Here is a 57671-nt window from a genome sequence, read left to right as displayed (position 1 = left end):
CTCGGACTCGGCAACGTCGATCTGTCCCGATTAGAACTGAGAACGGTTGCCTATGCCAGCTACGGTGGGCAGCAAGTGGTGCTGCGCGAAAGTGTGCAACGCTATCAATCCCTGACGCAAATTTCAAGCGTGCAGCAGATTAGTACAGTTTCAGCTACAACTACCACGACTACAGACACGACCACGACGACTGGCTCCACTACAAGTACAGGTACATCAACGGTCAGCGGCGGACAAACGGTAACGCTTACCAATGGCTACCGCGTCACCTTCCGAGGCGTATCCTACAGCAGCAACACTTCCACCTGGCGTTACTACGTCGAAGAGTTGCCCGTCGCTCAAGATTTAAGTAATTGGGTTTTGGGTTTACCTGCTTGTGCTCAAGTGGCAAGTGCTAGCCCCAAAGGCGAACGGGTTAATCCTGACCCCAATGCCCGGATCAGCGGTATTAAGTGGCAACCCGGCGGTGGCTTTGTGCAGGGTGAGTTTTCTGTCACCTTGAATGGACGCTGGGCAGTGGGTACGACGACGGTTGCCGTTAAGGGTCCTGATGTTGCCCGTGGAGAGCTAGCGGGACCTAGTTGCAGCACTTTGAATCAGTAAGCCTTGAATCAGTAAATAAACGTTGAAGCGGCTGGTCTCAGTCTTGCTTTAAGGTCTCCGCTTCAACAGTTTTCTTTGCTGTGTCGCCTTATGTCTTATTCTTTGTATGACTGAGCTTTAAGGTGCAGGAGACGATCGCCTTGAAGCTCAGCATCGTTTTTTAAGGAACAACTGTAGCGTGTGATGGAGATATTGTCTTTCGTTTTGCTAGCACAAGTTGCCTCTCCGGTTGCTACCTCAGCACAAAATCTAAGTTATGTAACACTCCAGATTTTGTTGAAGCTTTTGTGGGCGATCGGGATTCTGATTCTGACCCGCATTGGCATCAATGTAGCTAGCCGCACCGCTCGCAGAGTGCTAGTCCAGGTAGAGCCAACGCTGCGAAAGTTCTTCATTCAGACAGCAGAATTTTTAGCACTCATCGTTGGACTTGTTGCAGCTCTCAATGTTGTCGGCATTCAGACCACAACCCTAGTGGCAGTATTAGGCGCAGCAGGGTTAGCGGTTGGTTTGGCTTTGCAAAATACACTCTCTCACTTTGCGGCTGGTATTATGCTCATTGCCTTTCGTCCCTTTGAGGCAGGCGATGTCATTGAAGGTGCAGGAGCAACGGGCGTAGTAGACAGTGTGGGCATCTTCTCAACCACCATCTTGACCCCAGACAATGTAAAAATCGTTGTACCCAATAACAATCTCTTTGCTGGAACGCTGAAGAATCTAACAGCAATGGGGACGCGACGAGTTGATTTAGAAGTGGATATTGGTAATCGCCCGATCGAACCGACTATTACCTCTTTATTGTCTCTGGTTCAACCGCACCCCCTGGTGTTGAATGACCCGAAACCTACCTGTAACGTTGCTTCTGTTAATCCTGAAAAGACGATTTTGTATCTCCGTCCCTGGTGTGCTGCAGAAGTATATGAACAAGCACGCTCTGAGATGCATCAGTTAGTGCATGAAGCCCTGTATCAGCCACGTACCAGTGAGGACGAGGGAGGGCATTAGGACGAGGGAGTTCCTTTTGCCGCTTGTCCTTCTCTACGGCGACCAGGGTGTTCCTCATTATTAGAAAGGCTGGAAAGCGCTAGTCTTTGCCCTTATCGCCCTTCTCCGATCGCTCCTTGAAACGCTCTTTGTCAGCTTTTTCAGCCTCTCGTTGTTGTTCTTCTCGTTGCTTTTCAGCTTCTCGTGCCGCTTCTGTTGCTTTCTTTTCAGCGTCTTGAAGTGATTCAGCTTCTTTTTGATCTAATAGTTCTGGTAGCGCTTCACTAGCAGGGGGACTCGGACTAGCCACTGGTGGGCTAGGCGCGATCGCGTCAGGGGACTCTGATGGTATTGGACTCGGTGACTGAGCCTCGGTGGATGGAACAGTGTCAGCGGTGTCTGACTGACTCGTCGGCGTCGGCGTTGGTGTTTCCACATCAGTAGGAGCAGGTGTTTCCGCATCAGCAGGAGTAGGTGCCTCAGCATCCGTAGAAGTGGGTGCTTCAACAGCGGTGGAAGGTTGCGTTGGCGACGCTGTGCTAGGTTCTGGAGACGGTGAAGGTGAAGGCTGCGGTCTTCCCAGAATAGCTCCGACCACAGCCGCTCCAGCCAAAACAACTAAAACTCCCGGCAACCATGTCTGCCACGCAGGTCTACTTGCTTGAGGGGCGATCGCAGGCTTCCTTCTAGAAGCCGCAAGTGTGCCAGGAGCCGCACGTAAGGTTGCCACCTGGCTGGTTGCTCCAGCCATCACAGCCCTTCTCTCTGATACATCTGGTAAGAGCTTCAGCCAAGCCTCTACACTCCCGGGGCGATCGTGCGGTTCAACTGCCATGCCTCGAATCACCGCCTGATTGGTAGCGGCGCTAATTTCTGCACGTAGATCACGGGGAGCAGGCAACGGTTGGCGATCGCGTAGAATCGAGGCAGCGGGCACTTGAGCCGTCAGTAGCGTGTAGAGAGTTGCCGCCAAACCATAAACATCAGTTGCAGGTGATCGCTGCTCTTGCGATATGTACTGCTCGATCGGGGCATAGCCAGGCGAAACTAAACTGGTGTGTGTTTGAGCTAAACCTGGAGAAAACTCACGCGCAATCCCAAAGTCAATCAGCACGACCTGATCTGTTCCCTGCCGTAGAATCAAATTTTGAGGTTTAACATCGCGGTGCAGTAAGCCATTCTGATGCACAACCTTTAACGCTGCACCAACTTGTCGGCTGTAGTGGAGCGCTGTTGCTTCTGCTAAAGGTTGGGCAGGCAGCACAACGGTATCAAGCGTTGGTCCAGGTACGTACTCCATCACGATGAAGGGAAAATCGTCCTCAATAAAGAAGTCGATGACCCTGACGATATTAGGATGAACGCAGAGTGCTAATCGCTTGGCTTCTGCTTGAAACTGCTGCTTGGATTGAGCGAAGTTTGGGTCTTGCCGCAGTAACTCATCCAGCGTTTTAACAACTACAGTTTGCCCTAAAGAATGTAGTGTCGCTTTATAAGTAACACCAAACCCTCCCCGTCCAAGTTCTTGATCCAGAGAATATTTATGATTCTGTAGGTATTTGCCAACCAGAAATCCCATATGATTTTGACAGTACTCTAAGCTAAATCAGCAGTTAATAACGTCAAAACAAGTCATGCGTTCCTGTGACAATACAAGTTGTAGCCTTTCTCTTAGTTCTGTGGGTCAATACCTTCATAGAAAACATCTAAAGTGTGTTGCGATTCTCTTACTCTATCAGTGGCACTGAACTACAAGCTGGAGCATGACTACAACAGGGTTTGAGTAGCAGGGCAGGAAGGTACGTTAAAGCTGAAAATCAGTTGAGCGGACATTTCAACGGGCACTTCGCAGTGTTACTAAGACGTACCAGTCAGAGTATAGTCTGATTGGTACTAAAACAATAGCCCCACGTCCGCACCAAGCATCAACCGCAGCGGTAGTTTACCTGCTTCAACTGTCTGAATCATCACAAGCATAAGGGTTATACGGCTTGCCCAGTTATTGCCGTCGTTGCTGTAGAGATACTGCTGAAATGACTCGATAAGCGTCTTACTTTGAGGAAATTAAAAATGCCCCTTGGGGCTAGTTATGGAGAGGCATTGTAACAGCCTCAGGATGTTTCAGAGAGTGCTGATTGATCGACTGTCAACCTTTGATGAAATAGGGCATTCTGAATGATTAGTTCTGGCAAAACGTCGTTGAACATTTGCACTTTTTGCTGAATCTGCTCAAAATCTTCAGGATTCTCTAAAAGGTCGCGCACTTCTTGCTCACCAATGACAACCGCAGGGCGAAGACGACTGGCAGCTTCTTCAGCTCTTTGGATAATTGCTTGCTTGAGAAGTTCATATTCCGGGCGATCGCGCCAACGTTTGATCTCTTCCCAGACAGGGATGAAAAAGGCAGACCAGTGGGCAAGTGCCTGGTAGTCAGAGTTGACGAACGGAACCCCCAGGGTTTGTTTAAGGTCTTGATAGACTCGCTGCAACTCTGTTGAAACCTCCTGAGCCAACTGCTCTCCAATGAATTGAATTTCTGGATGACGATAAGCATGAGGCCCACGTCGAATTTCCGTCTTTCCATCCTGACCAACAATTTCACCTGCCAGGACTTTACTTAAAGCAATCTGTTGAATCAACAACTGAGGATTACCAAAACTGAAGGCACCTAGCTCTCGCTGAATGTGTCGCCGTTGCGCTTCATCCACGTCGATTTGATAACCGGGTTGATACCAGTCGTAGGTGTCACGGTAAACCTGTTCAGTAATGGCGATCGCGTCCTCTAAAAACGATTCGGCTTGTGTGGCTGGTTTGAGCCGCTGCCAAAACAACTGCATCACAGCGGGATACATTGCATAAGCTCGCCAGTTTGCAGGTTTCCAGGGAATCCCTAGCGTGTCTTGAATATCACTTAAACACGTTTGAACTTCAGATGGAGCCTGAGAAACATTAATGAATGGAAAGGCAGATTGTTCATCTTCTACGATCGCTGGTTCAAGTCCTTGAACTTGATCGGCTTCAAGCTGCTTCTGCGGTTCCTGTGAAGTTGAGCGTTGGGTTAAGCTCTTGTCAACGGTGCCAACTGGTTTTACAACCGTTGCCAGTTTCGGTTCTGTTACCGGATGTTCATTGTTTCGTTCAGCAGCGCGATCGCTCAAATACGTTAACCAAGAGGGCGCCCAGGCGGAATGGCTGTCCTTGCCAAAGGCTCGCTTTTCTCCCATGCCACCCGGTTTTGGTAAGAGTTTATTGAATAAACCGAATAAATTGGTACTTAGTTCAGGAAACAAGCCGTAGAACTTAACCGACAGCCAGGTTGGAAAGGGCACAATCACTTCCGCCGCACCTCGGCGCAAGCCAGCGATCGTGGCACGAGATACCTTTTCGGCGCTGGCAGAAAGAAACGGCAGAGAATCGCCAATGCTGAACCAGGCATATTCCTTGCGGTTCTGACCTTTCATAATGGCGTGATCAACAACGCCTGTGTGGATGAGACCAGGACAGACAGTGGTGACGGCAATGCCATCTTTTGCCAGTTCAGTGCGCATCCCTTCGGATAGCCCAACCAGTGCAAATTTGCTGGCGCAATACCCGACCATATGTGGCGATGCCATTTTCCCTCCAACTGAGGAGATGTTCACAATACGTCCAGCCTTGCGTGCCTGCATTTCTGGCAAGACCGCATAGGTGGTGTAGAGCGGTGCCCAGAAATGTAGCTTCATTAAGTCGTCGTAGTCCTGCATGGTCAGGTTTTCTAGCGGACCGACGATGTCTGTTCCCGCATTGTTGATTAGGATGTCGATTGCGCCAAAGTGGTCTCTGGTTTGCTGGACTAGCTGCTTAACTTGGGTTTGCTCTGTTACATCACAGGTCAAGGCGAAAATGTCTCCGCCTCGCTGCTCTAGTTCGGTGCGTGCCCGTTCTAGTTCGGCTTCATCCCGCGCACAGATGGCTACCCGTGCCCCGGCGTCAGCTAACTGGCGTGCCATTACCAGCCCCAGTCCGCGCGACCCTCCTGTTATCAGAATGACCTTACCAGATAGCTCGTAAATGCGTTCGCGCCACCAGCGATCGACAACCAGGAAACCAGGGAATAAAACAATTGCAACAGCAATGAGTCCAAAGAGGGTGGCATAGTTAATCAGCATGAATCAAAAACTCCTTGGTTTTAATTTCTGTCTAAATTTCTACCGACCCTAAGCGGCTGCTACATTCGCAAGTTGCTGGTAGCGTCTTCGGTTACAGGGCTAATTCACACTCAAGTGTTGATGCGATCGAGTGTTGGCGATCGCATTAATTGATTTCTTAAAATCTAGTTTAGAAAACGTGGATGACTAAGTGCTCTTTCATCAGGAAGAGACAGCAGTTTATCAATGAGGTGAACTTGTAATCAAAGCTCTTGTAGCCAATGTAGCCAGGTTAGACAGCCGCTTTGTTTACTCTTTAGAGAGCTTAAATAAAGTGTTATTTGAGAAACAGCTTAAATTTACAAGAACTCTGTTTCTAGCAGTCTTTAAGCTGTAACTGAACTATTTTGAAGTCAAGGTTTAACCAAACTTGTTTGAACCGATCGCAGACAATTGCGTTGAGGAGATTTCAGTGCCCAAGCCCGCTTCAATCTTTCTATCTGGCTCAATACCCCTCCAGCAGCGAAAGGGGGAACGATCACTGCCTTAGGCGTAATAGATTTATCTACCCCCGCTATCCTTTTAACGTCTGCTGGAGGGGAAAAACGTTGTAGTAACACTGGATGAATCAAGCGAATCACGATCGTGACCGAGATTAAAGCCATACTTGTTTCTCGTCAAGCATTTAAATTTGCCAATTCAACGGTGCCGACTAACCGGAATGCATAAGGGTGTTCCAGCAACCGGATCTTGAATAATGCGGCTTTCTAGCCCAAATACCTCCTGCACTAGGGCTTCTGTCATGATTTGGGCAGGCGCTCCTTGAGCAACAACTTGTCCCTGCGCGATCGCCACTAAATGCTCGGCATACCGACAGGCTTGATTCAAATCATGCAATACCATGACGATCGTGCGTCCTTGCGTTTGATTTAATTCATAGAGCAAATCTAGAACTTCAATTTGATGCGCCAGATCCAGAAACGTTGTGGGTTCATCGAGCAACAGAATTTCTGTATTTTGCGCCAAAGACATAGCAATCCAAGCCCGTTGCCGCTGACCGCCGGAGAGGGTATCGAGCGATCGGTCTGCTAGCACGGTCATATTAGTAATGGCTAGGGCTTGCTCCACCAACCACTCATCTTCCTTTGACCATTGTTGCAGCCAGCTTTGATGAGGATAGCGTCCCTGTGCAACCAGATCTCTTGCAGTCAATCCTTCTGGTGCGACCGGTCCTTGGGGCAAAATGCCGAGCCGTTTCGCCACCTCTTTAGTCGATAGCTTAAAGATAGAAGCACTATCAAGATAAACGGTGCCACGGGTAGGTTTCAGGAGCCGAGCTAAACTTCTTAGCAGCGTCGATTTACCACAACCATTGGAACCGACTAAAACGGTAATTTTTCCGGCTGGAATTGCCAGATCCAGGTCGGAAATAACAACGGTTCCATCGTACGCTAGCGTTAGCTTGCGAGTGGTCAGTGCAACTCCGGTGGAAAATGTTTGCACGATTGTAGAGGAGGGTTCTGCATTCATTGATGACGATTTTGGTACAGCAAATAAAGAAAGTAGGGTGCGCCAACAAGGGCAGTGAGTACACCACAGGGCAGTTCAGTCGGCGAAAACAACGATCGTCCGAGCAGATCGGCTAGCACCGTTATCAGTCCACCTAGCAAGGCAGTCGTAGGCAGCAATCCTTCAGACGCAGTTCCTACTAATTGTCGAGCCAGGTGAGGAGCCATCAGCCCGACAAACCCGATTGTGCCTGCCGTCGCCACTGAAGCCCCCGTCAGCGCAACACTGGTCAGCAACAACAAAAACCGCTGCCACTCCACGCTACTTCCCAACCCTCGCGCCACATCATCTCCTAGATGCAGCACATTCAACTCGCGAGACAGCAGCAATGCCAGTGGCACAAAGATTCCTAGCCAGGGCAGCAGCAGCAAAATATGCTCCCAACTGCGCCCGTAGACACTGCCCGTCATCCAGATCAACGCTTGCGTGACATTATTAATTTGTCCAAATGCCATCAAAACTGAAGTTATTGCACTAGCAACCGCAGCAATCCCTACGCCAATTAAAATGAAACGAATCGGTGAACTGCCCTGATCCCATGCCAATAAATAGATCAATGTTGCCGCGATCGCTGCTCCTGCAAACGCTGATAGTGGAATTGCAAACAACGGTGCTGCCGGAAATAAAACAATTAAACTAACGGCAGCCATACTCGCACCCGCATTAATACCAATCACATCGGGGGCTGCTAGCGGATTACGAGTCAACCCTTGCAGAATTGCTCCCGGAATGGCAAGCCCAATGCCAGCGAGCAAGGCAACGAGGGCACGCGGTAAGCGCAATGTATAAATGACGAACGCATGATCAGGATTGCCCGTTTCAATTCCCAGCAGCGTTTTCAATACATCAAGCGGCGAGATGGGATATTCCCCATAGCTTGCGCTCAGAATGACGATCGCCAACGTGATCACGGTCAGCAACAACAGCACGAGCGGAACCCGTCGCTGAACGCGAAAGGAAATTGGCATCTGGCGAGGACGAACAACAATCCAATGACTCATTGTTTTACCCGCGATCGCGCTAAATAGATGAAGAAGGGCGCACCCAATAGGCTCGTCATAATGCCTACGGGCAACTCTTGTGGTTTGATGATTAGCCGAGCACCGATATCTGCAAGCAACAAAAGAATGGCGCCCAGACAAGCCGCATAGGGAACCAACCAACGATAATCCATGCCGATCAACAATCGCGCCAGATGAGGAACAACTAACCCAATAAACCAGATTGGTCCCGCGATCGCGACGGCACTTCCTGCTAACAACACGACGACAAGCATGGCGATCGCTTTGATCCATCCCGTCCTCAGCCCTAAGCCCTTCGCCACATCTTCACCGAGCGCCAGAGCCGTTAAGGGTTTACCTAGTGCAAATGCCATCATCAGCCCCACTCCCATATAGGGAAGCACCTGCAAAAATAAATGAATATCTCGTCCTGCTACTGACCCCGCTAGCCAAAAGCGAATTTCATCCAGTGTCTCTTGATTCAAGATCAAAATGCCGGTGGTAAGTGAAGAAAGCAGGTAAGTCAGTGCTGAGCCTGCCACGACGAGCTTCAGAGGCGTCATGCCACTCCGACCTAAAGAACCCAGCAGATAAACCACAACCGTAGTAAGTCCTGCACCCACAAAGGCAAAGCTGGTATGCACTATAGACGCCACACTGCCGAATATGGATAGGACCGCCACCATGGCAAAGGCAGCGCCGCTATTGATTCCTAAAATGTCTGGTGAGGCAAGGGGATTACGGGTGAGTCCTTGAGTGATGGTGCCAGCAACTGCTAGTGCGGCTCCAACCATCAACGCAATCAGCGATCGTGGCAATCGCACCGTCCGAATAATTAGATGGTCTGTAGAACCATCAAACGCAGTCAAGGCAGAGAAGATGGAACCAGGCTGAATCTCTGCTGCTCCCAGAAGGATGCTTGCCATCAGACAACCGAGGAGAATCAGCAAACACAGTACCAAACCAGAGATTAACAGAACCTGCGATCGTGCCTTTTGACTTAATGAAGCTAGTTTGACCACGCTCTTCAAATCCTTAGCAGGCTAGTGAGAGTTGACAGGCAACGTGAATGAGGGCGTAAGATCCCAGCCCAACAGCAAAATTGAACATAAGCTAAGTTAAGTTGAGATTCCTTCTCAATAAGATTAAATGATGAAGTAGCGCATTGCAAGTAGAGTTGCGAGAAAGTTTCAACTAGCTGAGCTCGAATCCCCAAGGTAGTACGAGCACATAGCTTATGAAGGAAAGGTTACCGTAAAACGTCTAGCCTTGAGAGCCGGGTTTTTGGGGCTTAGTTGTTTAGACTAGAACTCAGAAAATGATTCAATGCCTTTAGAAAAATAGCCTTGACAAGCGTACCACTTCACTGCTTAATGATAAGAATGTCATTTGCTTGATGCTATTAGCGGAAGCGCTCAAGCAATTAATAGAAATCTTTTGCGTTTGAAATTGCTGCTGTGATACCTCCAGGTATACCCTGAGAGGTCATTCAGCCTGCAAAGCTACTGTCCCATTTCTAAAGTTTTTGTACGAGGCGAGATGTTGAAAGCGCGGTCATTTACTTGTTTAGGTCTTGCAGGTCTTGCATCGGTTGCGATCGTTCAGCCCTGCCGAGCTGAGGTAGCACAAATTACGGCGGTCCAGCTTCAACCGACAGCCAACGGAGTTGAACTCATCCTGGAGAGCACGAGTAGTACCCCGCTTCAAGTTTTTACCACTCGCTATCGTCAAACCCTGATTACAGATATTGTTAACACGCAACTACAATTGCCAGAGGGCAGAACGTTTCGTCAAAGCAACCCAACGGAGGCGATCGCGGGAGTCATCGTCGCTCCGTTAGGTGCCAATAGTGTACGAGTGACGATTACAGGCAAAGCGGAATTGCCCTCAGCGCAAGTCGTTCAGAGCACTCCAGGACTGGTGCTGAACATTACCACCCCCACAACTGCTGCAACAGCCCCTCCAACAGAGACAACCTTACAACCATCAGAGACAGATTCAGAGTCCAGTGCAGACACTCCATCAACCACTCCTGCACCGCCCAGTGACTCTACCGATCAGGCTGAAGCAGACGAGGCTGAAGAGGAAGAACTGGTTATCACGGGCGATCGAGAACCTGCAGTCGACGGCTATCGTGCTCCTACTGCCGCAACAGCCACCAAAACGGATACCCCGTTGCGTGACATTCCCCAGTCAATTCAAGTTGTGCCCCGGCAGGTGATTCAAGATCAGCAAGTGACACGGATTGGTGACGCAACTCGCAACGTCAGTGGTGTAACCGTACTGCAAGGCTACGGTGGCTCAACTGACAACTACACAATTCGCGGTTTAACCACTTCTAGCAATCTGCGAAATGGATTCAGAGATGATGGCTTTCTCACCTTCACTGACCCAGCAACAATTGAGCGGATTGAAGTGCTCAAAGGTCCGGCTTCGGTGCTGTATGGGCAATTTGAACCAGGAGGTGTGGTCAATTATGTGACGAAAAAACCGTTGAGCGATCCCTTCTACGCAGCAGAGTTGCAAATTGGTAGTTACAATTTCTACCGTCCGTCGATCGATTTTTCAGGTCCCCTCACGCCCGATAAATCAATCCTGTATCGCTTAAACCTTGCTTATGAAAACGCAGGTAGTTTTCGTGATTTTGTTAACAATGAAGTATTTGTCGCTGCTCCCGTTTTCACCTTCAAACTTGGTGTAGCGACAAGCTTGACCCTGGAGTATGAATACGTTAATGTAGACCGCACCTTTGATCGCGGCTTTCCTTCCGAACCAGAGCTTTTTGCTCTGCCCATTAATCGATTTTTAGGGGAACCCAGCGATCGCTATAAGTTAACAGGAAACAAGCCGAGCCTAACGATCGACCATCAATTCAATCCCAATTTGCGCTTACGCACTGCCTTTACGGCTCAAATTTTTGAGGCAGGCCGTTCCAATGCTCAGGCACGCACCTTTCGGCTAGAACGCGATCGTCAAACATTGCGACGCCGATACACTGCTTCTGACGAAAAAGTTGAGGATTACGGTCTCCAAACGGATTTGGTCAGCAAATTCAATACAGGTTCAGTGAAGCATGAATTGCTGGCAGGGTTTGAATTAAGCCGGAGTACCTCAGATGGTGTGTTACGGCGGACAGAGTTCACGCCGATTAATATTTTCAATCCCGTTTACGGTTCTGCAATTCCGACTGATTTACCGCCTGTTTTTGATAGCGATCGCCGTAACGATAGCCTAGGGCTTTATTTACAAGATCAAATTACGTTGCTGCCCAATCTGAAACTACTGCTTGGCGGACGCTTTGATTTTGTTGAACTAGACATTGAAGATCGACTGGCGGGTACAACCACTAACCGCAACTACAATGTGTTCTCACCGCGGGTAGGCATTGTCTACCAACCTATTGAACCCATCTCTCTGTACGCTAGCTTCAGCCGCTCCTTTAGACCCAATGTTTTTGCATCGACGAGTAGCGGTGACTTGCTAGAGCCGGAAAGAGGTACCCAGTATGAAGTTGGCATTAAAGGTGAACTTCTGGATGGCAGACTTTCTGCGACCTTAGCAGCGTACAACATCACAAAAACAAATGTCGCCACGACCGATCCGAATGATCTAGATTTCTCGATCGCAGCAGGGGAAATTAAAAGCCGAGGCATTGAACTCGATATCGTCGGTAGACTCGCACCGGGTTGGAATATTATTGCCTCTTATGCCCACAACGACGCTTTTGTCAGCGAAGATAACAACCTTCCCGTCGGCAGCAGATTGGTCAATGCGCCCAGAAATAGTGCTAGTTTGTGGACAACCTACGAACTTCAGAGCGGTGGACTGAGAGGGCTAGGCTTTGGTGGTGGCATCTTTTTTGTGGGCGATCGCGAAGCCGAGCTACCCAATACCATTACGCTTCCTTCCTTCGTCAGAGCCGATGCCACTATTTTTTATCGCCGCGACACCTATCGAGCTGCCATCAACTTCAAGAATCTCTTTGGCACTGGCTACTACGAAGCCCAGGGTTCTCTAGTCTATCCAGGTGCACCGTTTACAGTGGTTGGTTCTTTCTCGGTGGAGTTCTAAAGCCGCGTTGCAATGGTAGAACCTTTCTTTTGCGCTGAAGAGTCCAACACAGCAGGTGAAGACCTGATTGGCTGTGCCGTGATGGCTCAATTCTATGTCCTGGTAGAATGTCCGCCTCCGTGGTCAGCCAATGCTTTTCACTCCAACCAGATTCCAGATAACTTGCGAACTCTGGTTCAAGCACTCAAGCAAGATAAACGCACCATTCGACCGTTGTTGATCCACCGCGATCGTAGACAAGAACCCTTTACCAGCGTGATCATTCTTCGTCAGCAAGACGGAGTTTCATTTGGGTACAGCAAGCAGGAATTTCAAGTTTCCAGCCTGGAAGAAGTAGCCCCGCTTGTGAGCGATTATTTTAACGAGTGCCATACTCATGAGCCGATCGAGACAGACACAAGAGACATTCTGGTTTGTACCCACGGCAGCCATGATAAATGCTGTGCTAAGTATGGTCAGCCATTTTATCGACGGGCGATCGCAACGGTCGCTCAATTAGCCCTCAATCCAGACGTACGAGTTTGGCAAGCTAGCCATATTGGTGGACACCGCTTTGCCCCTACCGCGATCGATTTTCCAGAGGGCAGATATTACGGCAGGCTAGATGAAGACTCATTTACGGCAATTCTGACTCGGAGTGGGAATACGCAATGCTTCAACCGCGTTTACCGGGGTTGGGGGATTCTCCCTTGGGCAGCACAAGTGTTGGAGCGAGCATTGCTTTTGAAGTACGGCTGGGATTGGTTCAAATACGGGATTGTCGGTCGAGTGATTGACCACAATGAAGACGAAAGTTGGAATCGGGTTGAAATTACACTGGTTCGTGCTGATCATACATCAGAGGTTTATCAAGCGGATGTAGTTATAGATGACAATAAAAAGCTGCATTTGCACGGTAGCTGTGGCAATACAGAAAGCTACGCCATGCCTCAATACGTGGTCAAACATCTCACGAAGCTTGCTGCTTCAGCTATACCTTGATGAAACGATTAAACTGGATGCGAAGAATTCTGCCATTACGCCAGAGAGGGACGTGCGTTGCATCGCTACTCCTTCCCTTTGCCCTGTTGCTGTCAGCTTGCAATCCAACCGCATCCAAGGCGAACATTCGTACTCTCAGCACAGCCGCATCAACAACTGCTTGCCGAACAATCGAACATGGGATGGGAAAAACCTGCGTTCCCCTCAATCCCAAACGGGTGGTTGTCCTGAATGAACTGGATAATGTCCTGGCTTTGGGAGTCAAGCCTATAGGAACAGTGACGCTCGATCGTGGGTTTATTGATTATCTGACCGATCGCACTCAAGGTATTGAAAAGGTTGGAACCGATAGTCAGCCGAATTTAGAGAAAATTCTACTACTAAAACCCGACCTCATTATTGGCACAACCTGGGATGGCAAAGACATTTACGACAAGCTCAATCGCATTGCGCCAACGGTCTTTGTTGACACTAACGATTACCGTTCATGGAAATCATGGCTGAAAAAGACGGCTGAGGCACTGGGTAAAACATCAGAAGCAGAACAGTTGTTGCAGAACTACGAACAACGGGTGCAGCAGTTGCAGCAAGCGCTGGGCGATCGCTCCTCAAACACCCAGGTATCAGTCGTCAATTTTTGGCAAAACAATGTTCGCATTTACATGAAACGGTCTTTTAGTGGAGTGATTTTGCAGGAAGTTGGGTTAGCGCGTCCACCTGTCCAAAACAAAGACAAACTCTGGGAGCGGCTGTCCTTGGAGCTGATTCCCAAAATGGATGGGGATGTCATCTTTCTGTTACTAGGTGGTCACAAAGAATCGAACTTGGCACAGTTCAAGCAACATCCCCTGTGGTCGCAGTTAAAGCCTGTGCAGGCAAACAAAGTCTACGAGGTCGACAGTTCCATCTGGATTGCTGGAGCGGGAATGATTGGGGCAAATCTCATTTTGGATGATCTCTCTCAGCATTTGGTGCTGGAGAAACCATAATGACGGAACCAACAGCCCAAGCGATCAAACGAGGTGAGCTTCAAGCAAAGGGTTCTACCCGGTTACTCCTGCTGGCAACACTAGCGGTCTTCTCAATCTCAGGCTGTATTGCTCCAGGGGAACACAAGCGAGTCATTCATTCGCCTGCTGATTCCAATACAGTATGTCAAGGCATTCAGCATCGATCGGGCATTACCAAAGTGTGTGGGCAACCACTGGACGTTGTTGCTCTTGATCCCCACGCGCTGGATCTGTTGCTTGCTTTAGGAATTCAACCGATTGGGTATGCAGAAGATAGACGTGCCTTAGTGGGTTCTCCCACTTCAGGAAAGCCAACCATACAGATTAAGTATCTGGGCGATCGCCTCACTCGTCCTCCTATTCATGTTGGCACTTGGCAGTCTCCTTCTCTTGAAACCATTCTGAAGCTAAAACCTGATTTAATCCTGGGGCGCATTCAACCATCGCTCTATGCAAATCTGACTCAAATTGCGCCGACCTTACCTTTAGCAACATCTGATCAAGAGCGCTGGCAAGATAGCCTATTGAAGTTGGGCAAGGCGATGAATCGAGAGGCACGTGCTCAAGCCACTATCGCGCAACATCAGCAGCAGATTGCGATTACGAGAACTGACCTCAAACCGCTTACCCAGCAAACCAAGATTCTTTTGCTATCAGTTTCTGCAATGAATCAAATTCAGATTTTTACAGACGATACTTATGCAGGTGGACTGCTGAAGGAGCTTGGGTTTCAGCTTGTGGTTCCTGAACCTTTGCCTGTGCAGCAAAGTGAAATCAATATTTCTTTGGAAACTCTTCCTCAATTGCAAACTGACACCATCATTGTGATGGCAAGTGGCAACAGTAGCGTGGAAAGCGTTTCTAAAGCCTGGTGGAATAATGCCATTCTACGATCGCTTCCTGCCAGTCAAACTCAACGGGTTTACTTTGTGGATTATCAGCTTTGGAGCCGCATTGAAGGTCCGGTCTCCGCTGAATTGATCCTGAAGCAAATTCGTAGTCTTCTACTTTCACCCACAATAGAAACCAAAGTTTAGCTACCCAATCCTAATGCGGACATTCCTGATCATCTGGTTCGGTCAACTGGTTTCTACCTTCGGTAGCCGCATGACCAGCTTTGCCCTTCAGCTTTGGGCATGGGAACTCACAGGACAGGCAACTGCCCTGACATTAGTGGGGTTCTTCTCCGGACTCCCTAGCATCTTTGTCACTCCCTTTGCAGGCGTGATTGTAGACCGCTGTAATCGCAAGGGGTTGATGATCCTGGGGGATGCGATCGCCGCTCTATCAACATTCACAATTCTCTGCCTGTTTCTCACTCATCACCTACAAATCTGGCATCTCTATGTGCTAGGAGCGATCGAAGGTGTGTTTGTGGAACTTCAAACCCTCGCTTACTCGGCATCAATTACCCTATTAGTTCCCAAGCAGCAGTATGCGCGTGCGAGTAGTCTTGATGCTGCCATTCACTATGGAGCAATCATTTTAGCTCCTGCTTTGGCGGGTGCGCTTTACGCGACAGTTCAGTTAGCAGGCATTGCCCTTCTCGATTTAGTCGCGTTTGCCATTGCGTTAGCAACACTATTACCCATACAGATTTCTCAACCAACCCTGAATGAGAAAGAGCACCAGACAGCAACGACCATTTGGCAGCAACTCGTGTTTGGATCTCGCTACATCTTGGCGCGTCCTGGGTTACTGACAATGGTTGGGCTGATGGCTTCGTTTTGGTTCCTTCATGATTTGGGCGGCGCTATCTATGCACCGATGATCCTGGCACGCTCTGACAATAATGCCAGCACTCTGGGTTCTATCGCGTCTGCTGCTGGGTTGGGCGGTGTCACTGGAGCACTACTTTTAAGTGCTTGGGGCAGTCCGAAACGTCACATTTGGGGGGTGCTTTTAGGCATGGCAGGGGCAGGCTTGAGCAAAGTGGTGTTTGGTTTAGGACAGGTGGCATCGGTTTGGCTACCAGCTCAGTTCTGTTCTTCGCTCAACTTTCCACTGCTGACCAGTTCGGAAAAAGCGATTTGGTTAACGAAGGTGAACCCAGAGGTGCAAGGACGGGTGCTGGCAACTCGATCGCTCTTGATACAGATTGTTTCAGCGATCGCCATGCTCATGGCTGGTCCGCTAGCCGATTACGTGTTTGAACCTGCTATAAGTAGGGGCAGCAGTGTCTCACCCCTTTTTGGTGGCATTGTTGGCAGAGAGCAGGGTGCAGGACTTGCACTTTTATATATCATGACCTCGCTAGGGCTGATCCTGGTTGGTTTGGCAGGGTACGCCTGCTCCACGGTACGGAATGTAGAGCAGAGCTTGCCCGATCATGATGCCATCCCAATGGATTGAATGAGCAGTGTCATGCGGTATCTGCCATCCCATCGCGGCTCTTCCTACCAATGCGCCTGTCCCCAATACAATCGCTTAGGCGTGTCGTTGCTCAAGCAGACGTTGGTAAGCAGCCATGAAATCATCAGTCACGATCTGAAGCTCTCCAGGGTTACTCAAGCCTTCTCGTCGATAGCGACGGATGGCTTCTAAAGCAGCTTGATTGCTAAGCAGAGTCAGGTCAGCACCGTTCCAACCGTCTGTCTCAGTTGCCCAAAAGGCTAAATCAACGGCTGCTAACGGGCGATCGTGATTGTGCACTTGTAGAATCGACAGGCGACTGGCTTCATCAGGAAGATCAACCTTCAATTGCAAATCTAAGCGTCCAGACCGTAACAGAGCAGGATCAAGTGCCTCTGGACGATTTGTGGCTCCCACCAGGAGCACGTGAGGGCATTCGTGTAAACCGTCGAGTTCTGTGAGCAATTGACCCACGACGCGATCGCTAACACCTGTATCGCCATGACCACCACGCGCTGGAGCCAGCGTATCAAGCTCATCAATGAAGACAACGCAAGGTGCTGCTTGTCGTGCCTTAGCGAACAATTCTCGCACTGCCTGCTCTGAAGCACCGACCCATTTGCTCAGCAATTCGGGACCGTTGACAGCAATAAAATTAGCGCGGGCTTGAGACGCAACGGCTTTGGCAAGTAACGTTTTGCCAGTGCCAGGAGGTCCCCAAAGCAGAATGCCACGCGGGGCTTTGGCTTTCGTATGCTGGTAAAGCTCAGGATAAAGCAAGGCACCCTCAACTGACTCTTGCAGGGTTTGCTTGAGAGCATCAAGCCCACCAATCTCATCCCAGGAAACGTTAGGAGTCTCAAGCTCCACCGATCGCAGCACCGCAGGTTTGACTTGTTTAGTCGCCTGAAGAAAGTCTGCCTGAGTCACAGTCATCTTCGTTGGCATGGGACTGTTTGGAGACGGCACAAACCGACGCAAAGCAGTATAGGCAGCTTTCTGGCAAAGCGCTTTGAGGTCAGCACCCACCATTCCAACAGCGTGATCGGCGATCGCACCCAGATCAACACCACTGAGTGGCATCGTTTTGGTCAGAATTTGAAGAATTTCTAACCGTCCCGCTCGATCAGGCACACGAAACTGCACTTCGCGATCGAACCGTCCGGGTCGGCGCAGCGCTGGATCAAGATGATCAGGGCGATTCGTTGCGGCTAGCACGATGACCCCTTTTGTTTGAGCAAAGCCATCCATCAAGCTCAGCAATTGAGCCACAACCCGCTTTTCGACCTCGCCTTCTACCCGGGCGCGATCGGGCGCGAGGCTATCAATCTCGTCAATAAACACGATACAGGGTGCCGACCGTGACGCTTTTTGAAAAAGGCTCCGCAAGCGACCCTCAGCTTCCCCATAGTATTTACCCATTACCTCGGGACCGACGATCGCAATGTAGTTAACCCCTAAATCTTGAGCGAGGGCACGAGCCGTCAAGGTTTTGCCAGTGCCCGGTGGTCCTACCAGCAGCACTCCAGAGGTGGGCTCCAGCCCTAGCATTGTAAGCAAATCGGGGCGTTTAAGCGGCAACTCTACCAGTTCCCGCAGTTCGCTCAAAACCTCTGTGAGACCACCAACGCCTTTTAATGACGGCTTATTAGTAGCGCCTGGCGCATTCATGACCTCATTTGCCGTTGCTGCCGTTGGGCGATCGACACGAGCAGGTCTAGCAGGACTACCAACAGCAGTAGGCTCTGAGCGATCATCAGCCGTATTCCGAGGGGTACGCTTAACATCTGTTGAGAATGCTTCTGGCTCTGCTCTGCCTTCAATCACTCTCACGATGTCTAGTAACCCATCAATCCCTTGATCAAAGAGATCGTTAAATTCTTGCAGCAAGTCATCCATACACTTAACACACTGTGAGTGCTGGAGACGAGCGCCAGCTCAATAGCTTCATTATAGAGAACTGGTTTAAAAAGCGATTGCAGCACAAGGGCATAGGTACCTGAAACTCTTGCTGCGCCGTTCAAACTTTTTGTACCAAAGCACTGCAAGATTGCTTGGAAGGTTAGGAGCTTTCATTGCTTGGCAAAAGGTTGTCAGGGTTAGCCAGTTGAAGGCTATGTGTCTAAAGAATTAGTGCCAATCGCTCTAGAGAGTTGTCGTACTACAACTTAGGAGATTTCTGAGAAAGAATGTACCACTTGTAGGGGCAGGTTTTGCCAGAATCTTTGCTAGTAGCCGATCGCGTTGGTATCAAACCTGCCCCTACGGGTATTTTATTTGCTAGAAATCTCCTTAAGCATTGACAATTTAGAAAGAGGTTGAAGTAGTTTGTCCTAGGAGTGTGACGATCGCACGTATCAAGCGCTCCGGTTCTACAGGTTTAGAAACATGATGCTGGAATCCTGCTGAGAGAGCCTTCTCCTGATTAAATTCTCCGGCATAGGCAGTCAGGGCAATGCCTACAATGTCTCTACCTTGCTCTGATAGCATTGCCCGTATCTGCTGCATCAGCGCGTAGCCATCCATCTCTGGCATACCAATATCACTTAAAAGAAGATCAAAAGGTGTGGTTTGTAGCGCTTGGAGAGCCTCGATCGCAGAGCCAACTGCTGTCACTTCCGCTCCCGCTTGCTCTACCACAAACGTTACAAATGCTCGTGAATCTAGGTCATCATCGACTACTAACACTCGCAAGCCGGAGAGAGGGTAATGGGATGATGATGTGACAGAGTGCTGCATTTCTTCGCTTCCCCACTTTCTTGCTCCCTCATCGCTTAAAAGGGGTAATTCGACGATGAACGTGGTGCCCTGGTCTTCACCGAGACTCTCAACCCAAATTTTGCCGCCGTGCAGTTCGACAATTTGACGGGCGATCGCCATGCCTAAGCCCAGCCCGCCAAACTTGCGCGTGATGGCTCCATCTTCCTGGCGGAAATGCTCAAAGACATAGGGGAGAAACTTGGGACTGATGCCTTTGCCAGTATCAGTAACGGTAATGCGAGCATACGTAGGGGCGTAAGGAGTCACAAGTGGGGAGTGGCTTGGGTTTTCCCTCTTCTGCGTTTTCGATTCTCCATGCCTTATCTCCTCTAGTCGCACTTCCACTCGCCCTCCAGGAGGCGTAAATTTTACTGCGTTTGAGAGCAGGTTCCATACCACTTGCTGCAATCGACCGGCATCGCCGTAAATCTGATTCACGGTGAGCTCAAAGCTGGTTTTGATCTGAATCGCTTTGGCTTCCGCAGCTAGTCGCACCGTTTCGATCGCCGTTGAAACGACAAATGGCAAACTTACGAGCGTTGCCTTCAGCGTCAGCTTGCCCTGCATAATGCGGGAAATATCTAGCAGATCTTCGATTAACTGGGATTGAAGTTGGGCATTGCGTTCGATCGTATTGATTGCTTCACGGGTTCTGACCGCATCCAACCTGCCACTGCTTAATAACTTTGCCCAGCCCAAAATTGGGTTGAGGGGCGATCGCAACTCGTGAGATAGCACTGCCAGGAACTCATCTTTAAGACGATTTGCCTGTTCAGCAGCCTCTCGTGCCGCTTTTTCTTGTTGCAGCAGTTGTTCTCGTGCTGTCTCTGCTTGCTTGCGATCGGTAATATCTGTGCAGGTGCCAAACCAGCGGACGACCTGGCTCTGCTCATCAAGCATGGGGAGGGCGCGGGTCAGATGCCAACGATAGCTGCCATCCGCTCGCCTCAAGCGCTGTTCAATGTCGTAGCTCACGCCCTTCTCAACGGCTTGAGTCCATGCCTCGATATTGCTTTCACGATCGTCTGGATGGATAACATCCTGCCATCCTGACCCCTGAGATTGCGCCAGGGTTAACCCAGTGTAGTCAAACCAGCGAGGGCTGTAATAATCAACTCGACCCTGAGCATCGGCTGTCCATACCATTTGAGGAATTGATTCTGCCAGAAAGCGAAAGCGTTGTTGGTTGGCAGCCTGACGCGATCGACCCAACTCTAAATTCGTTGCCACCCGTGCTAATAGTTCTCGTGCGCTGAAGGGCTTGACCAAATAATCATCCGCTCCCGCTTCTAGTCCCTCAATGGCGGCTTCTTCACCCGCCCGCGCTGAGAGCAACAGGATAGGAATTTCACGCGTTTGAGGATCGAGTCGAAGTTGCCGCAGTAACTCAAAGCCGTCTACTTTGGGCATCATCACATCGGTTAGTACCAAATCAGGCATCTGGATACGAGCGGCTTCCAGGGCTGCTTGACCATTGGCAACGGCTTCTACGTCATACTGTGCACGCAGGAGCCGTTGCAGGTAATGACGCATATCAGCATTGTCGTCGGCTAACAAAATCCGGGCGGAAGCCCGCTGCGGTAAAGCTGCTGGATCTTCTTTAGGCTCTACGACCCACCCCAAGGCTTCTTCGACATACGCCGTTGCGCTTGAAGCCGTTGCAGTCTGGGTTTGGCTCACCTGAATCTGCTCTGACGGCAGGTGCGCGTAGCCCATGGGCAGTCGCACAACAAAAGTACTCCCCGACTCCACAACGCTGCTCACCGTCACTGTACCGTTATGCAAGTTGACCAACTCTTGCACTAGCGACAAGCCGATGCCTGAGCCTTCGTAGGAGCGACCCTGCGCCTCGGCAACGCGATGAAAACGCTCAAACAGACGTGGTAACTCATGGGCTGGGATGCCAGTGCCCGTGTCTTTGACGACCAGTTCAACTGCGTCTTCTACAGGGTGCAGTGAAACTGAGATTTGTCCTGTGAATGTGAATTTGAAGGCGTTGGAGAGCAGGTTGAGCACAATCTTCTCCCACATTTGCCGATCGACATACACAGGTTCAGCCAGTGGTGGGCAATCTACAACCAGTTGTAAGCCTGCCTTTTCGATCGCCGCTCGAAACACACTAGCGAGATCAGCAGTCAAGCTTGCCAGATCGACTGGCTCATAAACGGCTTGAGTGCGACCCGCTTCAATGCGAGAAAAGTCGAGCAGCGTGTTGACTAGCTTTAGCAGGCGCTGGCTGTTGCGGTGTGCCACGGTAATCTGTTCTTGTTCGGCGGCAGGTAAGTTGCCACTTTGGAGCGCCTCTTCGAGCGGATTGAGCATCAAGGTCAGCGGTGTCCGAAACTCATGGCTGACATTAGAGAAGAAGACCGTTTTTGCTCGATCGATTTCTGCCAACTTCTCGGCGCGATGGCGTTCCTCTTCGTAGGCTTGAGCATTGCGGATAGAGACCGAAACCTGTCCCGCTAGAAGCTCGTAGAATGACTGGTAGCCCTCATCCAAAGCACGGTTAGGGCTGATGCCACAGATCAGCACTCCCAGCGGTGCAGCCATGTTGGATGAGGGAATGGGCAAGGCGATCGCTTGCTGCACGGTTTCGTTCCAGGGTCCACCGGGAATGGTGAGGTCGTGATGAAGCCCTTTAACGATCGCGATTTGACCCGTCATGGCTTCTGCCAAAGACCAGCGATCGGTTGTGTCTGCCAGCAAGACAGTCGTTGGGACAAGCGCCTGATTTCCATCTAGCCGTACACTGCCACAAAGTCGCATTTGGTTGTCACCGTCGCGCAGATAGATCAGAGCAAACGGCACATCCAGCGGATACTCAGCGATCGCCGCCAGAATATCCTGACAAGTTACATCCACACTGCGCGTCTCACCAGCCCGTGCTGCCAGGTCACGCTGCAAACGCAAGCCGCGCTCCCCCAACACCTGTTTAGTCACTTCGCTACAGACACAGAGCATCCCGCGAACCACGCCTGTATCATCTTCGACTGCACTGTAAGACAGGCTGAAGTGAGCTTCCTCGTTGTAGCCAGAGCGGTTTACTGCCAGCATCTGGTCTTCCACCCAGTTGGGAACCCCGGTCGTCATCACGTCGGTGATCATGGGTCCAATGACATCCCAGGATTCGGCTTGGGTTTCCCGGATCGATCGTCCCAGCGCATAGGGATGTTTGGTGCCAATCAGATTGATGTAGGCATCATTGTAAAGTTGAATCAGCTCCTGCTCCCATAGCAGAATCATCGGGTAGCGCGAGCTTAAGAGCGTGCGAACGGTTGATTTCAAGCTTTGTGACCAGGATTCCACAGCGCCTGCTGGTGTTTCTGCCCAATCCAATGCCTGCATACGTAGTCCCATCTCCCCAAACTTGGGGAAGGGATCTGTTCGTTGTCCATTCATTCGCAGCCCTCCTTCTCCTCTATGTTAAGCATTTTGGGCTTCTGATCAGGAGGTGTGAGGTGAGGCGATCGAGCGCTGACTTTGAATCGTTGCATCAGGTTGCAGTCGGTTTGACAAGTTAATCTAGTTCTATTGGCGCAGCAAGCGATAACTACAACCTGGTGACAAAGACTTGCCTCCACCAAATAAACATAGGATAGCAAGCGTTCATTAGAGCGCTAACCAATGTCTTTCAACTGTTGCGACCACCCAAACACTAGATCAATGAGATCGATGCAACCAAAAGCTCTAAGAACGTTTACTCACTCTCTAGGAGCGTGGCTCAGATCTTGACGGGTTGGTGTTTTCCAGAACGGCAGTTGATGGACTTTCTGGAGCGTTAGTGCAACAAAGGTCGTTTGAGGTTCAGCGATCGCCAACCCTAAATAGCCCTCATCGCCATCATGAGCATGATTACCGCTGCTGAGAGCGGTGTATTGCCCTTGCTGCCGTGCTTGATTTAAAGGAGACGCAAAAGACCAGCGCCAACGCGACGGAAAAACAACGGGACCGATATTCTCAATCCAGTCTCGCTCTCCATAAAGATGGTAAACATGGTCGGCAATGCCAAAACCTTCTTCGCCGTTAAACGCTCCACCCAACGAGACAACTGTGACTCGAGCCTCCAGCCAGCGATCAAGATACGGTACAGCACCCAGTGCCACTTGTACGCCACCGCTGGTGCCAATCAGCACTAAATTAAGTGGCTGCTGGGGATTACGCGCGATTGGCTGTACCGTATTCATTCGCTCCAGTATGGCATCGGCTATGCCCTGGTTATAAACAGGTCCGTAGCGATCGTCTGCCGAAATCGCTAACCGCCACAGATTACGAATTTTGATCAACACATCGGCATTCTTTAGCCAACCATCCTCACGCCCGATCGCGTGCCATAGAGGCGACAGAAACCGTTGACCACCCAAATCTTTGTTTTCAGCAGAGTAGGGAAAGACATCGCGTACGGCGACACAATTGGGGTGTAAACGCACCAGTTGATCCAAAAACCACTCTTCACCAGACGTTAATTGGTTGGTGGAAAAATCGCCGACACCGGGTAAGTAAATGATGTAGCAATTAATGTTAGAAGAACGAGCGGTGGAAGCGGTACCCTCATTTGTCGGCAGTTGCTTGGGCTGCCTTTGCTTGCCTAGACTCTCTGTACTCTGGTTTAGCCACCAGACTAAAGTACCTACGGGAGCAAAGGTTCCCCAAAACAACAGCACAACGGCTGCTACGGTTAGCAGCTTAGAGGTGCCACCTGCTAACCGTAGCAGTAGTTGTTTGAGGAGATTAGCCATCTGTGTTGCTTATGCCCTTGCTTGTACGGCGGCTAACTTAAGTGTAATGTAGCGTAGGAAACAAATTGCTTGATCATGAGCCTCTTTCGTCAGCCTTAAGATAGCGTGACTCACCAGCCATCCCAACAAAACTTTTGGCAAACCCTTTGGCACGCGATCGCCCTCAAGTCAAACTTGTATGAGCACGCCCAGAATACGCCCAAAACGCACCGTCTTGCTCTCACAATTGTGCTGCTAGCGGCTATATCCCATGTGCTGGGAAGCGCTGTTATTTTGCTTATCAATCGAGCGAGTGGATTGTTTCTGCTGCTCGCACTTCTAGTCGATGGGCTGAGCGTCATTGCAGGATACTACCTGTGGACATTCATCATCTTTAAAGTTGGGCAGTGGCTAAAACCGATCGACCCAACCTACGGTGATTTGTTGAGTCCGGTTGGCTTTGCCTATGCCCCACAAGTGCTTAACATTTTGACGTTGATCCCTTTATTAGGACGACCGATTGAGTTGATTTTGGCAGTCTGGAGTCTACTAGCAGTTATTGTGGCAACGCGTGAGGGCTTGAACCTTAGCACTCGTCGAGCAACACTCATTTGTTTGCTCAGTTGGATTCCAATTCAGCTTGCAATTGGGTCGATTCAGGTGTTGCAACAAGGAGTAGTCAAGGTGCCTTGAAAGCGACACTTATGCAGTAGATAAGCCTAAACAAACACGTTCTTCGTTAGCTTTTCAGACGGCTCTAGGCGTGCTAAGTACCTGACATTCAGCCGAGCGTATGCGAAAGCCAATCGTGCAGCATTCTTTTAGCACTACCGTCCATTCTCCTCGTTTTTCTACCTCCTTTCCTCAATCGGACGACGCTCGATCGAACCTGACGGGTTAAAGGAGAACGTGTAAGTGCCACACTAGGGAGAGGTTAAAGACCTGGTAAGAGGCTTCTTCACTTCTGCTGATTAAGGCGCTTGAGGCGGAGACGCTTCTACTGGAGCAGGTTCTGGTTCTGGGACGGGCTCTGGCTCCGGGGCAGGTTCTGGTTCTGGCTCCGGGGCAGGTTCTGGTTCTGGGGCAGGGGCAGGTGCGGCTTCCACAGGGGGAGGCAATGTTTCTGCAGCAGGTGCAGGTGCTGGATCGGCAGCAGGCTTAGCGGTAGAGGGTGCCGTAGGCGGAGAAGCAGGTGCAGGTTTTTCTGGTGCTTCGACGGCAGTGGCTGGCGGCTGGCGTTGGCGCTCTTGGGCTTCCCGTCGTTGCTGCTCCTGTTGTTCGGCGACCTGCCGACGTTCCGCTTCCTCGCGACGACGCTGTTCATTCTGCCGCTGAGTTCTGGAACCCTCTTCCTCATAGGTAACTCTTACCCGCTTACGAACACCACCTTCGGGAACGCTTTGGGGATCAAACCGCCATTTGCTCATGGTTTCTAGCGTTTGGCGATCGAGATCGGGATTACCGCTAGATTTTCGCAACCGCACCTGAACGCTGCCATCCGGTTGAATGTTCATCTCAACCCGAGGGCTGGCTTCTTGCCCCTGAAACTTGGGCTTAGGGCAGCTTACGCAAACGGGAGTTTTGGGTTTTGCAGCAGGAGCCGTGCGGATGGCGGTGTTGTTTGGCACTCCACCCGGTGTACCGTTTGGCACTCCACCCGGTACACCCTTTGGGTCGCCCCCCGGTTTACCGTTCGGGTTGCCGTTTGGCACTCCACCCGGTACACCCTTCGGGTCGCCAGTGGGAATGCCTAGAGGGTTAAAGCCAGTGGGTCGCTCTGCGTTCCCAAAACCGCTGCCTAAACCAAAGGGTTTGAAAAGAGGACCACCACCCAACTTCAGGCTGGTATCACCCGTGCTGTTGGTCATGGGTTGGGCAGCTTCTGGGGCAGTAGCGGGTTGATCGCTGGGTGCATCTTCACCTTTTTCCAATGGCGTTGAGCGATCGGGTGCTAGAGGTAGTGCCGCCGCAACCTCTGGCGCAAAGGCAACTTCTTCTGGCACGTCTGTCACCTCTGACTCAGAGGGCGGCTCAATCGCGGCGATCGATTCCTGAATAGGTTGCTCTGGCGATGCTTCGTCGACTACTACCTCCATCTCCTCTTCGGTGGGATCGATCAGCAGGTTTCCCCCACGATCGCCCACTTTGAGTGCCATTACGCCAGCATGAAACGCTAGCGAACCAACCAGGCTAGACAGCAGAAAAAGTTTCAGCGCTTTGCGTTCTTTTTGTCGCTGTTGAATGATCGTTTCAATACTGTTCATGAGGGCATTAGGAGGAGTGAGGAAGTGAAAAGGTGAGGAAGTGATGGAGTGGAGGGGTGAGGAAGTAATGGAGTGAAGAATGAAGGGGGGATAGGATGAAGGAGTGGTGGGATAAAAAAGATGATGGGATGGGGAGAATAGAGAAAGACAGCAGTTTGCAGCTAGATGAAGTCCATTTGCAAGAAGGTAATAGTTTTATCTTTCATCCCTCATCCCTTATCCTTCATCCTTGTTATCTTTTTATCTTTCATCCTGTAGTTTCCATCACTGCCGCTTTGTTGCGATCGCCATTTTTGCGCCTTCCACTTGGCGGATTTGATCCATCACAGCCACCACGCGATCGTGGGTAACGGAACCATCGGCGTTGAGTACCACAACCAGATCCTTACCGGGTTCGTCGAGCTGCCGCACAGCATTAGACAACGTATCGATCGCGAGGGGTGACTTGTTCAGGTAAAGAGTGCCTTGTTTGTCGAGGGTAACTGTGGCACGAATGGTCTTTTGTGGCTTGGCAGATTGGGCTTTGGGTAAGTTGACAGCCAACCCTTCAAACCGTCCCAGGAACAGCGTAGACATAATGAAAAACGTGAGGATGGCAAAGATCACGTCAATCATCGGCACGATGTTGATCTGAGATGGTACTTCGGGTTCATCGATCGCGCGTCGTCGCATAGGAAGCCTCCAAAACTTTCTTATACCGTCTACGGTGTAGCAGTTCCAACTCTGCCGAGTGTTCTTGAATCATTGCCAGTTGGCGAATATAGAACCCTCGAAACGTGTTAGCGAAAAATAGTGCTACCAGTGCTACCACTAAACCGAATGCCGTTGAGATCAAGGCTTCACTAATACCAGCAGTGACATTAGCCGTTTTGGTACCGCCAACATCGCCCAGGTTGAGCGCACTAAAGGATTGAATTAGTCCCAACACAGTACCGAGCAAGCCCAGCAGTGGCGAGATCGTAACAATAGTATCAAACCCATTGCTGAAGCGTTTAAGGATGGGGACTTCTGCCTGTGTCGCACCGTCGAGCGCTAGCGCCAGTTCTTCTGGTTCTGCCTCTTCGAGTGACATTGCTGCTAAAAAGATGCGCGCCATTGGCAGATCAATATTGCGTTCTAGCTTTTCGATAGCCAGAGACGGATCAGTTCGATACATTGCCAACGCTTCTTTAATCACCTTTTCCTGACGGCGGTTGACGCGATACCAGAAGATCGTGCGTTCTATAATGAGGGCGATTGCCACAACCGAAAACAAAAGCAGAGGAATCCCCACAATCCCTGCTGCCACTAGAATTTGACCCAGACTTTGCATAGCACTTCTTAGGAATATTGGAGTTGCAGACCAAGCTGTCAAAGTTGAACAAGCAACAAACTGACAGAAGATTTCAAAAGCACTATAGAGCTTAGTAGGAACTTATATCAAGTAGTCAGCCAAATTAATTACGGCTGCGCACCGCAACGTACACGATCGCTAAAAGTGAAATTAGCGTTAGCGAAACAGAAAGCAATCAGACTAATTCTCAATCGTTCAAGGCAGCTCATCCAGAAAAGTGATGACTTCTTTAAGGCATCTGTCGGCTCCAAAAAGCTGAAGCCCCTTCTAGGGAAGCATTATCTATGCTTCGGTTGATCCAGACTACCTTATCTTTTGATGCGGAAAAGCTTGACTTTAGTCACCAGTCATCATAAGTTTTTAACCATTACTAAAACTAATTCTCAATAAGCTAAACCAGCTTCAGCAAAACAGTTGGGGAAGTAGTGTCATCCGTCTACCAATGGCGGGCAGTTTTTGTTGCAAATACCATCGTCTGTGTGTGGAGAAGTATTGTGAATCAAATGCATTTAGGGTTGGGGATCACGATCGCGTCTCTACTGTCACTGAATCTTGCCCATGCAAAAGCTGAGGTGAGGGAACTTCAAGTTAAGAAATTAGCGGCGGTAGAAGCTCAGAGCCAGGCAGCGGTAGGGACTCGACTGAAGGATTTCGATCGCCCTGCCACAACCCTCAAAGAATGGGAGGAAAAACTCGAAAACTCAAAACTGATCAGTCAAAACGCTCCTGTGACGGTCACAGATGTGCAAGTGAATCGCGTTGATGATGGTTTGAATGTCGTCTTAGAAACTGAAGAAGGCAAACCACTTTCAATCGATGCCACCAATTTTCGGGCTGAAGGCACTAGCCTGATTGCAGATATTCCCAATGCGGTGCTGGCGCTACCCAATGCTCAGGAGTTTAGTGCTGAGAATCCGAGTGAGGAAATTGCTAATGTCCGTGTGACGCAGTTGGATGCAGCCACCATCCGAGTAAACGTGACAGGCAGTAAGGTGCTGCCCACGTCAGAAGTAACCCTAAGAACTGGAGCGTTAGCCTATAGCCTTAACCCAGAAGAGGGCGACCTGGATGAAGAAATTGTGGTGACAGGAGAAGGGCAGCGGGGTTACTTTGCGCCCAATAGCTCTACTGCCACAAAAACAGATACCCCCATTTTGGAGATTCCTGGTTCTGTTCAAGTCGTTCCGCGCCAAGTCTTGAATGATCAGCGGGTGATTCGAGTTGGAGATGCAGTACAAAATGTCAGTGGAGTCAGCAATTTAGGGCAGTACCAGGGCTATGAGGATTTAATTTTCCTTCGTGGTTTTCAGGTTTCTACCTTTCAGGGAAGTTTCTTTCGAGATGGTGTTCGTACATTCACGTTTGGTTCTCCTGACACCACCAACTTAGAACGGATTGAGGTGCTCAAAGGTCCGGCATCCATTTTATTTGGGCAAGTGGAACCGGGTGGCATTATTAACCTGGTGACGAAACAACCATTGCGCGATCCTTACTACGCGGCACAATTAACCATTGGGAATTTTGATACCTATGAAGGGGCAGTGGATTTATCTGGTCCCTTAAATGATGAGAAGACCATTCTGTACCGTCTCAATACGTCTTACCGAACGGCAGGTAGTTTTCGCGATTTTGTAGACAAGCAACGGTTTTTTCTTGCCCCTTCTCTTACCTTCCAACTAGGTTCTAAGACCTCATTAAGGCTAGATGCTGATTACACTGATGATTCGGTCGGCTACGACACTGGGCTTGTTGTGATCGGCGATCGACCTGCCAATATTCCCATTGGGCGTTTTTTGAATGAACCGTTTAGCAACTTCAGCAAGGAGGAATTTGGTGTTGGCTATGTGTTCAATCACCGCTTTAGCGATAACTGGTCAGTGCGAAACAACTTCCGGTATCAGAAACAGAGACCTGAGCGTTATGGTCCCCAGCCAGATGCACTGGATGAAGTGACAGGGGAATTATTGCGATCGCAATATTGGGCTGGTGGATACTACGAAAACTTCTTCACTGATACAAATGTGATTGGTAAGTTTTCGACAGGTTCCATTGCACATCAATTGTTATTTGGCTTTGAGTACAGTAAAACCATTGAAAAGCCTGAGTTTCGCTTTGGCTTTGAGTATCCATCGATCAATATCTTCAATCCAGTTTATGCCAGGTTGCGCTATCCCAAAGATCCAATTGGCTATCGAGATGACACCACCAGTACAGTCGGGATTTATGTGCAGGATCAAATTGCACTTCTCCCAAATTTGAAGCTTTTGTTGGGTGCTCGCTACGACACGTTTAAACAAAACCGGGTATTTGAATTTCAGCCCGATCCACGCCAGGAGTTTGAACAGTCTGATGGGGCTGTGACTCCACGCTTTGGGATTGTTTATCAACCCAGTGAAACAGTATCTCTTTATGGGTCATACTCGCGATCGTTTAGACCGTCTTTTGCGGCTGCGCGTAACGGTGATAATTCTGCCTTTGAGCCGGAAACGGGTGAGCAGTTTGAAGTCGGGGTGAAAGCTCAAGTCACACCCAGACTCATTGCCACGCTGGCAGCCTATCATTTGACTAAGCAAAATGTTACCACTGCTGATCCCAACGATCCATCGGGGCTATTCCAGATTCAAACTGGGGAAGTCACCAGCAAGGGAATTGAGTTGGATGTGTTGGGCGAAATTTTGCCCGGATGGAACATCATTGCCTCCACCGCTTATATAGATGCGCGGATCACACAAGATAATGTGCTACCCGTAGGCAATTTTTTAGACAACATTCCTGAATGGACTGCCAGTTTGTGGACAACGTACGAGATTCAAACGGGGAATCTGAAGGGGTTAGGGGTCGGGCTGGGACTCTATTACGTTGCGGCTCGATCGGGTGATTTGGATAATACCTTTGAATTGCCCAGCTATTTCCGCACGGATGCAGCCTTGTTTTACCGACGCAATAATTGGAAGGCGCAATTGAATGCCCGTAACCTCTTTAATGTAGAGCACTTCACCGGATCTTCGTTTGGCGATCGCTTACAAGTCATTCCCGGTGCACCTTTCACTATTTCTGGCACTGTATCAGTGGAGTTTTAGCGATGAGATTACGCATTCCTGCTCTGATTTTGCATCGCTGGATTGGTCTTTTAGTCGGTCTTCTGCTCATCATCATTAGCTTAACGGGAAGTTTGTTGATTTTCTCTGATGAGCTGGATCATGCTTTCAATCCTCAGTTATGGCATGTGGAACCACAGGGAGCGATGCAATCACACCAGGAACTTGTGGAGAGTGCAAAAAAACTTTATCCCGCCCTAAAAGTACATCGCATCACGGTGCCATCATCACCCGATGTCGCCTATACGGTGATGATGGCAGATGCTAAGGACGATTACACTGATGTGTATCTCAATCCCTTTAACGGTGAGGTGCTTGGCTCTCGCCCCTGGAAACAGACGATCGGAGGCTTCTTAATCGAACTGCATGTTCACCTTTTGGCTGGTGAGTTTGGGATGCAAATGGTTGGTATCTGTGGGGGGCTATTGCTACTAATGGGAATCACGGGTCTAGCACTGTGGAATGGCTGGCGCAACCTGAAGTACGGCTTGACGATTCGCTGGCGGGCACCCTGGCAATTGATTCACTATGACGTACACAAGGCGATCGGAGTTTTATCAGTTGTCTTTCTGTCACTGATTGCTGCTACTGGCATGGCAATGGTCTTCTGGACACCCTTTGAGAATGCGGTCTATCATCTAACGCAAACCCCAAAACCAGTAGAAGTAGCTTCACAGGTTGCTGTGGGTAAAGCGCCAATGGCGATCGATGAAATACTGCAAAAAGCTGAAGCCGCCTTGCCGGGTGCCAAACTATTCAAGTTTTTTCCCGCAAAGAAACCAGAAGCTACATTCAATGTTTGGATGCATTTCCCACAAGAACATGAATTTAATAAAGATCCTTATCTTTATCTAGACCAATACACGGGAGCCGCCTTGCGAGTTGATAATCCTAAACAAGCGTCACTTGCTACCCGCATTATGACGGCTCAATATATCTTGCATGTTGGCAACTACGGAGGCTGGCTCACTCGTATGCTTTACTGCCTGGTTGGGTTCGCCCCTTTAGCTCTTGCAATGACTGGCTTTGCGCTCTGGCAACGTCGTCGCTGGCAGGCAGCCCATCGACGAGAAGCAATGCAGCATAGTCAACGAGTCACCGCTAAACCATAACGACAGACAAAGCAAGCTTTGCCTATCGTTAAAAATGCGCCTAAATATCTAGGTCAGTCAGATTTAATTTAGGTGCGTTTGCCTCAATAAATTCACGACGAGGAGCCACGCGATCGCCCATCAAGACGGTAAAGATACGATCGGCTTCGGCTGCATCTTCAATCTCAATCCGTCTGAATGTGCGACTCTCTGGGTTCATGGTGGTATCCCAAAGCTGCTGCGGCATCATTTCACCCAACCCTTTAAAGCGCTGGATATCGTACTTAGCGTTCTCTGGGAACCCAGCAATAATCTCGTCGCGTTCACGTTCGCTGTAGCAATAGTGATGGTTGCGACCCCGCTCAATTTTATATAGTGGCGGACAGGCAATGTAGATGTAGCCCTGATCCACCATCGATCGCTGGTAGCGGTAGAAGAAAGTGAGCAACAGCGTCCGAATATGCGCGCCATCCACATCTGCGTCGGTCATGATGACAATGCGGTGATAGCGGAGATTGGATGGATCAAAATCTTCACCCTTAATACCCAAGCCTAGAGCGGTAATAAGCGCCTGAATTTCGGTGTTTTTGTAGATTTTGGCATCGTCAGTTTTCTCAATATTGAGAATCTTGCCCCGCAGCGGCAGAATTGCCTGGAAGCGGCGATCGCGCCCCTGTTTCGCACTACCGCCCGCAGAGTCGCCTTCTACAATAAAAATTTCCGATTCTGATGGATCTCTGGAGCTACAGTCTGCCAGCTTACCAGGCAATGTAGACGACTCCAGTACCGACTTCCGCCGTACTAGTTCACGTGCTCGTCGTGCCGCTTCGGCAGCGTTAAATGCCTGAATCGCTTTTTCTAGGATGGCATCGGCGACACCGGGGCGAAACTCCAGGTACTCCGTCAGCACTTCACCAACTAGAGAATCCACAATACCCCGAACTTCAGTATTCCCTAGCTTCGTCTTGGTTTGTCCTTCAAACTCAGGGTTGGGCACCTTAACCGAAATCACGCCCGTTAAACCTTCACGGACGTTCTCCCCTGCCAGGTTCGACTCACCGTCTTTCAGCTTGTTGCGTTTGCGGGCGATCGAGTTCATCGTTCGCGTCAGCACCGCCTTTAAGCCTTCTAAGTGGGTGCCACCGTCGATCGTGCGAATGTTGTTTGCAAAGCCCAGGAGGTTGTCACTGTACGCATCAACGCACCACTGCAAGGCGACTTCTACCTGCACATTGTTGCGCTCACCCTGCACAAAGACCACTTCCTCATGCAACGCTTGCTTATCGCGGTTCATGTAGGCGATGTACTCACGGATACCGCCTTCATAGAAATACGTTTCAACGTGTGGCTCATCGCTCTTAATGACATCCAGTCGATAGTCTGTAAAGGTGATTCGCACACCACCATTGAGGTATGCTAACTCGCGCAACCGCCCAGACAGCGTGGCATAGTCAAACTCAACCGTCGTTGTAAAAATCTGAGCATCTGGCTTGAACGTAACCGTGGTGCCTCGACGTATTTCTGTACTGGGATGCTCCACTAGCTCAGTCACTGCCGCGCCCCGTTCAAAGCGCTGAACGTGAACCTTATCCTCACGCCAAACGCTGACCTCTACCCATTCAGAGAGGGCGTTGACGACTGAAATACCAACTCCGTGCAGTCCACCCGACACCTTGTAACCGCCATCCCCAAACTTGCCGCCCGCATGGAGGATCGTCAGCACAGTCTCTACGCCAGATTTACCTGTGCGAGGGATAATACCTGTGGGAATGCCACGACCGTCATCCTCAACTGTGACAGAGCCATCAGCATTCAACGCCACTTGAATAGCGGTACAATAGCCTGCTAGCGCTTCATCGACGGAGTTGTCGACAACTTCATAGACTAAATGGTGCAGTCCTCGTGGTCCGGTGGTGCCAATGTACATACCCGGACGCATCCGTACAGCTTCAAGACCTTCTAAGACTCGAATCTGCTCGGTATCGTAATTGTTCGTCATGGATGAGGCGCTCCGATAGTTAGCCTGAGGCTGTCACAGGCTTCATAATAGCAAAATCTATCAAAATTATAACACAAAAGGGTTTTAAGCGCTTTTAGGGCGATTTCAAGCGTCGTTTGTGATAGGGATGGATCAACCTCTTTTAACTGTACCGTTGCCCACCAACTCTAGTTTAACCGAAAGTAATACATCCGTACCACATTTGATAGTGGTTTGCGGTGCCACAGCTATAGGAAAATCGGGGCTGGCGATCGCCCTAGCAAAACGCCTCCGTGAAACAAAACGAGTTGATCCTGTCATTCTCAGTGCCGATTCGCGCCAAGTGTATCGAGAATTTAACATCGGCACTGCCAAACCCTCGATCGCCGAGCAACAGCAGGTGCCCCATTACTTAATTGACATTTGCGATCCCACCGAGACGCTAACCGTAGCAGAGTATCAGGAGAAGGCACAGGCGTTGATTGAAGGGGGAAAGGCAGGAGGCAGGAGGCAGAAGGCAGAAGGCAAGGGTGGGGAATCCGGAGGGGCAGAAGTCGGAAGTCAGAACTCAGAAACGAACTCAAAACTTAAAACTAAAACCTCCCCCATTCCCTACTCCCCACTCCCTAATCCCTCTTTGCTCGTTGGCGGCACTGGACTGTACATTAAAGCGATCGTCCGTGGGCTAAAAATTCCGCAAGTCGCGCCTCACATGGAGTTGCGATCGCAGCTGCAAGGTCTTGGTCAGCTACAGCTTTATGCGTTTCTGCTACAGGTCGATCCGGATGCGGCGGCAAAGATTCATCCTAATGATCGGGTGCGGACGCTACGAGCGCTGGAGGTTTTTTACGTGACGGGTTGCCCGCTGTCGGCGCAGCAGGGCGAGAAGCCACCGACCTATCCCATTCTGCAAATTGGCTTGGATTGTGAAAGCGTGGAGCAGAGCGATCGCCGCATTGTTCAGCGAACTGAAGAAATGGTGGCGGCTGGTTTTGCAGACGAAGTGCAATACTTGTGTCAGAAGTATGGTGCCGAGTTGCCGTTGCTAAACACGCTGGGTTATGCCGAATTTAAGCAACATTTGGCTGGAGACCTTTCACTAGGAGAGGCGAAAGCGCTCACAGTGCTGCATACACGCCAATTTGCCAAACGACAGCGCACCTGGTTTCGGGCTGATCCGGCGATCGAGTGGTTTGATGCCGACAGCCCTGCTTTGGTGGAACAGGTTTGGCAGCGAGTACAAGAGTTTCTGGCAAATCGTCAATAATAGAAAAACGATCCCTCCGACCACCGAGCAACATTCACTACTTAGTCTTAGATCACTATGCTCATTCAGGAACCCCAGCAAGAGACAAAACGCGATTGGCAATCGATCGTCCGTGAGTTTGAAGCCATCTTGGGCAAAAACGGCGTGGTTCGCAAACGCGAAGAACTGCTGGTGTATGAATGCGATGGGCTGACGAGTTACCGTAACCGCCCCTCTGTCGTCGTCTTGCCTCGCACTACGGAAGAGGTCGCTGCTGTAGTGAAGGTGTGCGATCGCTACGGTCTTCCCTTTGTTGCACGCGGTTCTGGTACGGGTCTTTCAGGGGGTGCCTTACCTACTGATGACTGCGTTCTCATCGTCACTGCACTAATGAAGCGCATTCTCGACATTGACCTGGAAAATCAGCGGGTCGTCGTCCAGCCCGGAGTTATTAATAACTGGGTGACGCAAGCAGTGAGTGGTGCTGGTTTCTACTACGCACCTGACCCTTCTAGCCAGATTATCTGTTCGGTGGGTGGCAATGTTGCCGAAAATTCCGGTGGCGTTCACTGTCTTAAATATGGTGTCACAACCAATCATGTCTTGGGATTGAAGCTCGTTCTGCCGGATGGGGCGATCGTTGATGTTGGTGGCACTGTTCCTGAAATGCCAGGGTATGACCTCACTGGGCTTTTTGTAGGCTCTGAAGGCACCCTAGGCATTGCCACTGAGATCACGCTTAAAATTCTCAAAGCCCCAGAAGCGGTGCGTGTGTTGCTGGCAGACTTCACCAGTATTGAAGCCGCAGGCGCAACCGTTTCGGACATCATTAGCGCTGGCATCATTCCTGGCGGCATGGAAATGATGGACAACTTTAGCATCAACGCGGTCGAAGATGTCGTGCGTACAAACTGCTACCCCCGTGATGCCGTAGCGATTTTGCTGATTGAAGTGGATGGGTTAGACGTTGAGGCAGAAGCAAACAGCCAGCGCGTCGAAGCCATCTGTTTTCAGAATGGTGCCCGTAGTGTGCGGATCGCCACGGATCCCGATGAACGGTTAACCTTGTGGAAAGGACGCAAAGCTGCCTTCGCTGCGATGGGCAAAATTAGCCCTGATTACTACGTGCAGGATGGCGTGATTCCCCGCACCAAGCTGGAGTATGTGCTGAGGGAAATTGAGACGTTAGGTGAGAAACACGGCTATAACGTGGCAAATGTGTTTCATGCAGGTGATGGCAACCTACATCCCTTAATTCTGTACGACAATGCTGTTCCGGGCGCTTTGGAACAGGTGGAGGAATTGGGTGGGGCGATTCTCAAACTTTGTGTGCAGGTGGGCGGCAGCATTTCAGGTGAACATGGCATTGGTGCCGACAAGCGCTGCTATATGCCAGAGATGTTTACCGACGCTGACTTGGAAACAATGCAATGGGTGCGACAGACCTTTAACCCTAGAGAACTCGCGAATCCTGGCAAAATTTTTCCGACACCACGTACCTGTGGTGAAGGGGCAGGATCAAGCGTGGCAAAGCAATTTGAAGGTGTGGAACAGTTTTGAGCGATCGCGCCCACTCACTTATTGAAGCAAGTGCCGCATTCACTCTTTATCAGAACGGTCTTCTGTAAACTGGTCGATCGCCTCTCGCATTCCTTCAGAATAAGGTTCTAGGACAGTTGATGCGACGTGCAAATCGGCAAGTGCCTAGACTGAACGCTTCGGAGTCTGGATCAGTTGTTTCAAGGACTTTAATGGCAGAAATCGCCCGTTCTAGCTGAGGTAAATAGTCAGCCAGATGACGTTTGAAGCTGATGAACGATTTCTCGTAAATCTTGGTAGTCATCGGTTGAGCCTCCTTACAAATGGAGAGCTTGAAGAAGACATTCATTTAACGATCGCATATACCGAGAACCCAATTTACCTGAGCGTCTTCTGATCAACGGACTATTCAGAGTCGTAATTCTTGTTACCCGAACTTTTGAGGCAACACGCAATCCTGTCTCAGCGAATTCTAAATCAGTTGGATACAGCGCAAATTCATTAGGCTCCAAGCTATCGACATTTTGAGACGAGACAAAGCAAAGGTAATCTCATCAAATCTGACAGTGACTGCAAGAACGATCGCAGGACACAGCTTGGCTTGACTGAGGTCTGTAAACGGGAATTCGACGAGAACGACATCACCTTTGTTTCGTGCCATTCAACGGGTTCACCATCATCGGGTGTATAGAGATCAGGTTCATCCTTCAGAAACTCAAAGGCGTGTCCCTGTTCAGCTAAGTGAGTCAGCTCTTGGGCGGAAGGATAGGGCAAATTTCCAAAAAGCCTGTCTTCAAGTAATGCCCGTTCGTCTGACGAGAGCGAAAAGATGACTTGAACTAAGGATTCGACCAGTTGCGTATTCATGTTTCTGAAGATCTGCGCCTTGGTTGATTCTACGTCTTGTTCTACTCTATCTGCCCATCTCTCAATTCCCTACTCCCTACTCCCCCATTCTCGCAAAATGCTCCTGCAACGACTTGTGAATAAACCGATAGCGCCCACCGACGCGCTGAAGGAAGAGACGCTCGGTGCAGTAGTCAAGAAAGCGGGCATAGTTCCAGGGAATAACTTTGTTTTGATAGAGCACTAGACGGAGAACAGAGTGCTGAATACAGGCTTCTCCACCAAGACCCAGCCCAACAAATAATCCAACAAATAATCCCTGCCCTAACCCACCCAGCAATGCAAATGTTAGCCAAACAATGACAAAGCTTACAGTAGATCTTTTGATACCTTGATTTGGACTAGATTTTACATCTACCGCTTCTCCTCTCAGTCCAAAAAGAAAGACAACAAGTAGTCCATTACTTAGCCCTACAAGCAGCCCGACCAATAGTCCAAAAGGTTGTCCAAAAATTGGCTCAAAGACTGACCTAATGACTAGCCCGTAGAATACTCCACAACTCAGTCCGATAAGCAACCCTCCAACAAAATTTTTCCAAGACCATTTCAAACGATCTATCGGCTGAATTGTTGAATTCAGCCCATTACCCAGCCCAACAAGTAATCCAACAAAAAACCAAACTTTCAGACCGTAACATAATCCATTAATTAAACCTATAACCAGTCCACATAGTATTCCAAAAAGGGAGCCAACAAGAAGTCCATGAATTAGTCCTAAAAGCAATTGATACTTCCACAAACCACCTTTTGACAACATCAATGGTTGCATTCTCTCAATCAGGAACTCGGTTTGTGACTGTTGCTGTTGCTGCTGCGCCAGAGAAACTAGCCATCGTCGTGTTTGTTTGACAGTTGGAAGCTTGCGCTTGGCATACGTTCGACTATTCGGTTCTTTGTGCAGCATCCGTTCGATGTAGGCATTGAGTAGTAATGCCAATCGCTGCTCGGTTGAAGCGGTTTGTTGCCACTGGTTCAGCGACAACCCTTCATAGGCTAGGAGTGTAATGCTTAACCACAGCGGTGTTCTGATCAGTTCCCACAGTGCCTCATCCTGCCGTAGCATTTGCCAGAGTTCGAGTTGGTTCGCTGCCGTCAAATACGCCTGAATTTGCTCATCGGTGAGGGTCTGCAATAAAATGGCTCCATTCAGGTGCATTCGGATTTCGTCTGGTGCCTCCTCTGCCTCCACTTGCCACTGACCCCGTACCACTTTTTCGTATTCTTCTCGCCGACAGCATACGACTAACGAGAGGGGTCTGTCTTCGCTCTCCAGCCAGCGGTTAATTGCCTGCACGCAGCCTTCCTGATGCTCTGGCTTCACTTCATCCAGCTCATCCAGCAAGGGTAAAAGTTGCCTGTCTGCTAACCATTGTTTGCCAATATCTTTTCGCACGCCGTATTTTGACCTCAGTTCCTCCACTAACCAGGCAGTCATCGTCTGCCTCGGATCTTTCCACGACGATAGGTTCAACAGTATGGGGATGAAGGCATTTGTGTCTTGCTCGGCTCGATCGCACAGTGCTTTTGCCAAGTCCAGCATCGTCGTCGTTTTACCTGCCCCTGGTTCACCCAGAATCAGCAGCCTGCCGTCAATGCCGGGGCGATCGAATACTTCCAAAATCGTCGTCTCGGTTGGCAACGGTTCAGGCGACTTTGAGCCAATTTTGATCTCCGCATCCCAGGGAGGCTTGATCTGTTGTGGTTGAGACTGCTTGCCCAGGTTAATAAACACCGCATTGTGCAGCGATTGGTCGAGCCGTGAGATGACTTCCTGCTTCACCGCTTGCAGCAGCAGGGATTCACTGCGCGCTCGCTGTGGCACTGGCTGATTAATGACCGTGACAGTACCCTTGTTGTCGATATTAAAGATGTCGCGATCGGCTTGTTGGTCGCCCGGTTGCTTCATCCTCACGATCCACCAAATTTGTTGGACTGTCCCGCGTTGTCAACGTTGAAAATATCGCGCCCTGCCGTTTGGTTATAGGTGCGATCACCGCTTGTGTTCTGCACATTGATGATCTGTTGAGCGATTTGCTTGATCTCAGTGGCAAATGCTTCGTCTTCCATCATTTCTAGTTCCAAATATTTCGTTACCTTCTCTAAGGCGGCTGGTGTTGGCTGTTGCTCGGCTTCCGCGATCGCCGTTTCCGCTCGCTCATTCCCCTTGAACTTTGCTCGAATCTTGTCACGCAACCCTTTCATCAGGTCGATCGCACCTCCCACTGACTTCTTTGCCAGTTCGCCGCCGCTTGCTTTGGCAAATTCTTCAAAGGCAATTTTGGCGATCGCACCAGCCGTTAGAGCAATAACAGGTTCCATAGCGAATACTTTCTGCAAAGGGTATCTCTTTTCTACACCACATTCTCTCTGGTTTCAGCAACACTTATCCTTCATAGGTAAACGGCGTTAGCGAAGCTTCCTAAAGGCATCATTTCGACTCAAACCAACAAATTTCATACTTGAAATAGGAACGATCGTACTTAAAACAGGAACGACCGCACTTGAAATAGAAACGTCCTGACCTGAAACAGGAACGATCGTACTTAAAACAGGAACGATCGCACTTGAAACAAGAACACTGTGACTTCAGATGAGACCACTGCCACTTGAAGTAAGACTGCCTTAAGTCTCAACCGAAACATTGCAGCTTCAAACAAGACCGTTCCAACAGCAACCGAGACGACAGCACACCTAAAGCCTTCGTGCCTACAGAATCTTCTGCCCTTTGCCTTCTCCCTCCTGCCCTTTGCCTTCTCCCTCCTATCACAACCGCCGAAACACCAGCAGGCAAGCAAAGGGTGTTAAGTTTGACGATGGCAAGCGGTTCAACCAACTTAAATTCCTATGCGTCTTCTTCAATTTTTTTGGCAGCCTTTGTGGGGTGTGCTCCTGGCAGTTTTGATCACCACTGCGCTACCGTCTCCTGCCCAAGCCGCCAGTTCAGCCGCTGTTCGAGCCTACGATGCGGCTGAGGCAACCCTCAAAGACTACTCTGGGCAAAGCTTAATCAGAGAAGAATTTACTGGGGCACAGCTACAAGGTGCCAACTTCAGTGGAGCCGATCTGCAAGGTGCGGTGTTCAATGGCTCAGATCTCGTTGGTGCAAACTTGCACGGTGCGAATCTCAGCAATGGGATTACCTATCTCACTAATCTGACTGACGCAGACTTAAGCGACGCTATTCTCACATCAGCAATGATGCTCAAGTCTATTTTTCGGAATGCAACGGTGACAGGTGCCGATTTTAGTGATGCCGTGCTCGATCGCACCCAGGTTGTGCAACTCTGCAAAACTGCCAGTGGCACTAATCCCGTTACAGGTGTAGACACCCGCGAATCCCTCGGCTGTCCTCCATAGTTCTTTTGCCTTTTACCTTTTGCCTTTTACCTTTTGAGCTAATCTGGTGCTGTAACAGTTGATTAAACTCCAGGAGTTGCTTTGGAACGGACATTTTTGGCAATTAAGCCCGACGGCGTACAGCGCAAACTCATCGGCGAAATCATCCGTCGCTTTGAAACAAAAGGGTTCACTCTGGTTGGCTTAAAGCTGATGAATGTCAGCCGTGAGCTAGCAGAGACCCATTACGGCGTACATCGAGAACGTCCTTTCTTTGCCGGGTTAGTAGACTTCATCACGTCTGGTCCCGTTGTGGCTATGGTTTGGGAAGGCGAAGGCGTTATTGCCTCTGCGCGTAAAATCATTGGCGCTACCAACCCTCTAAATGCTGAACCAGGAACGATTCGCGGTGACTTTGGGGTGAATGTCGGTCGCAACCTGATTCACGGCTCTGATGCACCTGAAACAGCACAGCAAGAGATTAGTCTCTGGTTTAAAGAAGAAGAACTCGCAAATTGGCAGCCCTCGCTGCTGTCGTGGATTCACGAGTAGCTTGCCTTGAGAAAGCGGGTTTCTGGGCGAGTGTGATTCATACTCATTTGATCAGAACCCGCTTTCTTGCCTGAGCCAGTGTTTGAAACCTTACAGTTCCGCTTTTTCCTTTTCTGGTTCTTTGGCTTCAGTCGCACTTTCTAGCACAGTGCTGTCTACCACTTCATTGCGCTCAGAGAAGCCCCACAAGAAAATGAGGGCGATCGCGCTGATCATTACCCACTCTGGCGGGACGAGGGCATCATTAATTACCCGTACCAGTAGCCGTAGCCCTACTAGCGCGACGGTGACGTAGCCTGCATCTTCTAAATGCCGAAATTCTTTGAGCCAGCGGATAAATAGCCCTGCCATAAAGCGGAGGGTGATAATACCGATCGTTGCACCAATCAAAATCAGCCAGGTTTCTTGAGACACAGCGATCGCTGTCGTCACGCTATCAAGCGAAAAAGCTAAATCCGTCACGCCAATAATGGGGATCGCTTGCCAGAGCGAGGCAAAGCGTGGTCCATGATGCAAATTTTCATCATCGGCATCTGGCTTAGACGTGAAATACTGAAAAACCAGCCACAGCAGGTAGAGTGCGCCTGCCAACTCAAATTGCCAAAATTTTACGACCCACGTTGCCGTCAAAATTAGACCAACGCGGAGAATGTAAGCAACAACTAGACCAATGTTAAGCGCACGCTTCTGTAAGGCACTATCTTCCAAGCCCTGTGCCAGTGCTGCAAGAGCGATCGCGTTATCAGCCGACAACACTGCTTCCAGCGCGATTAAAACGGGCAGCACCAGCAGCGTTTCCAGCCCAAAATTAGGAGAGTCCAGTAATTGATCTAGCATTCAGTGATTTCTAAGCTTCAAATCTAAAGTTCAAACATTACAGGTTAGGGGCACGGCTTGTCTCTGCCGCCAGGAAACACACTATCCTTAGCAGGCGATTGCGCTACCACTTAGTTTTGCATAACGATCAGGGTGAAACAGTTGCAGCCCAGGCTCTAAGAGGCGATCGTCATAAACACATAAGCCCCATAAACATAGACAGTAGTGGTTGCAGTTGCCTGCTACATAGCCTTAGTGCACAGAGTTAGTGGCTCATGGTAAGTGATCCCCACGCTTGAGCGTACTCAACCCTACGCTTTAAGCCTAACGCCTAAGCGCAAAAAATCGCTAGTAAAGGTGCTTGATTCAGGCTTCGAGACAGTACCTACAGGGGGATTGCAAAGTCATCAGATCTATTGCATCTTGTAACAAGTTGTTCCCGAAGTGCCCACTTTAGAGGACATTGGGGAACTATAAACCCCACAGTAAGGAGTTTTCAGACAATGCTATCGGATACTCAAATTTTCATCGCTTTAGTGGTCGCACTCGTTCCTGGCATTCTTGCCTTACGGTTGTCCACCGAGCTTTATAAATAAACGACGCTAGTACAAATAGCGTTTCAGGTAGCCTGTTTTGCGGTTTGGCATGACGATCGCCCGATGCTGTCATTGGGTTGGTGGGGTGAGTCAATCATCTAAATGCACGATCGCTGAAGCAGGCTACTTGCCTTTTTGCCTTGCAAGTCTTGGCGCTAAGTTTCTGTTTTTCTAAAGAATTTGCTTAAACTTTAAAGTTGCCAACTTAAGTATTGTTGACTTTAATAGAGCAGGCTTTGCTGCGGGACTTATGCTTTGAAAGATAGCGCGATCGTTTTACTGTGATTGCGACTAAGCTATAGACCTATATCAAGGATTGCTCTACTGTTTGCCGCCTAGACCGGACTGAACTATCATGCACGCACTGAAACCGTCCTCCTTTCCGCCACAGCCGCAGCGCCCCCTCCGGACGGTTCCTCGCCAGAAAACGAAGGTAAAACAGCGCCCCTATCGTGCTGCTCTCATCGAGACTACTGTAAAGCTATCGGTTAACGTCGTTTTGTCGGCAGCAGCGATCGGTGCGTTGTCGCAGCTGTTACCCTATCGCTCATCCCAGGCTGCTAAATTGCAAGAACTGCAAGTTACAGTAGCAGCGACAGAAGAACGGGTAGAACGCACCCAAAACAAATTCAAACAATACTTTGACCCGTATCAGACAGGCGCTAATATGCAAGCTCAGAGTAATCGTATCGGTACTCAGCAGCGACGCATTGTGTTCCGACGCGCGGGTGGACAATAGTCCAGATAATCTGCAAGCTCCATACCTGGCACGGTAGATGCACGCCAGAGTTGCAGTGGTAAAACCCTTTAAGTCGCAGCAGCGTCCCTTATTCCTCTATACCAGAGAGGGGATCGAGAAGGTCATCCAACCAAAGTTCAACTTGCAGTCGCAGGCGATGCGATACATCTAGCAGTAGGCTATCGGTGGGTGAGAGGGCAGCAAGGGCACGGCGGTAGTCGGTAATGGCATAGTTCCAATCACCAGCTAAATGAGACGTACGACCACGCTGAGCATAAATGTGCCCTGCGATCGAAACGCCCGGTGCCGTAGCACCACCACTTCGCATCTGATCAAACTGGAGGGCGAGGTCAAAGTTTTCGATCGCTTGATCGTACATCTCTAGCTCACAGAACGTGATGCCCTGGTTCATGCGGGCATGAATATTCGTTGGGTTTAGATCAAGTGCCGTTTCATAGTCAAAGAGTGCTTCCATTGGTCGCCCCATTGAGGCGTAACAGTTCGCACGATTGTTGTAGATTTTCGCCAGTTCGGGGTTTAGTTGCAGTGCCTGGTTGTAGTCAGCCAGAGCCGCAGCAAACTGCCCTGTTTGAAAGTACAGCAGTCCCCGATTGTTATAGTCATTAACGCTACTGGGACTATTAGGATTGCGATCAATAAGTAAGCTGAGGAGGACGATCGCGGCTGCATAGTTGCCTTGCTGGATTTCACAGAAAGCTTCCTCACGAAGCAAAACACTCTGTTCAGCCAAACTAGGGGACGCAGCACTAGCCCCAGAGCGATCGGACGCACTTTGCTTGCTCTCTAGACTGCGCTTGCAGCGAGGTTTCGTGATAACTGAGGCATTATGTCGGGCGGACAGGTTAACACTGTGCTGCCGACCCTGATGTATGCGAGAGTTCATAGCCTTCCTACCTTAGGTATGCGATTACACTAGGGGATTTTCCTTTTGGAGGTGCTCTATTTATGTGTCACTTGCTCATGTGTCTTAAGACAGAGTTTTCGCCGCCTAGGGCTAACTATGCCTCAATACGCTTGCTAAGTAGGTCTTTCGTGGCTTGGGTCGATCGTGTGTCCGGTCGCTTCATTAGGGTGCCAGATGTCTGTGTGGCTTTCGGACGAGAGGAATAAAAAGTGAGGGCTGAGTAGTAAAACGTAAGGAAAGATGAACGATCAAAATAGAGAGAGAAGGGATAAGAAGATGGAGAGGGAATGGGAAGCGTCCCTATGAGTTGGTAGAATGCAACACAGCGATCGATTTGTTAACGCCAGATCTGCACTTTGGATTTTTCTATGACAACTGCAACGTTTGACTTGAATGCGCCTGATTTAACAGCCGATGATTATATTGTTTTGGGCTTGGCAAGCTGTTTCATCAAAGATGAGGGTGAAGTGCATGAGGTTGCGATCGTCGAGCCAATTCCTTCAGCAGCGTTAGAAGCGATCGTTAAAGGGATTCCAACCTCCTATCAAACGGCATTCGCGACAACCCTCGGAGCTGTCTTTGTCGGTGAGACCCCGCAGCTACCAACTACCTTCCCCACCACTGCCCAGTTTTGCGATGAGTTTGTAGAACGGACGATCGCGGCTGCTCGTACTTATAAGGTGCGTCCCGTTGCTCAAGCACATATCCCAGTCGGCTCGAGCCGTAGCGATTTTGCTTATTCGGTTGAGCGCAAGCGGGTACTCAATTCGCAGCGCCTCGTCAAGACTGAGGATAATGTAAAGCAGCATGAGTACACACATAAGGTGCTCTAGTGTTTGGTTGTTGGTGTTTTGGTTGTTGGATGGCTCATCATCAACGACTAAGTTTTTTGTAAAAGGTTTCTATGCTCAAGCTTTATGGTGGGAAGTTTAGTCGCGCCTCGATCGTGCAGTGGCTCTTAGCGGAACTGGAGGTGCCCTATGAGTTTGTGCTACTGGATATGCAGGCGGGTGAACATTTGGAGTCGGATTATACAGCCATCAATCCGATTGGAAAGGTGCCTGCGATCATGGATGGTGACTTCAAGCTGTGGGAGTCGGGTGCCATCATGCTTTACCTGGCAGATAAGTACGGCAAGAGTGACACCGCCGAGCAGCGCGCTGAGATTGCACAGTGGGTTTTGTTTGCCAATGCCACGCTAGGACCAGAGCTGTTAAATGAAACAACGCGCGATCGTGAAATGTCTCGTTTACTCAAGCCGATCGACCTGATGCTGGTGCAGCAACCCTTTCTGCTGGGCGAAGCCTTCAGTGCGGCTGATGTTGCCATTGCCTCTACGCTGGGCTTTTTCCAAATGCGCTTTCAAATGGACTTCAGCGCCTATCCAACACTCATGGCGTACCTCAAGCGGCTGTCCGAACGACCTGCATTTCAGACGACGATCGGCAGCCGAGGCTAACGCATAGCTCCACTGGTGTTGATAAAAGTGTTGCTACGCTGCAATTAAACCCGTTGTACAGCCGCTTGTGCTTCTTGCAGCTTTGTACGAATCGACTCAATGCGGCTGCGGTTTACACCCAGATCTGATTTGCCTAAGCGCGATGCTGACCGTACGTGAATGACGTTCTGGGGTGCGTCGAGATAAAACTCAACGTCATCAACAAAGCCCATCAGCTTGCTGGCAAACTCAACGTAGAGATAATCGCTCGTTTCGCTGACGATCTGTGTCCGCTCCAGGGATTGGATCACTGTTTTAAGGTTTGCCCAAGCTTCCGCTGGCGTTGTCGTGAAGGAGAGCGGCGCGATCGCGTGTTCTGCTGCCTGATCATAGCTGCAAACACAGTTGGGAGTGCCAGGACAGGGCAACAGCCGACCATTGCTGACACCAAGCTGAGTAGGACGGTTGCCTGAAAATTTGAACATAGAGCAGCACGGTAGATTTTCGGTTGACTCAACTCATAACGCAAGACGTAAAGCCCGATCGCTAGTTTTCACCCTTTTTGCTAGCTTTCGGTTCTGTTTCTGTGGCATTGAGGGCGCGATCGAGCACACTACGGGCATCTTCTGCCTGGCTTCTTGCTTCTTTATAGCGAAGGTTTGCCTGCGCGTAAGTTTTCAAAGCTTTGAAGCCATCTTTCAGGCTGGCAATTTCTTCTTCGCTGACGGGTTCATCGCTAAACAAGATATCAATTTTGGCACGTACCTGAAGTGCTTCTGTGCGGGAGTCTTGCAGTTTGAGCTTCAGCGTTGCCAGGTTGCTAAGTACCTGCACCGCATGGGTCACGGCATCTTCTTCGGGGCTGGGGTTTGCGGTAGGTTCTTTCACTTCAATAAACTGTTGAGGAGCAAAGCCGTCAGAAAGTTCGGTTTGGAGTTCGCCAGCATCCATCAGTTCGATCAACTGATCCATTGCTTTTTCGCGTGCTTTCACTGAGTCTTTACCAGGAACGGTCAGAATGACTTCGGGGCTTTGAACGAGCGTGTATTGGACCATAGGGGTAAAAATAAAACATTTGTACTATAAAGCTTATAGCATGGTGCTGTAATTAACGCATAGAGCAGCGCTCTATAAGTGCGGATAATTGAGGACAATCATTAACCGAGAGCTTGGAGTGGTGGCAAGTCTAACCATTCCTGTGCCTCATCCTACACTGCATCGGTCGCCAGTACAAAAGGTTTTCAGCGGTCAGTGGTCAGTAGTTAGCAGTCAGTATGGACGTTAAAGGCTGAAAGCTAATTTAAGCAGCGGAGAACGTACGTAGAATTACGGGGCTACTGAATCTTTATCATTCTCGATCACTTTAACGCTCTCCCTCACCAAGAATTTACTGAAGATCCCTCCTGGTAGGAACTAAGCTAGGCGTATAAGTTTTTTAAGACAGTTAACGCTCAATTCAGGTTTTGCTTGAAGAGACTATAAACGATCGCTTGACTAACGTTGTTTGGGCAGACGCGATCACCGTAGCGCCGCGCATCACGAGCGTTGGCAGTACGCGACCGTTTCGTTTTTCTGGGGTGCCGCAGAGTACAAAACTAGCCTGATGAGCGCACAAAGACCTTGAATGCTTGATCAGCCTTAGTGCTTAAGAAGCTCAGTCGTTTGAGGTCATGATCTCAACTTGGCTGGGTTTCATGTTGTTTTGACCGCGTACAAACCGAATTATGGACAGCGCGAGGAGCGCAAGGCAAGCAATGCAAGGACAAAACAATTTCGTTAAAGAAGCCTGGGAATTGTTGGAAGATGCGATTGTTCACTATCGGGGTCGTCCCGTTGGCACTGTAGCAGCACGCGACCCATATGTTGAATCGCTCAATTACGACCAGTGCTTTGTGCGCGATTATGTGTCGGCAGCACTACTGTTTTTGATCAAAGGACGGTACGAAATTGTTCGCAACTTTTTGGTCGAAACGCTGGGATTGCAAAGTAGTGATAAGCAGATGGACTGCTTCAATGCAGGGCAGGGGTTGATGCCAGCCAGCTTTAAGGTCGAAGCGTGGGACGGTCATCAATACCTGACGGCAGATTTTGGCGAACACGCGATCGGTCGAGTCACGCCGGTTGATTCTTGCCTCTGGTGGATCATTCTGCTACGAGCGTACGTAAAAGCAACGGGCGATATGACGCTGGCACATGATCCAGAGTTTCAAAACGGTATTATTTTGATCCTCAAGCTGTGCTTAGCTGATCGCTTCGATATGTATCCCACCATGCTTGTCCCCGATGGTGCGTTTATGATCGATCGCCGTATGGGAGTGTTTGGGCATCCCCTCGAAATCCAGGCGCTTTTTTATGCCGCACTTAGAGCTGCCCAAGAATTGCTTGCTCCGGGGCGCAAAGGTGATATTTATCGGCAGGTCGTCAATCAGCGGTTAAGCATCTTAAATTTCCACATTCGAGAATATTATTGGTTGGATTTGAGTCGGCTGAATGCCATCTATCGCTATCGAGGTGAGGAGTTTGGCGAAGCAGCGGTCAACAAGTTCAACATCTATCCCGATTCCATTCCCTATTGGCTCACCGAGTGGATGCCTGAAAAAGGCGGCTATCTGGCTGGTAATCTGGGTCCTGCTCAAATGGACTTCCGGTTCTTTACGTTGGGCAACTTGATGGCGATCGTCTCCTCCTTGGCAAGCGAACGCGAATCACAATCGATTATGGACTTGATCGAGCAGCGCTGGCAGGATCTCGTCGGCTATATGCCTATGAAAATCTGCTTCCCTGCCGTTGAAGATCTGGAGTGGAAGATTCTTACAGGCTGCGACCCCAAGAACGTGCCCTGGTCGTACCACAACGGCGGCAACTGGCCTGTCTTACTGTGGACTCTCGCCGCTGTTGCTCAAAAAACAGGTAGACCCGAACTTGGCTGGCGGGCGATCGAAATGGCTGAACGACGGTTGAGCGAAGATGAATGGCCCGAATACTACGACGGTAGAAATGGCAGACTTGTTGGCAAAGCTTCACGTAAGTATCAAACCTGGACAATCTCCGGCTACCTGCTAGCACGAGAGTTCCTTGAAAACCCCAAACACCTTGACCTGATTAGCTTTGACGAAGACCTGGAAATGCTGGCACTGTTGGGTAAAGTGTGCGAGCGACGATGACACGGAGAGAGAGAGATTTAACCTGTCGTTGGGTTGCCCTCAACCTGCTTTGAGTCAGGTGTATTAGTTTTACGCCTGACTTTGCTTCGTGGCTTTAGCTTTACGTGGTAAACACGTAAAGCTTTTCTGAAGGAAATTTTTATAAATAGATTTGCTGCTTTGAGCTTAGTTGCAAGGCAGTACGAGCTAAAGTTTATAGATCTTCGAGACGTTACTAGCCACGATCCATGAACTCCATCTTGCGATCGGTTTAGATGCGTTTGCCTGCCCTAGTAACGTTATGCCACCGACTACTAAGAAGGAGGGCTAAATTAAGCACGACTTGGAGACCGGGTTTCGACGGCGCTCAACCCAACCACACCTAGGACTAGAAGCCTTAAAACTTCGACGTGAGCGCTCAGTCGAACGCGAAGTCGAAAGGCATCTTATCAATACATTACGCTCAGCTACTTATCTGGCAGCAAATAGCTTCTGACAGCAAATGGTCAGACAATTAAAGTCTCTGAGGAAGTTTCAGAGCAAGTTGCTCAACTTGGTGCTTGCTTAACTGCATGATTGCCTGCGCTAGTGTCTACAACTGCTTGTGTTAGCTGTAGGCTGCAATGCGTAATTTTGCGCGTCTTAGCTTAGTGACATAGAAGGGCATCTCTTACTTAAAGACGCTATACCTGGATGTCTTCAGCTTTTTTGTGCCCTAAACCTGTATAGAGAAGAACGCTACTCAAGTGAAATACCTTATAGTCTTGACATAGATTGGACGCAAACCAGAGGTAAGGCTGATGCATCCCCCTCAAGATAGTCAGAAACATAAAACGCGACGGAACTTTCTAGGGCAGGCATTGACGGCAGCAGGAACCGTGATCGCGGCTCCCTCATTGCTCAATCAAGCCACTGCTGCTCAACCTGGAAAGCCATCCCCAGTTTCAGGGAAAGGTGAAATGTCTGTAACCCTTAACATTAATGGTCAGTCACAAACATTGGCGATCGAACCAAGGGTGACGCTGCTGGATGCCCTCCGCGAACGACTGGAGCTAACTGGCAGCAAAAAAGGCTGCGACCACGGACAATGTGGAGCTTGCACAGTATTGGTGGATGGGCAGCGGGTCTATTCCTGTCTCGCGCTAGCAGTCATGCAAGAGGGTAAGCAAATTGTTACGATTGAAGGCTTAGCAAAGGGAGATACGCTGCATCCCGTTCAGGCTGCCTTTATTGAGAACGATGGGTTTCAATGTGGCTACTGCACTCCTGGGCAAATTTGCGCCTCTGTTGCGCTTCTGGATGAGGTGAAGCGAGGTTGCGCCAGCGCTATGACGGCAGATTTGACCAGTCCTCCCCAACTGACAAATCTTTCGGAAGCTGAAATCAAAGAGCGTCTGAGCGGTAATCTCTGTCGTTGTAGTGCTTACAACGGGATTGTCGCAGCGGTGCAGCAGGTAACCGGACAAACGCCACCGTCTCCTGCGGCAGCGATGTTGGTGCGCGAAGCAGGAGTCTCGGCATGAAAAACTTTTCCTATGTTCGCGCGACGTCGGTGAAAGAGGCAGTCCAGCAAGCATCGATCCCTCAATCAATGTTTATTGCAGGTGGCACCAATCTAGTCGATCGCATGAAGGTTTTTCTAGATGAGCCGTCCCAACTGATCGACATCACTCGCCTAGACATGACCCGCATTGAGCAGACAAAAGACGGTCTGCGCCTGGGTGCTCTGGTGAGCAACACCGCCGTTGCCGACCATCCCGAAGTTCGGCGCAGCTACCCCATGCTGGCACGCGCCATTCTGCTGGGAGCGTCTCAGCAAATTCGCAATGTGGCAACGACGGGCGGCAACTTGCTTCAACGCACACGCTGCCCCTACTACTACGACACTGCTTTTGACTGCAATAAGCGGGAACCCGGATCCGGCTGTGCCGCTTTAACTGGCATTAACCGCATCCACGCCCTGTTCGGAGCCAGCGATCAGTGCGTGGCAGTGCATCCCTCTGATATGTGTGTGCCACTGGCAGCGCTGGATGCGATCGTGGAAGTGGAAGGTTCCAAAGGCAAGCGCCAAATTCCCTTTACGGATTTCCATCGACTACCCGGCAATACTCCGCAACGGGACACGAATCTAGAACCGGGAGAACTCATTACAGCGCTGATCTTGCCCCCTGCCCCGTTTGCCAAGTCCAGTGTGTATCTCAAGTTGCGTGATCGTGCCTCCTATGCTTTTGCACTGGTTTCGGTCGCAGCGGCAGTCGAGCTTGCGGATAGCCGCATCAAAACAGCACGGTTGGCAATGGGTGGCATGGCACATAAACCCTGGCGCTTTACGGAAGCGGAGACATTTCTCATAGGCAAAGCTGCAAACACCGAAACGTTTCAGCAGGCAGCAGAGATCGCCCTGAAAGGAGCCAAGCCCCTTGAATACAACGGCTTCAAAGTTGAATTAGCAAAGCGGGCGATTAGACGCGCCCTCACCGTTTCAGCCAAAGGAGGAGGGATCGCATGAGCAAGGTGATTGGAACAGCGGTCAACCGCAAAGACGGCTACGCAAAAGTCACAGGTACGGCGACCTACTCGGCAGAACATGACGTTCCAGGGCTAGTGCATGGGGTTGTGGTTACATCGACGATCTCAAAGGGTCGCATCAAGGCGATCGACACCCGCGAGGCAGAAAAGGCTCCCGGCGTGACTGCGGTTTTTACACACAAGAACGCCCCCAAGGTATTTAAGCCCAGCAACAACTTCATGACCTCAAAAATCTATGAGGCCCGGTTGCCCCTTTCCGATGACCAGATTCATTACGCTGGGCAAATTATTGGCTTAGTGGTTGCAGACACCTTTGAACGAGCAAGACACGCCGCGCACCTGGTGAAGGTCGAGTACGATGCCCAGAAGCCCACGATCGAGGCGAAGAATGCCGTCTTCAAAGAAGCGCCGCCTCAGATGGGTGAGGAGTTTAAGTTTGTGAAGGGAGATGTTGCCGCAGGTATGGCAGGTGCCGCGACTAAGATGGAGGCAACCTACACGACTTCGACTGAACTACATGCACCAATGGAACCCCACGCCATCATTGCCCACTGGCAGGGGACAGATGCCCTCACGGTCTACGAACCGTCCCAGTTTGTTGCCTTGAGCCAGCGCACCTATGCTGAACTGTTTGGGCTGCCCTCCGAAAAAGTCCGCATTATCATCCCTTACTTGGGGGGAGCCTTCGGTTCTAAAGCCTTCCCTTGGCCTCACGGCATTCTAGCTGCCGCTGCTGCTCGTCAGATCAAGCGTCCCTTGAAAGTTGTTCTTAGCCGGAGACAGGTAACTGCCAATGCTGGACATCGGTCTGAAACAGAGCAAACCGTTCGGCTAGCAGCAGCAGCAGATGGGATGTTGAGCGCGATCGCCCATGAAGTGAAGTCCAGCACATCGCCTGTAGAGGTCTTTACAGAGCCTTGTACCTCGGTCACTCCAGCTATGTACACCGCTCCCAATCTGCTGCTCAACCAAGAGCTAGCAGTGATGAACATTGGCACACCGACCTTCATGCGGGCACCAGGTGAGGCTCCGGGTATGTGGGCACTAGAGTCAGCGATGGATGAACTTGCCTGGGCGCTAAAGCTCGACCCGATCGAACTACGGCTCAAGAACGAAGCCAAAGAGCATCAGCGTAAGGGCTTGCCATTCTCCGCCAAGCATTTTGCTGACTGCCTCAAAGTTGGGGCGGAGCGCTTTGGTTGGAAAGACAGACCCCAGCCACGATCGCTTACCCGCGATGGTAAGCTCATCGGCTGGGGCATGGCGGCTGCCACGTTCCCTGGTTTCCGTGGCAAAACCTCGGCAAAAGTACGCCTGCTCCCAGATGGCTCCGTCCATGTCCTTACCTCTGGCAATGACATGGGCACGGGATCATACACTGTAGTTGCCATTACCGCCGCCGAAACATTAGGTGTTCCGGTTGAAAAGGTGCGGGTGGAGATGGGTGACTCGCAGTTGCCCGATGGTGGACTGGCAGGTGGTTCCCAAATGACCGCATCCCTCGTCCCAACGGTGATGAAAGCCTGTCAAGATATCCTGAAAACTGCTAACTGTACAACGGGGACTGAAGCTTGTGCAGCGCTTCAAAAGTCGGGACGGGCGGCGATCGAAGCCTCTGCTTCTTCCGCTCCCGGTGACGAAACGAAAAAATGGGCGTTTCAATCTTGGGGTGCCCACTTCTGTGAAGTTAGTGTTGATGAAGCGATCGGACGCCTACGTGTAACTCGATGGGTATCGGTGATGGATGTTGGGCGTATCATCAACACTAAAGCCGCTGCTAGTCAGGTACGTGGTGGCGTGATAATGGGCATCGGGCAAGCGCTGATGGAGGAATGCCATTTTGACCCGAATACAGGGTATCCCGTCGTCTACGATCTGGCGACCTACCACTTCCCAGCCCATGCCGATACGCCCCGCATTGATGTTGCTTTTGTTGGCGAACCAGACCTGAACTTCAATCCGGCGGGTGTGCGTGGTGTCGGTGAGATTGGCATTACGGGTGTTTCGGCAGCCATTGCCAATGCGGTTTATCATGCAACGGGCAAACGTCTCCGCAGCTTGCCACTCACTCCTGATAAGTTGATTGCGTAAACTTAAGTTGCTTTACACACCTTCAAATCCTGGCTCTTGCCAACTTGAAGACATACAGAGCTGCTGATGTCGGTTGGGTTTCGTAGATCCAGCCCAATCGACATTTCTCAGTCGATCAACCGCTTGTTATGGAAAACTTCGATCGACCATCCGATCCAATTACATTAGTCATCTCAGAGGTTGTTGCACCAGATTGTATTCAAGCGTATGAAGCCTGGTCTAGAGGGTTTAATCAGGCGGCTCAACAATTTGAAGGTTTCCTGGGGGTGAATGTGATTCGTCCTCGTGATCATACCCATCCTGAATACGTGGTGATTGTAAAGTTTGACAGTTACGCCCATTTCAGAGCTTGGCGAACCTCTCCAACCTTCCAGCAGTGGGTTGAGAAGGGTCGTGATTTGTTGATCGATCGCTCACAGCAGCAGTTTGGTGGTGTTGAAGTGTGGTTTTCGTTATCGCCAAAGGCTGCCGACCCACTGCCTCGGCCTGCTTATTACAAGAATGTTGTTCTCGGTATCCTGGCGGTTTATCCACTCATTTTGCTTGCAGATGTACTGCTGGGACAATTGTTGAAACCATTGCCTCACTGGTTGGGTTTATTTGTATCAGTCACCTTTGTGTCTGCATTATTAACTTACCCGGTGATGCCCTGGTTGATCTGGCTGCTGAATTTTTGGCTCTACCCAGCTTCATCTCGCAGCGCCAGCAAGCATTAGAGAACGTTTATTTCTCATCAATGGAATGAAAGAATTACAAGCGATCCTTCAGGCATTTGAACAGAGTGAGCGTTCTGGTCAACGATCAGCGATCGCCACCGTTGTCAAAACAATGGGTTCTGTCTACCGCAGACCAGGCGCACGGATGTTGTTAACCGAAGCGGGTCAAATAGTAGGAGCCATTAGCGGCGGCTGTCTAGAAAGTGATGTGTTTGAACGGGCAAAACCACTATTGCTTCAAGCATCCAAGCCAATCACTGTACAATACGATACTACTGCCAGTAATGATTTAATTTGGGGTTTGGGCATGGGCTGTAACGGCTTTGTTCAAGTGCTGCTTGAGTCGCTGCATACAGACTCTGCTAAGAGCCAACTTGCATGGATTGCAGACTGTTTTCAGCAAAAAGAACCAGTCGCGATCGCCACCATCTTCCACATCGAAGGAAACGTAGCTGCTCAAATTGGCGATCGGTTATGCCTGAAATCTGATGGTACAGTTGTCAATCGTATTGCGGATCATCAACTGACAATGGCTTTATTGCAGGATACCGCTCGGGTACTTGCAGAAAGGAAAACGCGAGTTATTTCCTATCAGTTGGATAATGGTTTTGTGGAAGTGCTGATTGAAGTTATTCAGCCACCGACACCGCTGCTAATTTTTGGGGCAGGGTATGATGCCATTCCATTGGTGCAATTGACAAAGCAGCTTGGCTGGCATGTCACCGTCATTGATCATCGAGCGACGTATGCAACTCGCGATCGTTTCCCACAAGCAGATGAAGTCATACTTTGTAGTTCAAACGAGCTTGCAGCGAACCTCACGCTGACCGCACGCACGATCGCGGTTGTAATGACGCATCATTATTTGTATGATCAAGCCTTATTGCGATCGCTCTTACCCTCGCCTCTTCAATATCTAGGAGTACTGGGACCAAAACAGCGCACACAACAATTGCTGGAAGACTTACGCCTCAAAGGGTTTGCTCCTACTAACGCTCAACAGCAACGCCTTTATCATCCAGTTGGGCTTGATTTGGGTGCTGAAACCCCTGAAGAAATTGCGTTGGCGATCGTGGCAGAAATTCAAGCTGTTTTGACTAACCATACTGGCGGGATGCTGAGAGACCGCAATGCACCCATTCATGACCCCAATCCAGAGCGCCTATGTCTACCATTGGCTTAATGATTTTGGCAGCAGGCGCATCTACCCGCATGGGAACACCCAAGCAATTGTTACCGTTTCAGGGGCGGAGCTTATTGCGCTACATGGCTGAAGTGGCGATCGCTTCTTGTTGTAATCCGGTTGTGGTTGTACTGGGTTCACATGCAGAACGCATGACGTTAGAGGTTGATGGACTCGCCCTGCATGTCGTGGAAAATTCGCAGTGGGCAGACGGTATGGGCACTTCCATCGCCGCTGGCATAACAGCACTCACAACCCTTGATCAGCATCTAAACGCAGTCGTCATTGTTCTCTGTGATCAACCGTTTGTTTCCGCTCCTTTACTCGATCAATTAGTCACGTCCTATCGAGCAACGCAACACCCCATTATTGCCTCTGCCTATGCAGACACGATCGGCGTGCCTGCTTTGTTTGATCGGTCTCTATTTACAGAATTAAGGAGAATGAATGCAAACGTTGGTGCTAAGTACTTAATCAAACAGCACGCTGAAAAAGTTTTTCAGGTATCCTTCCCAAAGGGAGCGATTGATTTAGATACGCCTGCACAGTATCAGCAGTTGCTAAACACGACTGTTACGTTGAGCAGCGGTTTGAACGCCATAACCGATAGCAGGTTGGGTGGGACTTAGAATGTCATCAAACTGCCTCTTATACGTGGCTCTTGCGCGGCTAGATAGCATACCAACAGCAGCAGTTTCTACTCAAACCCCGAACGAGTCTTGCTCGATTTAGAAAGCATTTTTGCCAGTACCGTAGGCATTGCGTCAATCGGCAACACATGTTTAACGGCTCCTAGCGCGATCGCCTCCTTGGGCATACCAAACACCACGCTACTCTGCTCATCTTGAGCAATGGTTCTGCCACCTGCTAGCGCCACATCTTGCATACCACTGGCACCATCTCGACCCATACCAGTCAACAAAATGCCGATTAGCCCGTTGCCATAGTGCTGAGCCGCCGATCGCAGCATGACAGTAACAGAGGGACAGTGACCATCCACTGGAGCCGAAGCTGTGCAAAGAAACTGCCCCTGACGACCGAATTCTAAATGTGCTCGTTCTGGCGCAAAGTAAATGACTCCCGGCAACGGTAAAGCTCCAGCTTGTGCAATTTTGACGGGTAGACGGCATTCTGCTGCCAGCCAGTTAACCAATCCTTGCAAAAAGCCCTCGCTAATATGTTGCACACAAAAGATCGGGAGTGCCAAATTATCAGGTAACTGAGTTAAAAGGGTGTGGAGTGCCTGTGGTCCACCTGTAGAAGCTCCAATGGCGATCGCTTTGACAGGAGGGGCAATTCCTTCTAGGGGCTGGTTTATTTGCTTTACCGCTGGCGTGAGAATAGTTGTCCTTTGATTATTGGTAGACGTTTTCAGGCTATGGCGTGTAAAGACTTTGACACCAGCAAGCACTCTAATTTTACTGATTAGCACCTGGCGAAACGACTCATAATCTTGATCAGTACCAACTTTTAGTTTAGGAAAAATATCCACTGCGCCTGCTTCTAAGAGGCGAAAAATATTATGCTCATTCTGTTGCGGATGAACTGATGTACTGATGACCAGAATAGGACGAGGAAACTGGCTCATAACCCGTTGCGTAAACGTCAGCCCATCCATCACAGGCATATGATAATCCACACAAATGACATCTGGTTGCAACGCTGGTAGCCGCTCCAGGGCTTCCTGCCCGTTGCACGCTGTGCCAACCACTTCAATATCCGCAGCAGTCGCTAATAGACGTTTTAAGACCACTAAAACGACGGGAGAATCTTCAACTAATAAAACGCGAATAGGATGAATCATGAATCGTTACTACTGATCATGCGCCGCTGGTGGTAGATCATGTGTTAAACCAACCGCTTCAACGTTTCAATCAGCACCGTCTGATCAAAGCTGCCTTTGGGAATGTAAGCATTGGCACCCGCTTCAGCACCCCTCCGCTTGTCCTCATCACTGGCTAAAGAGGTGACGAGAA

At 50.0% G+C, this 57671-nt stretch carries 48 protein-coding genes (2 of these 48 running past the window's edge); 25 read left to right on the top strand and 23 right to left on the bottom strand.

Features of this window, described 5'->3' with window-relative positions; all coding sequences use genetic code 11:
• Positions 1–603, top strand: the 3' portion of a protein-coding gene (locus H6F76_RS17970; protein WP_190510355.1) for a hypothetical protein. The gene continues 768 nt to the left of window position 1, outside the view; 603 of the gene's 1371 nt are visible here — the last part of the coding sequence; its start codon lies beyond the left edge, outside the window; the stop codon is at positions 601–603.
• A gap of 183 nt (positions 604–786) precedes the next feature.
• Entirely contained in the window at positions 787–1608 is an 822-nt protein-coding gene (locus H6F76_RS17965; protein ID WP_190447274.1) for a mechanosensitive ion channel family protein, read from the top strand.
• 79 nt (positions 1609–1687) lie between these two features.
• Here H6F76_RS17965 and H6F76_RS31090 read toward each other — a convergent pair whose 3' ends face one another.
• The 6 genes from H6F76_RS31090 to H6F76_RS17935 all read right to left on the bottom strand — a co-directional run bounded on the left by H6F76_RS31090 (position 1688) and on the right by H6F76_RS17935 (position 9306).
• Positions 1688–3166: a protein kinase gene (locus tag H6F76_RS31090; RefSeq protein ID WP_190510353.1), complete on the bottom strand. Its 1479-nt coding sequence runs from the start codon at positions 3164–3166 to the stop codon at positions 1688–1690.
• Between the two features lie 532 nt (positions 3167–3698).
• Positions 3699–5735: an SDR family NAD(P)-dependent oxidoreductase gene (locus tag H6F76_RS17955; RefSeq protein ID WP_190510351.1), complete on the bottom strand. Its 2037-nt coding sequence runs from the start codon at positions 5733–5735 to the stop codon at positions 3699–3701.
• A gap of 392 nt (positions 5736–6127) precedes the next feature.
• Positions 6128–6379 (bottom strand): hypothetical protein, encoded by a 252-nt coding sequence (locus tag H6F76_RS17950; protein WP_190510349.1) that lies wholly within the window; start codon positions 6377–6379, stop codon positions 6128–6130.
• Positions 6380–6413: 34 nt separating this feature from the next.
• The gene (locus tag H6F76_RS17945; RefSeq protein ID WP_347276056.1) at positions 6414–7217 is read right to left on the bottom strand and encodes an ABC transporter ATP-binding protein; all 804 of its coding nucleotides are present in this window, start codon (positions 7215–7217) and stop codon (positions 6414–6416) included.
• A 23-nt stretch (positions 7218–7240) separates the two neighbouring features.
• Entirely contained in the window at positions 7241–8284 is a 1044-nt protein-coding gene (locus tag H6F76_RS17940; protein WP_190510345.1) for an iron ABC transporter permease, read from the bottom strand.
• Positions 8281–9306: an iron chelate uptake ABC transporter family permease subunit gene (locus tag H6F76_RS17935; protein ID WP_190510343.1), complete on the bottom strand. Its 1026-nt coding sequence runs from the start codon at positions 9304–9306 to the stop codon at positions 8281–8283. Before H6F76_RS17935 ends, H6F76_RS17940 begins: the two co-directional genes overlap by 4 nt.
• A gap of 517 nt (positions 9307–9823) precedes the next feature.
• Here H6F76_RS17935 and H6F76_RS17930 point away from each other — a divergent pair.
• Genes H6F76_RS17930 through H6F76_RS17910 form a run of 5 tightly spaced genes read left to right on the top strand, consistent with a single transcriptional unit; the run spans position 9824 to position 16698 of the window.
• On the top strand, positions 9824–12355 hold the full coding sequence (locus H6F76_RS17930) for a TonB-dependent siderophore receptor (RefSeq protein ID WP_190510341.1): 2532 nt from the start codon (positions 9824–9826) through the stop codon (positions 12353–12355).
• Positions 12356–12367: 12 nt separating this feature from the next.
• On the top strand, positions 12368–13336 hold the full coding sequence (locus H6F76_RS17925; RefSeq protein ID WP_190510339.1) for a sucrase ferredoxin: 969 nt from the start codon (positions 12368–12370) through the stop codon (positions 13334–13336).
• A complete protein-coding gene (locus H6F76_RS17920; protein ID WP_190510337.1) occupies positions 13336–14325 on the top strand; it encodes an iron-siderophore ABC transporter substrate-binding protein in 990 nt (329 codons plus the stop codon). The genes H6F76_RS17925 and H6F76_RS17920 overlap by 1 nt, the downstream gene beginning before the upstream one ends.
• On the top strand, positions 14325–15383 hold the full coding sequence (locus H6F76_RS17915) for an iron-siderophore ABC transporter substrate-binding protein (protein ID WP_190510335.1): 1059 nt from the start codon (positions 14325–14327) through the stop codon (positions 15381–15383). The genes H6F76_RS17920 and H6F76_RS17915 overlap by 1 nt, the downstream gene beginning before the upstream one ends.
• A gap of 13 nt (positions 15384–15396) precedes the next feature.
• Positions 15397–16698: an MFS transporter gene (locus H6F76_RS17910; RefSeq protein WP_190510333.1), complete on the top strand. Its 1302-nt coding sequence runs from the start codon at positions 15397–15399 to the stop codon at positions 16696–16698.
• 75 nt (positions 16699–16773) lie between these two features.
• Here the strand turns inward: H6F76_RS17910 and H6F76_RS17905 are convergent, their stop codons facing one another.
• The 3 genes from H6F76_RS17905 to H6F76_RS17895 form a co-directional block, all read right to left on the bottom strand.
• Positions 16774–18597 carry an AAA family ATPase gene (locus tag H6F76_RS17905; RefSeq protein WP_190510331.1) on the bottom strand — a complete coding sequence of 608 codons (1824 nt, stop codon included), beginning with the start codon at positions 18595–18597 and terminating at the stop codon, positions 16774–16776.
• Between the two features lie 408 nt (positions 18598–19005).
• A complete protein-coding gene (locus H6F76_RS17900) occupies positions 19006–22860 on the bottom strand; it encodes an ATP-binding protein (RefSeq protein ID WP_190510329.1) in 3855 nt (1284 codons plus the stop codon).
• A gap of 302 nt (positions 22861–23162) precedes the next feature.
• Positions 23163–24197, bottom strand: coding sequence for a hypothetical protein (locus tag H6F76_RS17895; RefSeq protein ID WP_190510327.1), 1035 nt, complete (start codon positions 24195–24197; stop codon positions 23163–23165).
• A 105-nt stretch (positions 24198–24302) separates the two neighbouring features.
• Here H6F76_RS17895 and H6F76_RS17890 point away from each other — a divergent pair, with 105 nt between their 5' ends.
• The gene (locus H6F76_RS17890) at positions 24303–24869 is read left to right on the top strand and encodes a YIP1 family protein (protein WP_190447289.1); all 567 of its coding nucleotides are present in this window, start codon (positions 24303–24305) and stop codon (positions 24867–24869) included.
• A gap of 278 nt (positions 24870–25147) precedes the next feature.
• Here the strand turns inward: H6F76_RS17890 and H6F76_RS17885 are convergent, their stop codons facing one another.
• The 3 genes from H6F76_RS17885 to H6F76_RS17875 all read right to left on the bottom strand — a co-directional run bounded on the left by H6F76_RS17885 (position 25148) and on the right by H6F76_RS17875 (position 27752).
• Positions 25148–26440 (bottom strand): energy transducer TonB, encoded by a 1293-nt coding sequence (locus H6F76_RS17885; RefSeq protein WP_190510325.1) that lies wholly within the window; start codon positions 26438–26440, stop codon positions 25148–25150.
• Between the two features lie 264 nt (positions 26441–26704).
• The gene (locus H6F76_RS17880; protein WP_190447291.1) at positions 26705–27112 is read right to left on the bottom strand and encodes a biopolymer transporter ExbD; all 408 of its coding nucleotides are present in this window, start codon (positions 27110–27112) and stop codon (positions 26705–26707) included.
• On the bottom strand, positions 27090–27752 hold the full coding sequence (locus H6F76_RS17875) for a MotA/TolQ/ExbB proton channel family protein (RefSeq protein ID WP_190447292.1): 663 nt from the start codon (positions 27750–27752) through the stop codon (positions 27090–27092). Before H6F76_RS17875 ends, H6F76_RS17880 begins: the two co-directional genes overlap by 23 nt.
• 524 nt (positions 27753–28276) lie before the next feature.
• Between H6F76_RS17875 and H6F76_RS17870 the strand changes: the two genes are divergently transcribed.
• Together H6F76_RS17870 and H6F76_RS17865 are read left to right on the top strand one after the other, a co-directional pair.
• Complete coding sequence (locus H6F76_RS17870; protein WP_242036728.1) at positions 28277–30853, top strand: TonB-dependent siderophore receptor; 2577 nt, start codon at positions 28277–28279, stop codon at positions 30851–30853.
• Positions 30854–30855: 2 nt separating this feature from the next.
• The gene (locus tag H6F76_RS17865; protein WP_190510321.1) at positions 30856–31983 is read left to right on the top strand and encodes a PepSY-associated TM helix domain-containing protein; all 1128 of its coding nucleotides are present in this window, start codon (positions 30856–30858) and stop codon (positions 31981–31983) included.
• Positions 31984–32023: 40 nt separating this feature from the next.
• Here the strand turns inward: H6F76_RS17865 and gyrB are convergent, their stop codons facing one another.
• Positions 32024–33961 (bottom strand): DNA topoisomerase (ATP-hydrolyzing) subunit B, encoded by a 1938-nt coding sequence (gene gyrB / locus H6F76_RS17860; RefSeq protein ID WP_190447295.1) that lies wholly within the window; start codon positions 33959–33961, stop codon positions 32024–32026.
• 127 nt (positions 33962–34088) lie between these two features.
• Between gyrB and miaA the strand changes: the two genes are divergently transcribed.
• Together miaA and glcD are read left to right on the top strand one after the other, a co-directional pair.
• Complete coding sequence (gene miaA, locus H6F76_RS17855; protein ID WP_190510319.1) at positions 34089–35207, top strand: tRNA (adenosine(37)-N6)-dimethylallyltransferase MiaA; 1119 nt, start codon at positions 34089–34091, stop codon at positions 35205–35207.
• 57 nt (positions 35208–35264) lie between these two features.
• Positions 35265–36746: a glycolate oxidase subunit GlcD gene (gene glcD / locus H6F76_RS17850; protein WP_190510317.1), complete on the top strand. Its 1482-nt coding sequence runs from the start codon at positions 35265–35267 to the stop codon at positions 36744–36746.
• A gap of 94 nt (positions 36747–36840) precedes the next feature.
• Here glcD and H6F76_RS17845 read toward each other — a convergent pair whose 3' ends face one another.
• The 4 genes from H6F76_RS17845 to H6F76_RS17830 all read right to left on the bottom strand — a co-directional run bounded on the left by H6F76_RS17845 (position 36841) and on the right by H6F76_RS17830 (position 39950).
• Positions 36841–37029, bottom strand: a complete 189-nt coding sequence (locus tag H6F76_RS17845; RefSeq protein WP_242036723.1) for a hypothetical protein — start codon at positions 37027–37029, stop codon at positions 36841–36843.
• A 209-nt stretch (positions 37030–37238) separates the two neighbouring features.
• Positions 37239–37592, bottom strand: coding sequence for a hypothetical protein (locus tag H6F76_RS29755; protein ID WP_199322177.1), 354 nt, complete (start codon positions 37590–37592; stop codon positions 37239–37241).
• A 76-nt stretch (positions 37593–37668) separates the two neighbouring features.
• Positions 37669–39537: a hypothetical protein gene (locus H6F76_RS17835; protein ID WP_190510315.1), complete on the bottom strand. Its 1869-nt coding sequence runs from the start codon at positions 39535–39537 to the stop codon at positions 37669–37671.
• Positions 39538–39539: 2 nt separating this feature from the next.
• The gene (locus H6F76_RS17830; protein WP_190510314.1) at positions 39540–39950 is read right to left on the bottom strand and encodes a hypothetical protein; all 411 of its coding nucleotides are present in this window, start codon (positions 39948–39950) and stop codon (positions 39540–39542) included.
• A 525-nt stretch (positions 39951–40475) separates the two neighbouring features.
• Here H6F76_RS17830 and H6F76_RS17825 point away from each other — a divergent pair.
• Together H6F76_RS17825 and ndk are read left to right on the top strand one after the other, a co-directional pair.
• On the top strand, positions 40476–40988 hold the full coding sequence (locus H6F76_RS17825; protein ID WP_190510312.1) for a pentapeptide repeat-containing protein: 513 nt from the start codon (positions 40476–40478) through the stop codon (positions 40986–40988).
• Between the two features lie 81 nt (positions 40989–41069).
• Complete coding sequence (ndk, locus tag H6F76_RS17820) at positions 41070–41519, top strand: nucleoside-diphosphate kinase (RefSeq protein ID WP_190447301.1); 450 nt, start codon at positions 41070–41072, stop codon at positions 41517–41519.
• Between the two features lie 90 nt (positions 41520–41609).
• Here the strand turns inward: ndk and H6F76_RS17815 are convergent, their stop codons facing one another.
• Positions 41610–42356, bottom strand: a complete 747-nt coding sequence (locus tag H6F76_RS17815) for a DUF475 domain-containing protein (protein WP_190510310.1) — start codon at positions 42354–42356, stop codon at positions 41610–41612.
• Between the two features lie 482 nt (positions 42357–42838).
• On the opposite strand from H6F76_RS17815, the gene psaM reads away from it, so the two are divergent.
• Together psaM and H6F76_RS17805 are read left to right on the top strand one after the other, a co-directional pair.
• Complete coding sequence (psaM, locus tag H6F76_RS17810; protein WP_190447303.1) at positions 42839–42931, top strand: photosystem I reaction center subunit XII; 93 nt, start codon at positions 42839–42841, stop codon at positions 42929–42931.
• A 355-nt stretch (positions 42932–43286) separates the two neighbouring features.
• Positions 43287–43670: a hypothetical protein gene (locus H6F76_RS17805; protein ID WP_190447304.1), complete on the top strand. Its 384-nt coding sequence runs from the start codon at positions 43287–43289 to the stop codon at positions 43668–43670.
• A gap of 88 nt (positions 43671–43758) precedes the next feature.
• Here H6F76_RS17805 and H6F76_RS17800 read toward each other — a convergent pair whose 3' ends face one another.
• The gene (locus H6F76_RS17800; protein ID WP_190510308.1) at positions 43759–44574 is read right to left on the bottom strand and encodes a tetratricopeptide repeat protein; all 816 of its coding nucleotides are present in this window, start codon (positions 44572–44574) and stop codon (positions 43759–43761) included.
• 389 nt (positions 44575–44963) lie between these two features.
• Between H6F76_RS17800 and H6F76_RS17795 the strand changes: the two genes are divergently transcribed.
• Positions 44964–45428, top strand: coding sequence for a hypothetical protein (locus H6F76_RS17795; RefSeq protein WP_190447306.1), 465 nt, complete (start codon positions 44964–44966; stop codon positions 45426–45428).
• 71 nt (positions 45429–45499) lie between these two features.
• Positions 45500–46054, top strand: a complete 555-nt coding sequence (locus H6F76_RS17790; protein WP_190510306.1) for a glutathione S-transferase family protein — start codon at positions 45500–45502, stop codon at positions 46052–46054.
• Positions 46055–46098: 44 nt separating this feature from the next.
• Here H6F76_RS17790 and H6F76_RS17785 read toward each other — a convergent pair whose 3' ends face one another.
• Positions 46099–46518 (bottom strand): DUF1499 domain-containing protein, encoded by a 420-nt coding sequence (locus tag H6F76_RS17785; protein WP_190447309.1) that lies wholly within the window; start codon positions 46516–46518, stop codon positions 46099–46101.
• Between the two features lie 61 nt (positions 46519–46579).
• The gene (locus H6F76_RS17780) at positions 46580–47089 is read right to left on the bottom strand and encodes a hypothetical protein (RefSeq protein ID WP_190447311.1); all 510 of its coding nucleotides are present in this window, start codon (positions 47087–47089) and stop codon (positions 46580–46582) included.
• A gap of 698 nt (positions 47090–47787) precedes the next feature.
• Between H6F76_RS17780 and H6F76_RS17775 the strand changes: the two genes are divergently transcribed.
• The 7 genes from H6F76_RS17775 (at position 47788) to H6F76_RS17745 (ending at position 56324) form a co-directional block, all read left to right on the top strand.
• Positions 47788–49197, top strand: coding sequence for a glycoside hydrolase 100 family protein (locus H6F76_RS17775; RefSeq protein WP_190447314.1), 1410 nt, complete (start codon positions 47788–47790; stop codon positions 49195–49197).
• A 779-nt stretch (positions 49198–49976) separates the two neighbouring features.
• Complete coding sequence (locus tag H6F76_RS17770) at positions 49977–50699, top strand: 2Fe-2S iron-sulfur cluster-binding protein (protein ID WP_242036722.1); 723 nt, start codon at positions 49977–49979, stop codon at positions 50697–50699.
• Entirely contained in the window at positions 50696–51685 is a 990-nt protein-coding gene (locus H6F76_RS17765; RefSeq protein WP_190510304.1) for a xanthine dehydrogenase family protein subunit M, read from the top strand. The genes H6F76_RS17770 and H6F76_RS17765 overlap by 4 nt, the downstream gene beginning before the upstream one ends.
• Entirely contained in the window at positions 51682–53796 is a 2115-nt protein-coding gene (locus H6F76_RS17760; protein WP_190510303.1) for a xanthine dehydrogenase family protein molybdopterin-binding subunit, read from the top strand. Before H6F76_RS17765 ends, H6F76_RS17760 begins: the two co-directional genes overlap by 4 nt.
• Before the next feature lie 128 nt (positions 53797–53924).
• Positions 53925–54512, top strand: coding sequence for an antibiotic biosynthesis monooxygenase (locus H6F76_RS17755; RefSeq protein ID WP_190510300.1), 588 nt, complete (start codon positions 53925–53927; stop codon positions 54510–54512).
• 25 nt (positions 54513–54537) lie between these two features.
• Positions 54538–55695: an XdhC/CoxI family protein gene (locus tag H6F76_RS17750; RefSeq protein ID WP_190510297.1), complete on the top strand. Its 1158-nt coding sequence runs from the start codon at positions 54538–54540 to the stop codon at positions 55693–55695.
• On the top strand, positions 55677–56324 hold the full coding sequence (locus H6F76_RS17745; RefSeq protein WP_190510295.1) for a nucleotidyltransferase family protein: 648 nt from the start codon (positions 55677–55679) through the stop codon (positions 56322–56324). The genes H6F76_RS17750 and H6F76_RS17745 overlap by 19 nt, the downstream gene beginning before the upstream one ends.
• Positions 56325–56392: 68 nt before the next feature.
• On the opposite strand, the gene cheB is transcribed toward H6F76_RS17745, so the two are convergent.
• Together cheB and H6F76_RS17735 are read right to left on the bottom strand one after the other, a co-directional pair.
• A complete protein-coding gene (cheB, locus tag H6F76_RS17740; RefSeq protein ID WP_190510293.1) occupies positions 56393–57499 on the bottom strand; it encodes a chemotaxis-specific protein-glutamate methyltransferase CheB in 1107 nt (368 codons plus the stop codon).
• Between the two features lie 44 nt (positions 57500–57543).
• Positions 57544–57671, bottom strand: the 3' portion of a protein-coding gene (locus H6F76_RS17735; protein WP_190510291.1) for a hybrid sensor histidine kinase/response regulator. The gene runs 2227 nt beyond the window's last position; 128 of the gene's 2355 nt are visible here — the last part of the coding sequence; its start codon lies off the right edge, out of view; the stop codon is at positions 57544–57546.

This window comes from Leptolyngbya sp. FACHB-321 (assembly GCF_014695975.1).
Classification (GTDB): Bacteria; Cyanobacteriota; Cyanobacteriia; order Leptolyngbyales; family Leptolyngbyaceae; genus Stenomitos.
The sequence above is the reverse complement of the archived record's forward strand: the minus strand, read 5'-3'. Positions and strand labels throughout refer to the sequence as shown.

Coding starts and splice junctions, on each gene's coding strand:
- H6F76_RS29755 (WP_199322177.1), bottom strand. CDS start 37,592: ATGAATACGCAACTGGTCGAATCCTTAGTTCAAGTCATCTTTTCGCTC.
- H6F76_RS17920 (WP_190510337.1), top strand. CDS start 13,336: ATGAAACGATTAAACTGGATGCGAAGAATTCTGCCATTACGCCAGAGA.
- H6F76_RS17895 (WP_190510327.1), bottom strand. CDS start 24,197: ATGGCTAATCTCCTCAAACAACTACTGCTACGGTTAGCAGGTGGCACC.
- H6F76_RS17790 (WP_190510306.1), top strand. CDS start 45,500: ATGCTCAAGCTTTATGGTGGGAAGTTTAGTCGCGCCTCGATCGTGCAG.
- H6F76_RS17800 (WP_190510308.1), bottom strand. CDS start 44,574: ATGAACTCTCGCATACATCAGGGTCGGCAGCACAGTGTTAACCTGTCC.
- H6F76_RS17760 (WP_190510303.1), top strand. CDS start 51,682: ATGAGCAAGGTGATTGGAACAGCGGTCAACCGCAAAGACGGCTACGCA.
- H6F76_RS17780 (WP_190447311.1), bottom strand. CDS start 47,089: ATGGTCCAATACACGCTCGTTCAAAGCCCCGAAGTCATTCTGACCGTT.
- H6F76_RS17775 (WP_190447314.1), top strand. CDS start 47,788: ATGCAAGGACAAAACAATTTCGTTAAAGAAGCCTGGGAATTGTTGGAA.
- H6F76_RS17755 (WP_190510300.1), top strand. CDS start 53,925: ATGGAAAACTTCGATCGACCATCCGATCCAATTACATTAGTCATCTCA.
- H6F76_RS17865 (WP_190510321.1), top strand. CDS start 30,856: ATGAGATTACGCATTCCTGCTCTGATTTTGCATCGCTGGATTGGTCTT.
- H6F76_RS17925 (WP_190510339.1), top strand. CDS start 12,368: ATGGTAGAACCTTTCTTTTGCGCTGAAGAGTCCAACACAGCAGGTGAA.
- H6F76_RS17900 (WP_190510329.1), bottom strand. CDS start 22,860: ATGAATGGACAACGAACAGATCCCTTCCCCAAGTTTGGGGAGATGGGA.
- H6F76_RS17910 (WP_190510333.1), top strand. CDS start 15,397: ATGCGGACATTCCTGATCATCTGGTTCGGTCAACTGGTTTCTACCTTC.
- H6F76_RS17875 (WP_190447292.1), bottom strand. CDS start 27,752: ATGCAAAGTCTGGGTCAAATTCTAGTGGCAGCAGGGATTGTGGGGATT.
- H6F76_RS17955 (WP_190510351.1), bottom strand. CDS start 5,735: ATGCTGATTAACTATGCCACCCTCTTTGGACTCATTGCTGTTGCAATT.
- H6F76_RS31090 (WP_190510353.1), bottom strand. CDS start 3,166: ATGGGATTTCTGGTTGGCAAATACCTACAGAATCATAAATATTCTCTG.
- H6F76_RS17815 (WP_190510310.1), bottom strand. CDS start 42,356: ATGCTAGATCAATTACTGGACTCTCCTAATTTTGGGCTGGAAACGCTG.
- H6F76_RS17965 (WP_190447274.1), top strand. CDS start 787: ATGGAGATATTGTCTTTCGTTTTGCTAGCACAAGTTGCCTCTCCGGTT.
- psaM (WP_190447303.1), top strand. CDS start 42,839: ATGCTATCGGATACTCAAATTTTCATCGCTTTAGTGGTCGCACTCGTT.
- H6F76_RS17750 (WP_190510297.1), top strand. CDS start 54,538: ATGAAAGAATTACAAGCGATCCTTCAGGCATTTGAACAGAGTGAGCGT.
- H6F76_RS17785 (WP_190447309.1), bottom strand. CDS start 46,518: ATGTTCAAATTTTCAGGCAACCGTCCTACTCAGCTTGGTGTCAGCAAT.
- H6F76_RS17805 (WP_190447304.1), top strand. CDS start 43,287: ATGCACGCACTGAAACCGTCCTCCTTTCCGCCACAGCCGCAGCGCCCC.
- H6F76_RS17950 (WP_190510349.1), bottom strand. CDS start 6,379: ATGGCTTTAATCTCGGTCACGATCGTGATTCGCTTGATTCATCCAGTG.
- H6F76_RS17880 (WP_190447291.1), bottom strand. CDS start 27,112: ATGCGACGACGCGCGATCGATGAACCCGAAGTACCATCTCAGATCAAC.
- H6F76_RS17770 (WP_242036722.1), top strand. CDS start 49,977: ATGCATCCCCCTCAAGATAGTCAGAAACATAAAACGCGACGGAACTTT.
- H6F76_RS17825 (WP_190510312.1), top strand. CDS start 40,476: ATGCGTCTTCTTCAATTTTTTTGGCAGCCTTTGTGGGGTGTGCTCCTG.
- H6F76_RS17885 (WP_190510325.1), bottom strand. CDS start 26,440: ATGAACAGTATTGAAACGATCATTCAACAGCGACAAAAAGAACGCAAA.
- H6F76_RS17745 (WP_190510295.1), top strand. CDS start 55,677: ATGTCTACCATTGGCTTAATGATTTTGGCAGCAGGCGCATCTACCCGC.
- H6F76_RS17845 (WP_242036723.1), bottom strand. CDS start 37,029: ATGACTACCAAGATTTACGAGAAATCGTTCATCAGCTTCAAACGTCAT.
- miaA (WP_190510319.1), top strand. CDS start 34,089: ATGGATCAACCTCTTTTAACTGTACCGTTGCCCACCAACTCTAGTTTA.
- H6F76_RS17915 (WP_190510335.1), top strand. CDS start 14,325: ATGACGGAACCAACAGCCCAAGCGATCAAACGAGGTGAGCTTCAAGCA.
- H6F76_RS17765 (WP_190510304.1), top strand. CDS start 50,696: ATGAAAAACTTTTCCTATGTTCGCGCGACGTCGGTGAAAGAGGCAGTC.
- H6F76_RS17795 (WP_190447306.1), top strand. CDS start 44,964: ATGACAACTGCAACGTTTGACTTGAATGCGCCTGATTTAACAGCCGAT.
- H6F76_RS17830 (WP_190510314.1), bottom strand. CDS start 39,950: ATGGAACCTGTTATTGCTCTAACGGCTGGTGCGATCGCCAAAATTGCC.
- H6F76_RS17835 (WP_190510315.1), bottom strand. CDS start 39,537: ATGAAGCAACCGGGCGACCAACAAGCCGATCGCGACATCTTTAATATC.
- H6F76_RS17870 (WP_242036728.1), top strand. CDS start 28,277: ATGCATTTAGGGTTGGGGATCACGATCGCGTCTCTACTGTCACTGAAT.
- gyrB (WP_190447295.1), bottom strand. CDS start 33,961: ATGACGAACAATTACGATACCGAGCAGATTCGAGTCTTAGAAGGTCTT.
- H6F76_RS17905 (WP_190510331.1), bottom strand. CDS start 18,597: ATGGATGACTTGCTGCAAGAATTTAACGATCTCTTTGATCAAGGGATT.
- cheB (WP_190510293.1), bottom strand. CDS start 57,499: ATGATTCATCCTATTCGCGTTTTATTAGTTGAAGATTCTCCCGTCGTT.
- H6F76_RS17930 (WP_190510341.1), top strand. CDS start 9,824: ATGTTGAAAGCGCGGTCATTTACTTGTTTAGGTCTTGCAGGTCTTGCA.
- glcD (WP_190510317.1), top strand. CDS start 35,265: ATGCTCATTCAGGAACCCCAGCAAGAGACAAAACGCGATTGGCAATCG.
- H6F76_RS17940 (WP_190510345.1), bottom strand. CDS start 8,284: ATGAGTCATTGGATTGTTGTTCGTCCTCGCCAGATGCCAATTTCCTTT.